At 55.6% G+C, this 57,671-nt stretch carries 46 protein-coding genes (1 of these 46 running past the window's edge); 27 read left to right on the forward strand and 19 right to left on the reverse strand.

Annotated elements, in window-relative coordinates:
• A protein-coding gene (locus DYU11_RS19385; protein WP_119669354.1) for a 2-hydroxyacid dehydrogenase crosses the window boundary here: on the forward strand, positions 1-705 show its 3' portion. The gene continues 288 nt to the left of window position 1, outside the view; the window shows 705 of its 993 coding nt (coding positions 289-993); the start codon falls outside the window, past its left edge; its stop codon occupies positions 703-705.
• Positions 706-775: 70 nt separating this feature from the next.
• Here DYU11_RS19385 and DYU11_RS19390 read toward each other — a convergent pair whose 3' ends face one another.
• From DYU11_RS19390 to DYU11_RS19405, 4 genes are all read right to left on the reverse strand, one after another.
• A complete protein-coding gene (locus tag DYU11_RS19390; RefSeq protein ID WP_119669355.1) occupies positions 776-1,243 on the reverse strand; it encodes a hypothetical protein in 468 nt (155 codons plus the stop codon).
• A 107-nt stretch (positions 1,244-1,350) separates the two neighbouring features.
• Positions 1,351-2,169 carry a universal stress protein gene (locus DYU11_RS19395; protein ID WP_119669356.1) on the reverse strand — a complete coding sequence of 273 codons (819 nt, stop codon included), beginning with the start codon at positions 2,167-2,169 and terminating at the stop codon, positions 1,351-1,353.
• A 64-nt stretch (positions 2,170-2,233) separates the two neighbouring features.
• Positions 2,234-2,569, reverse strand: a complete 336-nt coding sequence (locus DYU11_RS19400; RefSeq protein ID WP_119669357.1) for a hypothetical protein — start codon at positions 2,567-2,569, stop codon at positions 2,234-2,236.
• A gap of 84 nt (positions 2,570-2,653) precedes the next feature.
• Positions 2,654-3,157 carry a DinB family protein gene (locus tag DYU11_RS19405; protein WP_119669358.1) on the reverse strand — a complete coding sequence of 168 codons (504 nt, stop codon included), beginning with the start codon at positions 3,155-3,157 and terminating at the stop codon, positions 2,654-2,656.
• A 146-nt stretch (positions 3,158-3,303) separates the two neighbouring features.
• Here DYU11_RS19405 and DYU11_RS19410 point away from each other — a divergent pair, with 146 nt between their 5' ends.
• Positions 3,304-4,173: an alpha/beta fold hydrolase gene (locus DYU11_RS19410; RefSeq protein WP_119669359.1), complete on the forward strand. Its 870-nt coding sequence runs from the start codon at positions 3,304-3,306 to the stop codon at positions 4,171-4,173.
• A 73-nt stretch (positions 4,174-4,246) separates the two neighbouring features.
• Here the strand turns inward: DYU11_RS19410 and DYU11_RS19415 are convergent, their stop codons facing one another.
• The 3 genes from DYU11_RS19415 to DYU11_RS19425 all read right to left on the reverse strand — a co-directional run bounded on the left by DYU11_RS19415 (position 4,247) and on the right by DYU11_RS19425 (position 14,570).
• On the reverse strand, positions 4,247-9,745 hold the full coding sequence (locus DYU11_RS19415; protein ID WP_119669360.1) for a DUF8508 domain-containing protein: 5,499 nt from the start codon (positions 9,743-9,745) through the stop codon (positions 4,247-4,249).
• Between the two features lie 167 nt (positions 9,746-9,912).
• A complete protein-coding gene (locus DYU11_RS19420; RefSeq protein ID WP_119669361.1) occupies positions 9,913-10,311 on the reverse strand; it encodes a LytR/AlgR family response regulator transcription factor in 399 nt (132 codons plus the stop codon).
• A 245-nt stretch (positions 10,312-10,556) separates the two neighbouring features.
• A complete protein-coding gene (locus DYU11_RS19425) occupies positions 10,557-14,570 on the reverse strand; it encodes a hybrid sensor histidine kinase/response regulator transcription factor (protein ID WP_119669362.1) in 4,014 nt (1,337 codons plus the stop codon).
• A gap of 156 nt (positions 14,571-14,726) precedes the next feature.
• Between DYU11_RS19425 and DYU11_RS19430 the strand changes: the two genes are divergently transcribed.
• The 5 genes from DYU11_RS19430 to DYU11_RS19450 all read left to right on the forward strand — a co-directional run bounded on the left by DYU11_RS19430 (position 14,727) and on the right by DYU11_RS19450 (position 19,638).
• Complete coding sequence (locus tag DYU11_RS19430) at positions 14,727-15,182, forward strand: SRPBCC family protein (RefSeq protein WP_119669363.1); 456 nt, start codon at positions 14,727-14,729, stop codon at positions 15,180-15,182.
• Positions 15,183-15,373: 191 nt separating this feature from the next.
• The gene (locus DYU11_RS19435) at positions 15,374-16,618 is read left to right on the forward strand and encodes a dicarboxylate/amino acid:cation symporter (RefSeq protein WP_119669364.1); all 1,245 of its coding nucleotides are present in this window, start codon (positions 15,374-15,376) and stop codon (positions 16,616-16,618) included.
• Between the two features lie 100 nt (positions 16,619-16,718).
• Positions 16,719-17,156: a chromate transporter gene (locus tag DYU11_RS19440; protein WP_119669465.1), complete on the forward strand. Its 438-nt coding sequence runs from the start codon at positions 16,719-16,721 to the stop codon at positions 17,154-17,156.
• A gap of 160 nt (positions 17,157-17,316) precedes the next feature.
• A complete protein-coding gene (locus tag DYU11_RS19445; protein ID WP_119669365.1) occupies positions 17,317-18,228 on the forward strand; it encodes an ABC transporter ATP-binding protein in 912 nt (303 codons plus the stop codon).
• Between the two features lie 84 nt (positions 18,229-18,312).
• Entirely contained in the window at positions 18,313-19,638 is a 1,326-nt protein-coding gene (locus DYU11_RS19450; RefSeq protein ID WP_119669366.1) for an ABC transporter permease, read from the forward strand.
• 72 nt (positions 19,639-19,710) lie between these two features.
• On the opposite strand, the gene DYU11_RS19455 is transcribed toward DYU11_RS19450, so the two are convergent.
• A complete protein-coding gene (locus DYU11_RS19455; RefSeq protein ID WP_119669367.1) occupies positions 19,711-22,650 on the reverse strand; it encodes a hypothetical protein in 2,940 nt (979 codons plus the stop codon).
• 83 nt (positions 22,651-22,733) lie between these two features.
• Between DYU11_RS19455 and DYU11_RS19460 the strand changes: the two genes are divergently transcribed.
• The 11 genes from DYU11_RS19460 to DYU11_RS19510 all read left to right on the forward strand — a co-directional run bounded on the left by DYU11_RS19460 (position 22,734) and on the right by DYU11_RS19510 (position 32,381).
• Positions 22,734-23,618: a helix-turn-helix domain-containing protein gene (locus DYU11_RS19460; protein ID WP_119669368.1), complete on the forward strand. Its 885-nt coding sequence runs from the start codon at positions 22,734-22,736 to the stop codon at positions 23,616-23,618.
• Between the two features lie 69 nt (positions 23,619-23,687).
• Complete coding sequence (locus DYU11_RS19465; protein WP_119669369.1) at positions 23,688-24,323, forward strand: NAD(P)-dependent oxidoreductase; 636 nt, start codon at positions 23,688-23,690, stop codon at positions 24,321-24,323.
• 24 nt (positions 24,324-24,347) lie between these two features.
• On the forward strand, positions 24,348-24,815 hold the full coding sequence (locus DYU11_RS19470; RefSeq protein ID WP_119669370.1) for a YybH family protein: 468 nt from the start codon (positions 24,348-24,350) through the stop codon (positions 24,813-24,815).
• Positions 24,816-24,898: 83 nt separating this feature from the next.
• Positions 24,899-25,495, forward strand: coding sequence for an RNA polymerase sigma-70 factor (locus DYU11_RS19475; RefSeq protein WP_119669371.1), 597 nt, complete (start codon positions 24,899-24,901; stop codon positions 25,493-25,495).
• A 184-nt stretch (positions 25,496-25,679) separates the two neighbouring features.
• Positions 25,680-26,147: a hypothetical protein gene (locus DYU11_RS19480; RefSeq protein WP_119669372.1), complete on the forward strand. Its 468-nt coding sequence runs from the start codon at positions 25,680-25,682 to the stop codon at positions 26,145-26,147.
• A 94-nt stretch (positions 26,148-26,241) separates the two neighbouring features.
• Positions 26,242-27,246: a Kelch repeat-containing protein gene (locus DYU11_RS19485; protein WP_119669373.1), complete on the forward strand. Its 1,005-nt coding sequence runs from the start codon at positions 26,242-26,244 to the stop codon at positions 27,244-27,246.
• A gap of 4 nt (positions 27,247-27,250) precedes the next feature.
• Positions 27,251-27,550, forward strand: coding sequence for a DUF4907 domain-containing protein (locus DYU11_RS19490; RefSeq protein WP_158600317.1), 300 nt, complete (start codon positions 27,251-27,253; stop codon positions 27,548-27,550).
• Between the two features lie 112 nt (positions 27,551-27,662).
• A complete protein-coding gene (locus DYU11_RS19495; protein WP_119669375.1) occupies positions 27,663-28,967 on the forward strand; it encodes a DUF4270 family protein in 1,305 nt (434 codons plus the stop codon).
• A 210-nt stretch (positions 28,968-29,177) separates the two neighbouring features.
• A complete protein-coding gene (locus DYU11_RS33270; protein WP_158600318.1) occupies positions 29,178-29,729 on the forward strand; it encodes a collagen-like triple helix repeat-containing protein in 552 nt (183 codons plus the stop codon).
• Between the two features lie 15 nt (positions 29,730-29,744).
• On the forward strand, positions 29,745-30,461 hold the full coding sequence (locus DYU11_RS19505; protein ID WP_119669376.1) for a porin family protein: 717 nt from the start codon (positions 29,745-29,747) through the stop codon (positions 30,459-30,461).
• Between the two features lie 24 nt (positions 30,462-30,485).
• On the forward strand, positions 30,486-32,381 hold the full coding sequence (locus DYU11_RS19510; protein WP_119669377.1) for a serine/threonine protein kinase: 1,896 nt from the start codon (positions 30,486-30,488) through the stop codon (positions 32,379-32,381).
• A 278-nt stretch (positions 32,382-32,659) separates the two neighbouring features.
• Here the strand turns inward: DYU11_RS19510 and DYU11_RS19515 are convergent, their stop codons facing one another.
• From DYU11_RS19515 to DYU11_RS19525, 3 genes are all read right to left on the reverse strand, one after another.
• Positions 32,660-33,166, reverse strand: coding sequence for a hypothetical protein (locus tag DYU11_RS19515; protein ID WP_119669378.1), 507 nt, complete (start codon positions 33,164-33,166; stop codon positions 32,660-32,662).
• Positions 33,159-33,698, reverse strand: coding sequence for a hypothetical protein (locus DYU11_RS19520; protein ID WP_119669379.1), 540 nt, complete (start codon positions 33,696-33,698; stop codon positions 33,159-33,161). Before DYU11_RS19520 ends, DYU11_RS19515 begins: the two co-directional genes overlap by 8 nt.
• 88 nt (positions 33,699-33,786) lie before the next feature.
• A complete protein-coding gene (locus DYU11_RS19525; protein WP_119669380.1) occupies positions 33,787-34,704 on the reverse strand; it encodes a helix-turn-helix domain-containing protein in 918 nt (305 codons plus the stop codon).
• 130 nt (positions 34,705-34,834) lie between these two features.
• Here DYU11_RS19525 and DYU11_RS19530 point away from each other — a divergent pair, with 130 nt between their 5' ends.
• The 5 genes from DYU11_RS19530 (at position 34,835) to DYU11_RS19550 (ending at position 41,716) form a co-directional block, all read left to right on the forward strand.
• Entirely contained in the window at positions 34,835-35,335 is a 501-nt protein-coding gene (locus DYU11_RS19530; protein WP_119669381.1) for a vitamin K epoxide reductase family protein, read from the forward strand.
• Positions 35,336-35,461: 126 nt separating this feature from the next.
• Positions 35,462-36,451: a fasciclin domain-containing protein gene (locus DYU11_RS19535; RefSeq protein WP_119669382.1), complete on the forward strand. Its 990-nt coding sequence runs from the start codon at positions 35,462-35,464 to the stop codon at positions 36,449-36,451.
• Positions 36,452-36,645: 194 nt separating this feature from the next.
• Positions 36,646-39,771, forward strand: coding sequence for a DNA polymerase I (polA, locus tag DYU11_RS19540; protein ID WP_119669383.1), 3,126 nt, complete (start codon positions 36,646-36,648; stop codon positions 39,769-39,771).
• A gap of 94 nt (positions 39,772-39,865) precedes the next feature.
• The gene (locus DYU11_RS19545; RefSeq protein WP_119669384.1) at positions 39,866-40,726 is read left to right on the forward strand and encodes a universal stress protein; all 861 of its coding nucleotides are present in this window, start codon (positions 39,866-39,868) and stop codon (positions 40,724-40,726) included.
• A gap of 96 nt (positions 40,727-40,822) precedes the next feature.
• Complete coding sequence (locus tag DYU11_RS19550; protein WP_119669385.1) at positions 40,823-41,716, forward strand: NAD(P)-dependent oxidoreductase; 894 nt, start codon at positions 40,823-40,825, stop codon at positions 41,714-41,716.
• Between the two features lie 70 nt (positions 41,717-41,786).
• On the opposite strand, the gene map is transcribed toward DYU11_RS19550, so the two are convergent.
• The 4 genes from map to DYU11_RS19570 all read right to left on the reverse strand — a co-directional run bounded on the left by map (position 41,787) and on the right by DYU11_RS19570 (position 45,488).
• Positions 41,787-42,551, reverse strand: coding sequence for a type I methionyl aminopeptidase (map, locus tag DYU11_RS19555; RefSeq protein WP_119669386.1), 765 nt, complete (start codon positions 42,549-42,551; stop codon positions 41,787-41,789).
• Positions 42,551-43,081, reverse strand: coding sequence for a DUF7010 family protein (locus DYU11_RS19560; protein WP_119669387.1), 531 nt, complete (start codon positions 43,079-43,081; stop codon positions 42,551-42,553). Before DYU11_RS19560 ends, map begins: the two co-directional genes overlap by 1 nt.
• A 28-nt stretch (positions 43,082-43,109) precedes the next feature.
• Positions 43,110-44,072 (reverse strand): Kelch repeat-containing protein, encoded by a 963-nt coding sequence (locus tag DYU11_RS19565; protein WP_119669388.1) that lies wholly within the window; start codon positions 44,070-44,072, stop codon positions 43,110-43,112.
• A gap of 318 nt (positions 44,073-44,390) precedes the next feature.
• Entirely contained in the window at positions 44,391-45,488 is a 1,098-nt protein-coding gene (locus tag DYU11_RS19570; protein WP_119669389.1) for a lipase family protein, read from the reverse strand.
• Positions 45,489-45,607: 119 nt separating this feature from the next.
• Between DYU11_RS19570 and DYU11_RS19575 the strand changes: the two genes are divergently transcribed.
• A complete protein-coding gene (locus DYU11_RS19575) occupies positions 45,608-46,525 on the forward strand; it encodes a helix-turn-helix domain-containing protein (protein ID WP_119669466.1) in 918 nt (305 codons plus the stop codon).
• 82 nt (positions 46,526-46,607) lie between these two features.
• Positions 46,608-47,465, forward strand: a complete 858-nt coding sequence (locus tag DYU11_RS19580) for an oxidoreductase (RefSeq protein WP_119669390.1) — start codon at positions 46,608-46,610, stop codon at positions 47,463-47,465.
• Between the two features lie 93 nt (positions 47,466-47,558).
• Here the strand turns inward: DYU11_RS19580 and topA are convergent, their stop codons facing one another.
• Positions 47,559-50,246, reverse strand: a complete 2,688-nt coding sequence (gene topA, locus DYU11_RS19585) for a type I DNA topoisomerase (protein WP_119669391.1) — start codon at positions 50,244-50,246, stop codon at positions 47,559-47,561.
• A gap of 361 nt (positions 50,247-50,607) precedes the next feature.
• Positions 50,608-51,066: a CHRD domain-containing protein gene (locus tag DYU11_RS19590; protein WP_119669392.1), complete on the reverse strand. Its 459-nt coding sequence runs from the start codon at positions 51,064-51,066 to the stop codon at positions 50,608-50,610.
• Positions 51,067-51,267: 201 nt separating this feature from the next.
• Between DYU11_RS19590 and DYU11_RS19595 the strand changes: the two genes are divergently transcribed.
• Positions 51,268-53,535: an aconitate hydratase gene (locus DYU11_RS19595; RefSeq protein WP_119669393.1), complete on the forward strand. Its 2,268-nt coding sequence runs from the start codon at positions 51,268-51,270 to the stop codon at positions 53,533-53,535.
• Between the two features lie 212 nt (positions 53,536-53,747).
• Here the strand turns inward: DYU11_RS19595 and DYU11_RS19600 are convergent, their stop codons facing one another.
• Both DYU11_RS19600 and DYU11_RS19605 read right to left on the reverse strand, forming a co-directional pair.
• Positions 53,748-54,746: a 2-hydroxyacid dehydrogenase gene (locus DYU11_RS19600; RefSeq protein ID WP_119669394.1), complete on the reverse strand. Its 999-nt coding sequence runs from the start codon at positions 54,744-54,746 to the stop codon at positions 53,748-53,750.
• Positions 54,747-54,829: 83 nt separating this feature from the next.
• A complete protein-coding gene (locus DYU11_RS19605) occupies positions 54,830-55,300 on the reverse strand; it encodes a DUF1905 domain-containing protein (protein WP_119669395.1) in 471 nt (156 codons plus the stop codon).
• Between the two features lie 289 nt (positions 55,301-55,589).
• Between DYU11_RS19605 and DYU11_RS19610 the strand changes: the two genes are divergently transcribed.
• Positions 55,590-57,599, forward strand: a complete 2,010-nt coding sequence (locus tag DYU11_RS19610; RefSeq protein WP_229365942.1) for a glycoside hydrolase family 3 protein — start codon at positions 55,590-55,592, stop codon at positions 57,597-57,599.
• The last annotated feature ends 72 nt before the right edge of the window (positions 57,600-57,671 follow it).

Consider the following 57,671-nt stretch of genomic DNA (forward strand, 5'->3'; position numbering starts at 1 on the left):
GACTATTCTCCTTTTGCCGTGGCCGAGCAGGCGGTAACGCTGGTGCTGGGACTCATGCGCCACCTGACCGAGGCTAGCAAACGCGTTGAGGCCGGAAATTTCACAATTAACGGACTGGTAGGTACGGAGCTGCACGGCAAAACGGTCGGCGTAGTCGGTACGGGGCATATCGGCCGTGCGTTCTGCCAGATTATGCTTGGATTTGGCTGCCGGGTCATTGCCTACGACATCAGGCCCGGCGCTCAGCTCATGCGACTGGGGGTTCAGTACGTGTCGATGAATGAGCTGCTGACCCAATCCGACGTGCTGGCCCTGCACTGTCCACTGAACGAAACAACGAAGAACATGATCGATGCCGACGCCCTGGCAGCCATGAAGCCGACGGCAATCCTGATCAACACCAGTCGGGGTAAGATAGTGGATACAGATGCCGTGCTAACAGCCTTAAACCAGGGTCGGCTGGCTGGCTATGGTGCTGATGTGTATGAGCAGGAAGCCAACTGGTTTGGCCGGGACTGGTCGCTGGAAGGGGTTGGCGATGACTTGTTGAACCGGCTCCGCAGCCATCCGCGCGTACTGTTGACGGCCCACCAGGGATTCCTGACCGAAGAAGCCCTTTGCCAGATTGCCCGCAGTCTGCTGAATAAACTGAGCTTCCACGAAGGCCGCCAGCTGGAAGGCATTACCCACGCATCAATGTGCTGAGCTTAACCCAGCCCCTGACCAAAAAAGCCGACGTATCGTCGGCTTTTTTGGTCAGGGGCTGAATAACAGGTTAACACGCTACGGCAAAAACGGCCGGTGGAAGCAGGGCAACACAACCAGGCTGACTATCCCGGAACGTGCCGGCCGGAGTTGTAAGGCAGCGAACCTGAGTCTGGGTTTGATTCACTACCGCCAGTAAAGCAAGCGACAAAACCGGCTGCTGATCAATCACCAGCAGGTAGTCGTATTTCCGGATGATGAGGTGGAGTTGGAGCGCCAGGTAAAAGTCGGCCAGCAGGGTTTCGGTCCGCAGGTCGCCCAATCCGCTGTTCAGCAGTTCGTTGGCCCATTGCCGGAGCCGGGATTCGGCCTGTTGTTTGGCTGTTCGGGCGGTTTCTTTGGTCAGCGGTTGGTCGGAATCAAGGTCGTATGGATGCACAACCGTAAGTCGCACGGGTTCCTCAGTTGAGGACCAGTATTCGTGTAACCGCTGGGGCGACTCGCCGGAGCAGTTGGTGATACACAGGGCCGTTTTCATGAATGATGACCGAAGAAGGTGTTTATAGCGACAGCCCCGGTTAGGCGGGGCTGTTGGCGTTACGGAAAGCGTTGGGTCAATACGTTATAAACCCGAAGCGAGGAAGGTCAGGCCACGGCCAGCAGTGGGATGTCGGTCAGGCGGGCTACCCGTTGCGTGTTGCCTTCGCTGAAGAGCCGGGCAAACCAGCCGTGTACCTGTGGCAGCATCATAATCAAATCCGCTTTACTGGCCTGGGCAAAGCCGAGCAGGGCGTCAAAAATTTCATCACCAGCCTGGATAGTCAGCGTATGCGGTACGTCGCGCAGCAGGTGCCGGATGTTGAGGGCCCGTTCGCGGATGGCAGGCGCTTCGGGTCGGTCATTGATACACAGTATGTTCACCACCGCGCCCAGACCCCCTACCAGTCGAATGGCCGCATCGAAGGCAATCACATCGGGCGGGGTGTCCAGGTCAACACCCAGCACAATGTTTTTCACGGGCGCATACGTTACGCCGGGGGGAATCAGCAGCAGGGGCACACTGGTCAGCGGGATCATATCGGTGGCAATGCTGCCGAACAACTGAGCACTTTGAGGAGCCGTCCCGACCGTCGACATAATCAGCAGGTCGGCCTGCATGTTCCGGATCGTTTGCTGAATGGAGGGCAGGGTAAATCCTTCTTTCAATACGTACTGAATGCTTACCGGACCGCCGGCATAGGCATGCAGATCGGCTCCCAGCTGCTTCATGGCTTTCTCGCTTTGCTCCCGAATCGACCGTACGCTCAGCGGAAAATCGCCCGCCTTGATCGGATTCTCGGGTGGGTAATGATAGGCGTGCAGCAGCACAAGGGTAGCCTGCCAGTCGCGGGCGAGCCGGACGGCGTAGCGGGCAGCATTGGTGGCATTGGCCGAAAAGTCGGTAGCCAGGACGATCGTTTTCATAGGATTAAGGGGGTTGGAACCGGCACCCCGGCAACTGGCCTTGTCCAGCCGCCGGGGTGGGTTATCAGTACAAAAGGTTGACGAGAATCAGTGCTGCGTGTAGAAGCAGGCTGAGGGCGAAGGCCGGAAAAATGTACTTGACCGGCTGAGCCGCCAGTATAGGAATCAGCACCATCAGAAAACTCAGGTTACCGACCAGAAACTGCCAGTCGCCCCCGCCGAAATAGGCCATGATCAGCAACAGAGCCGGAGACAGCACACAGCCCTGAATGGTCAGTACGGTAGCGGCCCAGCCAATGCGGTTAAATTCAGCTTTTTCGATGAACTGGTTATAGGCAGTAAGCCACCCGGTCTGGGTGTTGCTGGTGTAGGTTGCGGTCGAATGCGTGATCGTTGCCATGTTGTTGTGTTATTTGGATACACAAAACAAGGCATGCCCGGCCGCCCCGGGCATGAGTCACGTTAGGCAGTAACCTGATTTTGATCAGTCGGCCGGAAGCAGATAAAGGCCCATCGGTTCGCCCAGCGAGCGCAGGGAGCCGCCCAGTTTCAGGATCGTAAAGAAGTGGTGTGCTTCGTGCAGCAGAAAAAATTCCGCCCACCCCTCGGCCGTCATGGCTCCGTATACCGGATGAATGCCCGTTCGGGTCAGTTGTTCTTCGCGCAGGATACTCAGGAAAGCGTTCAGGACGGCCCGTTCGCCCCGGAGCCGTTCTACCAGCGACAAGACCGAAAGCTGGGTCCACTCGCCAAACCCGGCGTCCTCATCAGCCACGTACCGCTCGAAGGTGGGGGTGTCTTCTTCCTGAATCTGCCTGATCCGCTCCGAAAACACTTCCTGATACCGACCGAGGTGAGCCAGGTTTTCAAAAATTGACCATTTCTCGGGCTGAGGGCGCTGGCGGATTTGAGATTCTGTCAGGCCAAACAGCAGGTGATCAAGGGCGTCGGGCTGATCGGTCAGCCGGGAAAGTATAGTCGGTTTCATGGGGTAAAGATAAGGTCGAAACTAAAGTAGCGCGAACCGTGCGCTCATGAATGGGAAGTTGGCTGTTGACTCGGTTTTTAAGAACTATTACATCTATAGGGAGTTGGAAATCGTAGTTACTACGTTCACAAAAACCAATCAATGTTATGAGTTACATTAAAGCAGGCACCGACCGTGCCGGACATCCCGTCAATCTCTACTACCAGGACTGGGGCCAGGGCGATCCCGTGGTGCTGATTCACGGCTGGCCGCTGAGCCACGAAATGTGGGACTACCAGATGACCGAGCTGCCCAAGCACAACCTGCGCTGCATTGCCTATGATCGACGTGGTTTCGGTAAGTCGTCGAAACCCTGGGCCGGCTACGACTACGATACCCTGGCCGACGATTTGAAAGCGGTTCTGGATGAACTTGACCTGCAGAACGTTACGTTGGTTGGCTTTTCCATGGGCGGGGGTGAAGTGGCCCGGTACATGAGCCGACACGGGGGTGCCCGGGTTGCCAAAGTGGCCTTCATCAGTGCCGTTACGCCGTATCTGCTCAAGACGAACGATAATCCGGATGGCGTCGACAAGGACGTGTTTGATGAAATCATCACGAATCTTAACAAAGACCGCGCTGATTTCCTGCAAACGTTTGGCAAGCAGTTTTATGGGGTTAACCTGATCAGCCACCCGGTCAGCCAGGCGCATCTGGACGGTGACTTCATGCGGGCGTATCTGGCTTCGCCCAAAGCGACCATCGACTGCGCCCATGCGTTTGCCGAAACGGATTTCCGCGATGACCTGGCTACCATCAACGTACCGGCGCTGATCGTTCACGGTGATTCCGACAAGACCGTGCCGATTGAGGCTTCGGGCGAGCGGACGGCTCAGGCCCTGCCCACGGCGCACTACATCGTGTACGACGGCGCTCCGCATGGTCTGTTCTTCACCGAGAAAGACCGGCTGACGCGCGACCTGCTGGAGTTTATTCAGCAGCCGGTGAGCGTACGGACATCAAGCCCGACGTATTAATTAACCGGCTGTCAAAAACGCAGAAGCCCCGGCCGTATGGCCGGGGCTTCTGCGTTTTTGACGATTAACCGAACTACTGGCGAACTACCTTCACCAGTTTCGTCTGGGTTGGCGTGCTTACCTGCAGCAGGTACATACCCGATGAGCGGCCCAGATGCAACTGGTGGCGCTCAACCGAAGATGCCTGTTTGACGGCTGTTTCGCTCTGGATCCGGCCTTGCAGATCCGTTACGCGCAAGGTCAGTGACTGACCCGCTGCACCGCGCACCTCAAACTCGACAGACTCGTTCGAGGTCGGGTTGCCCAGTACGCTTACCGACAGCGGAGCCGACTCAGGAGCCGCCATCCGGGCGTTCTGACTGTTGCAGGCGGCCAGCCAGTTGTAAGTGAAGCTGGCTTCGGTCGGCGTACCCTGCTGGGTAGCCTTCAGCACAATCGTGGGATTGTCGGTATACAGATTCAGCGAGTAGGGGCCCGGCTGGGTGGTGGGCAGGAACTCGTTGACTACCGAGAAGCTTACCGGCTGACCATTCAGACCGCTGTACTGCGGGTTAAACGTTACCCGGCGCAGATTAGCCGACAGTGACTGACAGCTTACCGTCGTTACTCCGGTGATGGCAAATGAGCCACCGCCGTCGACTGGGTTAACCACCGTCAGGGTGAACTGGGTGCTGGCTGTCAGACTACCCGGATCAGTAGCCGTTACGGTTACGGCTGACACCCCGGTTGTCGACGGCGTACCGCTGATCACCCCGTTAGTCAGGCTCAGACCGTCCGGCAGATTCGTTGCGGCAAACGACAACCCGTTAGGTGTTTCGGTATCGGTAAACGAAGAGGCTACGTTCAGACTGAAGGGCTGACCGGCCGTGGCCGTCTGGTTGGCAATACCGGTTGTGGTCGGGGCCGTGTTGGTCGTGCCACCGCCCTGGTTGTTGTTACAAGCCGCCAGCCAGTTGTAGGTAAAGCTGGCTTCGGTCGGCGTACCCTGCTGGGTAGCCTTCAGCACAATCGTCGGGTTGTCTGTGTACAACTCCAGGGAATACGGACCCGGCTGGGTTGTCGGAACCAGTTCGTTGACCACCGAGAAGCTTACCGGCTGCCCATTCAGACCGCTGTACTGCGGGTTGAAGACAACCTGACGACGATTGGCCGTGATCGTAAAGCAGTTGACCGTCGTAACGCTGGTGATCGCGAATGAACCGCCACTGATCGGGTTGACCACGTTCAGCGTAAAGCTGGTTTCAACAAACAGATTGCCCGGGTCAGTTGCCCGAACCGACACGGTTGATACCCCGGTTGTCGACGGCGTACCGCTGATTACCCCGTTAGTCAGGCTCAGACCGTCCGGCAGACCGCTGGCCGTGAAGCTCAGGCTGCCCGGCGTTTCGGCATCGTTAAACGAAGAAGCTACGTTCAGACTGAAGGGCTGACCGGCCGTGGCCGTCTGGTTGGCAATACCGGTTGTGGTCGGAGCCGTGTTGGTCGTGCCACCGCCCTGGTTGTTGTTACAAGCCGCCAGCCAGTTGTAGGTAAAGCTGGCTTCGGTCGGCGTACCCTGCTGGGTAGCTTTCAGTACGATCGTCGGATTGTCGGTATACAGATTCAGCGAGTAGGGGCCCGGTTGGGTGGTGGGCAGGAACTCGTTGGCCACCGAGAAGCTTACCGGCTGCCCATTCAGACCACTGTACTGCGGGTTGAAGACAACCTGACGCTGATTGGCCGTGATCGTGAAGCAGTTGACCGTCGTTACACCCGTGATGGCAAATGGACCACTCACAACCGGTGCCGGATTGATCGTCAGCGTGAACTGGGTGCTGGCTGTCAGACTGCCCGGATCAGTAGCCGTGACCGTCACCGTGAAGGGGCTGCCCACCGTCGTCGATGGCGTACCCGAGATGACACCGTTACTCAGACTCAGCTCCGCGGGCAGACCGCTGGCCGTAATCGTCAGGGCGTTGGGCGTTTCGGCGTCACTGAATGCAGACGCTACGTTCAGGCTGAAGGGCTGGCCGACGGTGGCCGTCTGGTTGGCGATGCCCGTAGTAGTCGGGGCCGTGTTGGTCGGTGGCGCTTCGCTTACCGTCACGCTTACCGTACCAGTGATGGTCTGGCTCGTTGGGGCCGTTGCGTCGGTTACCGTCACGGTGAAGGTCTGCACCCCGGTCGACAGGCCGGATACGCTGGCTGTGTTGCTGGTCGGGCTCTGGGTGATCGTACCCGGACCGGCAAACGCAAAGCTGTAGGGCGTGGTGCCACCGGATACCGTAGCCGACAGGGTAGTGGTGCCGGTGGTTAGGATCTGGTTTGGGCTGGCCGTCAGCGTCAGCGCCAACGGCGTAGCTACTGGAGCAATAGTAAACCGGGCTACCAGCGGATCGTGATCGCTCAACTGATCGGTAAATTCGGAATTGATGTGTACAACATCAAATGCGTCCAGTTTGCTGAACAGACCGTTGCTCACCAGGATGTGGTCAATGGCCTGCGCGTTACCTTCAAAGTTGTACGTAAAGCGCTCGTTGACAGGCAGCGTTTCGACCAGGTTGTTCAGCACTTTCGTCTGTCCCTGCACTTCCCCTTCCAGAATCTGCATAGCGGGGAAGAACTGGAACTCGTTGAAGTCACCAACAACGGCAACGTTGGCGTTCGGGTTAACCGCCAGAAGATTATCGACAAACTGGTTGACGATGGCGGCCTGCGATTCACGCGCTGACTGGCCTCCCTGGGTCGGCGGCTGAATCCGCTCGTACAGGGCATCGCTGCCCCCCCGAGAGGTAAAGTGATTGCCAATGACGAACACCGTCTGGCCATTGAAAACGAACTCCCCTACCAACGGCTTCCGGCTGCCGGTAAACGCCGAATTCGTCGGATCAATCAGACCCGGACTTAGCGTTAATTGCGGGTTGCCCGAGGCATTGCTGACCGAGGTTGGAGTCGTAGCATTACCGCCCGGCCGATCAACGAACGTAACCCGATTCGGGTTGAACAGGAAGCCAACCCGGATGTTGCCGCCCGGCTCACCGCCGTTGGTGTCGTCCACGGGGTTGATCTGACGGAACTGATACGTTGGACCGCCGGCCGATGCGATCGCATTGATCAGCGTCTGGAACGTTGTACCGGCATCAACAACCGCATCATTCGTGGCTCCGTTATTGTCCTGAATTTCTTCCAGACTGATGATGTCCGGCGACTTCAGGTTGTCGATGATAGCCGAAGCCAGCGCGTTGAAACGAGCCGCACCGTCGCTCGGATCCAGGTTCTCAACGTTGAACGTAGCAACCGTCAACTGGTTAGCGGTGCCCGTTACTGACGTGGCTTCCTTCGTAAGTGTACTTGACGTAGCAATGCTTACCGCCGATGTAGTCAGGATTTCGTATTCTCCGAAAGCATAATCAACCACACCGACGATCGTATTGAGCTGCGTGCCTGAGTTGGCGTTGTCCAACGTGTTGGTAGCCGCCAGTACGTCATCAATCTGAATGGATTCAGGGTTGAAGTCGCTGTTGTCGCCAAACGCATTGTTGACGTCAGTAGCGTCGTTGCCGCTCACCGTGATGCTGCCGCGGCTGTTAACCCCGCTGGCACCGGCACCCCCGTCGGCCAGCACCCAAATCTCGTTGTTTGTGTTCAGCAGGCCGGTCGTAACGGGGTTATTGATCTGCACCCGCATACCTTCCAGACTCTCGTAGAAATCGATGCCGTCCTGAGCCGGGTCGAATACCGACTGTTCCACATCACCATTCTGGGGGAAATCATTGCTGATAACCCGGTTCGGAATGGTGCGGATACCGGGACCAGAGTTGGCGCTGATCACCGTCGGAGCCGGCAGCGGATTCCCGCTGGATACTACCGTTACCGTAGGCGAGATGATCTGTGTTGTACTCAGGTTCTCCGCGTCACTACCCGGACGGAACTCATTTACGGTACCAGAGACCGTAACGGACTCACCCACGGTGCGGCCGGAGGCTGATGACGTGAAGACAAAGATACCTTCCGACGTATTGTCGTTGCCGTCTGGGTTCGGGTCTTCCATGTAGAACCCGTTGCTCCGGACAACCGTTACGATACCCGGTACGCCGATTACCTGCTGGCCGTTCAGCGTCGACACGTGGCCGGCCCCCTGAATGTCGTGGATGCGGATGACGTCGTTGTCAGTGATCGTTGCCGTGGCCGACGTAGTGGCACCCAGATCGTAGGGCACCCCATCCACCAGCGTAAGAATCACCGTTTCGTTCGCATCGGAAACGTTGTCATCTGTCGGCGTAATCGTGATCGCTACCGCCGATTGAGCTGCCGGAATCGTTACCGTTCCGGATAGTGTTGGGGTATAATCGGTTCCGTTGGTGGCCGTTCCGCCAACCGTATAGGTTACGTCCAGTGGATCCGTCACAGCGCCGGTGCGGCTGATGGTAAACGTAATGGGATCCTGACCGGCTTCGGCACCTGCAGCGTCTGTAGCGGCAATCGATACGACCGGGCCAGTGGGTACGTCGTCGTTGATAATAGTTCCCTGACCTTGTCCATCAGTGAGCGACGCCCCTGTCACATTGGTTATATTAACAAAGAATGTTTCATTCGATTCAGAGGAGACATCGCCATTGACCGTCACAAAAAACGAGTACGTGCTGCTCCCCGCCGGAATCGTCTGTCCGGTAAGTGAGTTAACCACATAATCATTATCCGACGAAGTGGCCGTGTTATCGGCAGTGGCAATATCGAATGTAACTCCACCTGGTCCCGCAGGGGATGAAAGACTTACCGTAAACTCGAACGTGGTAGTGCCACTGTTGCCTTCGTTTAAGGAAACATCGTTGATGGCTAAACCAGGCACGGCAGGGCCGGCAGTAGTGGCCGTAACCGTCAGATCATCAATGGACAGGCCATGGTCCGATCCCGTATGATCCGGATCATACCAGCGAAGCATGACTTCCGAACCATTCGGAATGGATACATCAATCGTTACGTCTTTGACCGTGCGATTGGCATCAAGATTACCATTAAGCGGCCCGGCAGAACCGCCCGTAATCGGACTGGTAAAGTCCAGACCGCTTACGGCAGTATAGCCGGTCGGCAGGGCGCTACCCGGGGTAGTTGTGGTGATCGGGCTGGCTGAAACCAGGTATGAAAAGGCAACCGTCTGCGCAGCCGCAGCCCCGTTTCGCCATTGCTCACCCGTATATTGTACACGCAGGGAGGTAATGGTAGATCCGGTTTCGTTTTTTAACCGATAGCCATACGTGAAATTACCGGCGGCTGCATTACCTGATCCAACTGAACCAAGGGCACGGTCAGTTTCAGTGCCAGTACCGTAGCTGTATAAATTTCCGGCGTTACTACTTCCGTCATTGGCAACAATGGTAGTGCCGGTTCCTGTCCGCTCCCCATAAACGCCTGGAAGCGTCGAATTTTGTGTGAACGTCCCATTGCTTGAGGTGATCAGTGAGTTAAAGTTCTGGGAAACCGTGAAACTGCCAGGCCCGAAAGACACCTGCGCCCATACTGCGCTCACTGGTGCCAGCAAAAGCACCATCAACCAGAGCCATATCTGCATGGTCTGTCGTAATTGTTTGTTCATAAAGTTTTGGGTTGATTTAACTGCGGCAAAGCTACGGGGATAGACCCGGAGTTATGTTAATTAATTGTTATGAAGGTGTCTTTTATAACACTATCCAGCCAGTGGGCTTTTAAACGCAAAAGCCCCGACCGAACGGCCGGGGCTTTTGCGTTTACTATACAATTCAGTTAGTTCAGATGCGACAGGTTACCGATCAACTGACGGCGAACCGTGCTCCAGCGACGACGGGATACGGGCAGAACGTCGCCCGTCGTGAGGTGGACCAAACCACCTGTTTCAGTCCGCTCCAGCCGCTCAACGTACCGACGGTTAACTACGCAGTTGCGGTGCAACCGGATAAACCATTCTGACGGTAGTTTGGGCGTATAATATTTCAGCGTGCGGGGCATCAGCATGCGCCGACCATCCATCCAGTTCAGCCAGCTATAGTTGGCTACTGCCTGCATGTATACAAGATCACTCACGGGAAACGATTGACGACCGGTCTCTCGAATGTACAGTTTCAGGGGAGGCCATTCGATTTGTGTGGAACGGGCCGAGGATACGGCAGAGGAGAAGTACGTCATGAGTTTTTGGTTTTGGTGTTTTGCTAAAAGTTGGACAAATCAATTACTGAACAATGTTACAAGGTGGGGGGATAAAAGGCTTGTTCGTTCGTAACACGGGCTATCAAATTTGTAACATGGGGTATTAATGACCCTGATTCTGGTGTAAACGGTAGCTTTGCGGGTATAAACAACAATAAAGCGCCCAGCTTGCAGCCGTCGGATTAAAGGCTGTAAACTGGGCGCTTTGGTACTTTTTGAATTATTCAGGCCGATTTGAGACGGTTCTGATCAGCAAATTCAGATGGCGTAACTCCGTACTGTTCTTTGAAAACGCGGGAGAAGTAGGCGGGTGCTTCAAAACCAACCCGGTAGGCTACTTCTGACACGGGAACGTTGGTTGCCAGCAACTCGGCGGCCCGGTTCAGCCGCACCGCCCGGATCAGTTCATTAGCCGACATGCCGGTCAGCGCTTTCAGTTTGCGGTGCAGGTGCATCCGGCTCATATTGACTGAGTAGGCCAGGGGCTCAACGCCAAATGTGGAGTCGTCGAGGTGCGCTTCGAGCGTCGAATAAACCTTGTTCAGGAAGTCGTCATCGACCGTCGTCTGGGGCGTTGGAGAGGGGATGTTCCCTTCGCGCAGCAACTGGGTCCGGTAATGCACCCGAATCCGGCGCTGCTGTTCAAGTCGGTTCCGGATGCGCCAGCGCAGTTCCTCGACCGAAAACGGTTTGGCCAGGTAATCATCGGCGCCGGCCGTAAAGCCTTCAACCCGGCTGTCCGGTGAGGCCCGGGCCGTCAGCAGGATAATAGGAATGTGGCTGGTCAGCGGATTTTCCTTCAGCGTCCGGCATAGTTCATACCCGCTGAGTTCGGGCATGAGTACGTCGCTGATGATCAGATCCGGACAATCCATCAGGGCCAGTTCAATCCCGGCCTGTCCGTTACCGGCGCGGGTAATCTGCCAGTAAGGACTGAGTACGTCGGTGACGTAGGCGGCAATATCGTCATTGTCTTCCACCAGCAGGATATGAGCTGGATCAGGCGATGACGCAGCGGTTGCGGTGGGTTCGAGCGGCTGGGTCGACAGCCGGACGGGTAGCGGCTGAACGATGGGCTCGTCAACAAGTCCGGTCGCCCGGGCAAGCCGGCACGGCAGCTCTACCGTGAAGGTGGTCCCTTGTCCGGGGCGGCTTTCGACATTAATCGTTCCCTGCATGGCATCCACCAGTTCTTTCGCCAGCGCAAGACCGATGCCGGAGCCGACGGCTGAGCGGCTGGCCGTCTGATCGACCTGGTAGAACCGGTCGAAGATGTGCGGCAGTTTATGCCGGGCAATGCCCACTCCCGTATCCGTTACGGTGAGCCGAACGAGGCTGTTAGGTACGTCATCGGCTGCACCCGTACGCTCGCTGAGCAGACGGCTGGCAAGGTGTACGTCTACCGTACCCTGCTGACCGGTGAATTTCAGGGCATTGGCCACCAGATTGTTGATCACCTTTTCCAGCTTGTCGGTATCGAACCAGTAAAACCGGTGCATGGTCTGGTGGTCTACCTGCAGGCGGATCTGCCGACGGTCAGCTTCATCGGCAAATGAACTTACGCACTGCTCTACAAACCCGACTAAATCGCCCGGCGATTCTTTCACGGGCAGGCTACCGGCTTCCAGCTTGGCCAGATCGAGCAGCTGATTGATGAGCCGAAGCAGCTGACTGGCATTCCGGTAGGCCGTTGAGAGCCGGCTGTGATGCTGAGGGGAGGTGATTTCCCGCAGCAGCTCTTCCAGTGGGGCCAGAATGAGGGTCAACGGCGTTCGGAACTCATGGGTAATGTTGGAAAAAAAGCGGGACTTTATTTCGTCGAGGGCTTTGAGCTGCAGCGATTCCTGTTCGCGAAGTTCCATGCGGTGCCGCATCTGCACCCGTTTGACCCGTACCCGCACAAACCAGGCAACGGCACCCAACAGCATCAGTCCATACAACACGTAGGCCCACCACGTCGCCCAGATCGGTGGTTCAATGATGACCCGTATCTGGTGCAGATGCGGACTCCAGATGCCCGACGTATTGGAGCTGTTTACGACCAGGTTGTAAGTGCCGGGCGAAAGGTTCGTGTAGGTTGCCGTAGCCTGCGTACCACTGTAGACCCAGTCGTCGTCCAGCCCGATTAGTTTGTACCGGTACTGGTTTTTGGCACTGCGGTTAAACTGTAGCGCGGCAAAATCGAACGACAGGAAGTTCTGTCGGTGATCCAGAATGATTTCCTTAACCTCATTGATGGTTTCCCGAATGGGTGATTCCGGATCGCTGGCGTTGACGGGCTGGTTGTTGATACGCAGGGCGGTGAGGGCAACAACGGGCTTAAAGCCGTCTTCACGGACGCGCCGGGGGTTAAAGACCGTGTAGCCATTTACCCCGCCGAAAACGATCCGGCCGTCGGGCAGTACTACGTCGTGAAACCGGTTGAACTCATCGCCGGGCAATCCATCGTCGGACGTATAGCTTCGCACCTCGAACGTATTGATGTCGAACCAGCACAGCCCCCGGTTGGTACTCAGCCACAAGTGCCCGTGGCCATCGGGACGGATGGCGTAGATAACGTTGTTCGGCAGGCCGTTGCGGTCGGTAAACCGCTGGATCTTACCCGTCAGCTTATCCAGCCGGCACAGGCCGTTGCCATAGGTACCGATCCAGAGCGAATTATGCTGCGTTACCGGCTGGGCCAGACACAACAGATCATTGACGGGCAGCGAACTGGATTCGTTCGGAATGCTGGACCAGTGAATCAGGCGGTTGGTCGATAAGTCGGCCCGCAGCAGACCGTGCTGCTGGGTAGCCAGATAGATGCGCCCACCGTCGACCGCCATGGCAACAATCTGGTAGGGATGGTTGGCGGGCAGCGGTAACTGAAAGGCCGTGAAGTTTTTCTGCCCGGCATTGTACCGGACGATCACCCGCTGGTTGGGCCCCAGCAAACCCCACACCTCGCCCTGCTGCCCCATAGCCAGGGCCGTCAGCCGGAACGGACCGTCTGTTAGCCACTTCGCCGGAATGCCGGTGGGTTGAATCGGACTGAACCGCCGGGCAACGGGATCGTAGCGGTAGGGGGGCGTTTTGGCACCGGCTACCCACAGGTTTTTCTGGCTGTCGAACAGGTACCGCAGTGAAAACGACCATTCGTTTCGGATAACCGCCGGGATGGCTGCTTCCGGAATGCCGACCTGCTGGGTCATCCAGTCGACCTGGAAATTCGTTACGTACGGGCGGCCGTTGAACGGCAGTTCATTCAGGTCGTACTTCACGACGCCGTCGCCGGAAGTGCCAATCCACAATACGTTGGAATGATCGACGAGCAGCGACATGGGGGTATACTGCCGTAGTTTAGGATCGGCTGGTACGACGGTCAGACCGGTCTTGTCGCTGTATGAATGCTGATTCACAAAGTCCCGACCCCGGTAATCGGTCGCGAAAACCGGCACCTCACCCGCCTGACTTTCCGGCAATGAAACGAGCCGGCGAACTTTGCCCTGGTCTGGATTGAAGATCGCGAACTGATTCGGAAAGGCCAGCATCAGTTCGCCGTTGGCCCGCCGGTGCAGATCCCATACCCGCGGCTGCGGGAAGCCATGCTGAGTCCCATACGTAACCCACTGACCGCTGGTAAGATCAAACCGATGCAGGCCATCGGCGGCTGCCAGCCAAAGGTGACCCTGGCGGTCGGGAAGGATGGTGCGCAGTACGTGCTGCACCGAATCGTTAACGGCGGCCCAGTGGTGATGCTGAACGGAACCATCGGAACTGAGCCGAAAAAAACCGTTCATCTGCGTGGCTACCCATACGTTCCCCTGCTGATCGGGAGCCAGGCTAACCAGCATATCGCGGCCGAGAGCCTGCCGAAAGGCGGTCGAGTTGGATACCCGTACGGTTTGTTCAGTAACCGGATTGAAGCAGTCGACGTGGTTATTTTCGGTGCGGAGCCAGATACGTCCGCGGGCATCTTCCTTGATTTCGAGAATGCTGCTGAACGAAAGCGACCGGATATTTTCGGGTTCGTGCCGGTATATTTTGAACCGGAGTCCGTCGTATCGGCAAAGCCCGTCGCGGGTGGCCAGCCAGATGAATCCGCGCTGGTCCTGAAGCATGGATTTAACGAATCCCTGGGGTAATCCATTGCGTACGGTGATATACTCAGGCTGATGAGAGAAGGCCCAACCCTGGGTCGCCCATCCCAACAGAACGAGTATTCGTAAACAAATCAGACACCCTAAACGTCGATACATAAACAGAATATTAATTCATTTCTGTGAACGAGAATTTCATCAGACGCATCTCCCCAAATTGGTAGATGTTCCTGTATTTATCAACCTGACAGCCAACGATCTTAGTAAACGGTAAATCGCTCTAACCTGAATGCTACTTCTTCGGTTAATAGTCGTATGCATCTGGTTTTATCTACTTCCGTAACGCAAACGCTGCCCACCGTCTGGTCGGGCTTTGACCGCACCTTGTTCGACAAGCTCAGCCCGCCTTTCCCACCCGTTGATGTGGTCAGGTTTGATGGCTGCCTCAAAGGTGACGTAGTGCATCTGCAACTCAATTTTTTTCTGTTCAAACAGGACTGGATCAGCCATATTGTTGACCAGCAGCAGTCGGAACAGGAAATCTACTTCATAGACGAAGGCACGCGCCTGCCATTTTTTCTGCGCTACTGGCACCATCGGCACCGGCTGGTTCGAATCAGCCCAACCGATGCGGCCGAACAAACCCTGATCATCGACGACATTACGTTCCGAACGCCTTTTTGGCTGATGGACTACCTGATTTATCCAGTATTCTGGCTTCAGTTTGCGTACCGAAAACCCATCTACCGCCGGGTATTCAACAGAAAGTAGTGCGCAGCGGGAACGAAGATACCGGTTAATCAATGTCTTTGCTACAGAAATGTAACCTGGTGTTGCAAAAAAGAGTATGAACGGTTCTTTTTGCCGGACATGTGTACCAGACCGGGTTATTTCAGGGCAGGGACATTTCGGAACTGACAGGATTCCGTTACTTTTGTCTTTAAGGCCTTTTACCTGACTGCATGAAACTACCAAATCTAACCACGCGTATTTTTCTGGGCATGGTGCTCGGGATTCTGATCGGCTACCTGTTTCCGGTTACTGAATCAGGGTTTTCGGGTACCGACCTCAGCATCCTGTCTAAAGTCTTTCTGCGGCTGATCAAAATGATTATCGGTCCGCTTGTGTTTGCCACGCTGGTAGTCGGTATTGCCAAGCTGGGTGATTTTGGTACCGTCGGGCGCATTGGCCTCAAAACGCTGGGGTACTTTTATTTTGCCACCATTCTGTCGCTTATCACGGGCCTGCTGGTGGTGAATATCATGAAACCGGGCGAGGTAATGAGCCTCCCCCTGCCTCCCAAAGGTACCGATACGGGCATTGAAGCCCAGAAACTGACGTTCGAAAACTTTATCACGCATATTTTCCCAAACAGTTTTGCCGAAGCGCTCGCCAACAACGAGATTCTGCAGATTGTGGTGTTCAGTATTTTCTTCGGGGTAGCCGTGGGGGCCATCGGTGAGCAGGGTAAGGTGATGGTGAAAGCCCTCGACGCCCTGTCGCACGTGATGTTTAAGGTGACCAGCTACGTCATGGCGTTTGCGCCGTTTGGGGTGCTGGGCGCCATCGCGGCCGTTGTGGCGCAGCAGGGACTCGGCATCCTGGCCGGATACGCTTACCTGATTCTCTGTTTTTTCGGGGGGCTGCTGTTCTTCCTGTTTGTCGTGCTCTGGGCGATTTGCCTCGTGGTAGGCATTCCCTACGTAGCGCTGCTGAAGGAGGTCCGGACGGCCATTATTCTGTCGTTCAGTACGGCCAGTTCGGAGGCCTCGTTTCCGCAGACCATCGAAGCGTTACGTCGGTTTGGTTGTTCGGAGCGGATCATTTCGTTCGTGCTGCCGCTGGGGTACTCGTTTAATCTCGACGGGTCCATGCTGTACATGACCTTTGCGACGGCCTTCATCGCCCAAGCCTACGGGGTGCCGCTGAGCCTCGAACAGCAGATTACGATGATGCTGACGCTGATGATTACCTCAAAGGGAATCGCGGGCGTACCGCGGGCGTCGCTGGTGATCATCGCCGGAACGATGTCGCTGTTCAACCTGCCGATCGAAGGGCTGGCCCTGCTGCTGGGTATCGACCAGGTGCTGGACATGGGCCGCAGCGCGACGAGTGTGGCCGGAAATGCCGTAGCGACCTGTATCATCTCCAAGTGGGAAGGCGAGTTCCGGACGCAGCCGCGTGAACCGGAGGAAGTGGTGGCGTAACGGGATTGACCGTTCACAAAATCACCGTTGACAGCCTGCTCATAATCTGGTAAGTTAGGGCGTTTGACTCTACGTCGTTTCGCACTAAACCCTCATGAACATGGCACAGCCCGCCGTTCTGGAGTCTGAACTGGCTCCTTATTTTACTACCAAAGCGCCGTTCCAGTTTCCGGTCAATTTCCGGGAAGGATTTGTTAAGTACTGGCCCATCGTGTCGCTGGTACTGCTGCTTATTTCACTGCCTGCTATCCTGGCTTTCCTGGGCATTGGAGCTGCGTTTATGCCCGTATCATTTTTGGGTGGCCTTGGTACGGGCTTTTTCTACACTGTGGTTATGGTTTTCTCATTGATCGGCGTTGTGCTGCGGGCCCTTGCCTTGCCGGGTCTGTTCAACCGTACGCGGTCGGGCTGGGTGTTCAGTTACTACGCCGAATTGCTCAGTATTCTGGGCAGCCTGTTGTCGATCAGCATCATCGGGGTGCTGTTTGGGCTGCTGTTTCTGCTGCTGCTGTTCCAGGTACGTAGCTATTACCGGTGAGCGGCCTAAAACACAAAATGTTGCCACGGCCGCATAGCCGTGGCTTTTTTATGACCATCCATACCGACAATCAGCAGCTTGTCCGTAACTTGTTGTCTGAATCCACTCGAATGGTTTGGTTTGATGTGGTTATCAAGCCTTCCAGTCTAAACCTAAACGAATGAACATTCTCGAAACCCGCCACATTGTCAAACAGTATGCCGAGCACCGCGCCCTGGACGACGTGAGTCTTGTCGTCCCGAAGGGCAGCATCTTCGGTCTGCTCGGACCGAATGGTGCCGGCAAAACGTCGCTCATCCGCATCATCAACCAGATCACGGCCCCCGATGAAGGCGAAGTGTTTCTAATGGGTGAACACCTGAACCCCAACCACATCCGGCACATTGGCTATCTGCCCGAAGAGCGCGGTCTCTACAAAAAGATGAAGGTGGGCGAGCAACTGCTCTACCTGGCGCAGCTCAAAGGGCTGAGTGAAAAAGAGGCCATGGAGAAGCTTAAGATCTGGTTTGTCAAGTTCGACATCAAGACGTGGTGGAACAAGCACATTGAGGACCTCTCCAAGGGGATGCAGCAAAAGGTGCAGTTTGTCGCTACGGTCATGCATGAGCCGGACCTGATCATTCTGGATGAGCCGTTCTCGGGCTTCGACCCCATCAACGCCAACCTGATCAAGGACGAGATTCTGGAGCTGCGCGACAAGGGTAGCACCATTATCTTCTCAACGCACCGTATGGAGTCGGTTGAGGAACTGTGCGACCACATTGCGCTCATCAACCGGTCGCACAAGGTGCTCGACGGTCCGAAACGGGCAATTAAGGAGCAGTTCAAAACGCACACCTACCACGTGGAGTACCAGGGCGCTCTCAGCGACCTGCCGTCGGCCTTCTCGGTGCTGAGTACCAAACCCATCGACGATGGCTTCCTGCGGGCCGACATCCAGATTCCGCCCGACGCGGCTGTCAACGACCTGATCCGCCACCTGATCGACCGCGTGGCTGTCCGCTCGTTTGGCGAGAACATCCCCAGCATGAATGACATTTTTATCAAAGCCGTCGGCGCAACCAATGATTGAATGATTGACTGGTTGAATGATTGAATCGACAGCCCAATTCAGTCATTCAACCCGTCAATCATTCAACAACTCATTAAAACCCCCATGAACACAATTTTCCTCATTATCAAGCGCGAGTACCTCGTGCGGGTTCGCAAACGGTCGTTTGTGATCATGACAATCCTCGGCCCACTGCTGATCTTTGCATTCTACGCTGTGATCGGCTGGGCGGCCATCAGTTCCATCAACCAGAAAAAAGTAGCGGTTATTGATGAGAGCGGGCGATTTGCCAACCAGTTTAAAGACACAAAAGAGACGACCTATTCCTACCTGAAGCAACCGCTGGCCCAGGCCAAGAAACAGTTTGCCAAAAGTGGCTACGATGCCCTGGTGTTCATTCCGACGAATGTAATTGAGCAGCCCAAAACGGTGCAGATTTTTGCCGAGAAAAGCGTGAGTCTTGATTTGCAGAACAATATCGAACGGGCTATTTCGAAGGAGATCGAAACCATCAAGCTCAATCAGGCCGGGATTACGCGCAAAATCATCGAAGATGCCAAGGTCAATGTCGATGCACAGACCTTCAGCCTGCGCGATTCAGGTGAGCAGAACAGCAGCGCCATTGCTACGTCGATTATCGGGTACGTATGTGCCTTTCTGATTTACATCTCGGTGTTTATCTACGGTACGCAGGTGATGCGGGGCGTTATGGAAGAAAAAACCAACCGGATCGTCGAAGTGATCATCTCGTCGGTGAAACCATTCCAGCTCATGATGGGTAAAATCATCGGCGTGGCGCTGGTTGGCCTGACGCAGTTCATGCTCTGGATTCTGCTGACGGTCGGGCTGTTTACCGTTGGCGGACAGGTGTTTGGCGACAAGGTAGACCGGGGTCGGGCGGCCATGCAGACGTCGGCTGCGGCTGGCCAGGGGGCGGCTGCTGCGCCCGAGGTCAGACAGGCGCAGCAGGGGGTCATGAACAACGTATTGCGGGCCATCGAGACCCTGAACATTCCGCTGATTGTGGCCTGCTTCCTGTTCTATTTCCTGGGGGGATACCTGCTCTACAGTGCCCTGTTTGGGGCTATCGGCGCGGCCGTCGACAACGAGACGGAAACGCAGCAGTTTATGTTTCCGATCACGCTCCCCATCATCGGTGCTATTGCCGTGGCGCAGTTCGTCATCCGCGAACCCGATGGGGCGCTGGCGTTCTGGACGTCTATGATTCCGTTCACCTCGCCGGTGATCATGATGGTGCGGGTGCCGTTTGGCGTACCGGGCTGGGAGCTGGCCTTATCCATGTTCTTGCTGGCGATTGGCTTCGCCGGAACCACCTGGCTCGCGGCCCGCATCTACCGCGTCGGTATCCTGATGTACGGCAAAAAAGTTACGTACAAGGAACTGTCGAAGTGGGTGTTTTATAAGGCGTAAAAAGGGAGGAGAGGAGAAAGGGAGGAAAGGAATTTCTGACTCCCCTTTCTCCTCTCCTCCCTTTCCTCCTTTCTAAATCCCAATATCCACAACCAGCAACTGGGGCAGGATCTGGCCGGTGTTTACGTTGTAAATCGTCCGGACGCCCAGTTCAAACGGGACACGCAGCCGGAGCGCGTTGAACACAAACGTCAGGTCTACCCCGGCGCTCTGATACGACCGCCGTACCGTTTCATAGCCACGCAGCCGCCCGAATACATCCCGCACCTCCAGGCGGCTTTGCCCGTCGGCCGTATCGAAAAAGCCGGCGGTTTTGATCCGTTGAATGTACAGCCAGCGCCCCAGCGACCAGTGTACATCCGCCAGCGGCAGCCGGTATTCCGCACTCCCCGCCGTAATCTTGTCGTCGCTGACATAAATCTGGCCGCGGGGATAGAAGATGGTAGGGCTGAACCGATACGTGCCCTGTGCCTGCTGCTGGTAGCCGCCCCGCAGCCGCAACGAATGATGCTTTCCCAGGCCTGGAAAAAACAGATTGCCCTGTACGCTCCACTGCTCGCCGGTGAGTCGGCCACCAAACGGCGTGTTTCGTAGCGAGACCGAGAGGGTTTGTCCCCAGCGGGGCGCTACGTCGCGTTTACTTTGCCGCAGCAGCCGGGAGTACGAAAAGCCATAGGTCAGGGCACTCAGCGATCCCGCGGAGCCAACCTCGGTAATGTACCGGAACGGCAGCTCATAATCACTGACCTGCAGGTAGTTGTAATACGCCGACAGGCTCATGCTCTGGATGTACTTCGAGTTCGTTAGTTGGAGCGGGATGCGAAAACCAGCCGTTAGCTGGTTGTATTGCCAGCGGTCAGAACGCAGGCTGTCGGCGGGAATAACCCGGTCGACGTAGAGCGCCGTATTCCGGTTGCCCCGCTGAAAACTGACGTCGAGGATCGGGTAGAGGCCCTGGTAGCTGAGATTCGCGAAGAAGGCGCCTACGCGCTCGGCCTGGTTGTAGTTGTACCCGACCGAGAGTTGGGTTGTGCTCAGTAAATCCTGCGAACTGAGACTCACCGACAACGCCTGCCCATTGGAACTGAGCAAAGGCCCCCAGCTGTAAATGTTGATGGCGTTGGCCAGTCGGCTGAAGCGGCTGGCCGGGTACGGTCTGGCGGTCGCGTTTGAGTCGTTCAGTACCTGTCGGGCTTCGGCCACACCCGGTTCCTGCTGCACCAGCGGCCCGAAATAACGCACCGTCCGGTTGTCGACGGTGCGGGCTGGTTGCCAGGTTGTCGGGTCAAGCGGCATGTCCATGATCCGGTACCCAGTGGCCGAGAAGTCCTCAAACGCCAGCCGGTTGCCCCCGGGCGAAACGGCCGCGTGATAAGCCGCCAGGGGGCGCGACGTAACCTGAAACACCGCTTTGGTCTGCGTGTCGACGGCGTAGACGTTGTCGATACCCGATCGCGGGGAGTTGTACAGGACGTAGTTACCCCAGGGCTGCGGATGGCTCAGGTTTTCGTTGGCGCGGGGGAGCAGGTCGGTACGGGCGTCGGTTTCTGTATCGATCAGCTCAATCGTTTTCTGTCCATCTTTCAGAGCAACGGCCACTACGGTCCGGTCATCGCGCCAGCGGGGGTGGATATACAGTTCGTTGCCGGGGTTTGAAAGGGTTTTCAGGATAGCACCGTTGGTCGCGTCCAGCACCAGCAGCCGAATCTGGTATTCGTCGGTATTGTCGACCACAACCAGTTTTTTGGCATCGGGCGACAGGGCCGCTGCCGTGTACCGCGTGCGGTGGGTTTGGCGCGTAAGCTGGCCGGTGGTCAGATCGAGCAGCCGGATGTTGGAATACACCCGCTGGCCCCAGCGCGGATCGTAGCCAAATTCAATCCAGCAGGCTTTGGTGGGCGTCGCCGACAGAATACCCGGGTCGTTGGGAAACCCCTGCACAAATACGGTTTTCTCCCGCCCGTTTTTGTCCAGCCTGACCAGCCGGGGCGTATCGCCGAACCCACTTTTCACGCACAGCACGGTCGAATCGGTCAGGTACTGCGGGTGCTGATAGTTTGTGAATACCGGACCCGACTTTGCCGACTGCCGACCGGCCCACTCGGGTTTCTGAATCGGAAAACCGCTGGCCGGAGTGATTTGAAGACCTTCCTGCTGTTTCTGCCAGGTTTCGGTCAGGTCGTCCATCGTCTTCTGGTAGAGTTGCTCCACACGAAGCCCCGTTTCCTTACGAATGCTGCCTGAGAACGTAAACGGCCAGGGGAAGTGCCGGTAGTTGCGGTTCAGAACCCGGCTCCAGGCGTCGGGGCCGTACGTTCGTTTCAGATACGTCGTCAGGTAATAGCCTAATTCATAGTGGTTTGCTACGTTGTCGATAAACGAGCCACAAACCGCTTTGGGGTAGCCGAACCGTCGACCAGCCAGGAGATTTGCGCGCAGATTCAGGTTGAAATAGGGAATTCGGCCGCGGCCACCGGGCGTCAGCAGGGTTTCGGTGCTGACGGCGTCGCCTTCGGCAAACCAGTCCGGAACGGTCAGCAGCGGGAAGTTAAGCCCTACGTTCCCGAACAGGGTGTACAGCAACCGGCCGTATCCCTGCAGGGCTTTGTCGTTCTGAACCACATGCCGGTATTCGTGGACGGCCAGCAGGTCGAGCCAGTCGAGGGTGCCGGCCAGACCGGGATTCTGGGGCTGTACGGCAAAGAACTCCGACCGGCGGGGCAGCAAACTCACGAAGCCGTTGCTGACCGTTGTCTGGTTCTGGAGCAGAACTGAAATCCGGCGGGGACGCCGTTCCAGCGAAGCACTGACCGGTTCGTAGAGCCCTTCCAGTCGCCGGGCCGTCCGTTGGGCTACGCTGTCGAATCCGTCGGGATACAGAATGCGAAAGTGGGGGGTAGACACCCGATACCAGCGCAGCTGGGTGGGATTCTGGTCAAGTACGGGTAAGGTTTGAGCCGTGGCGCCCAGGCCGACGAACAAGGTCAATACAGGTAGTAATCGGGTTTTCATAGGCAGGTAACTACCGCGAAAGGTACGGTAGAAGCGAATATATTAGTTATCTTTCATTGTCGAACTGCTTTTGTTTTGCACCGATGGAGACAACGCCCCGCCTGATCGATCCTACGGCTTTTCAAAAGGCTTACATCCGACAACCGTTCGAGGAAGTAAGTCGGCCAGACTATTTCCAGATCGTTCGGGTCGAGCAGGTGGCCTCTCGGCTGGTTGTGCCTACGCTGCTCTACCGAACCACCTATACTTATTTGGTTTTTCTGACGCAGGGCGAAGGCCGTCAATTGCACAACCTGGATGAGGTAAAAATTGATGCACAGCGACTGCTGCTGGTTCGTGCCGGAACAATTACGGCCATTCAGGCTATTCAGTCGCCCGTGGCCGGCTTTTTCATCGGGTTCGATCCTATTGTTCTCGAGCGTCTTCTGAGCCCGATTCAGTTACAGCAGTGGCTGGCCCTTCCGGCCGTTCTGCCCCTGACAGCCGGTGATATTGCCTGGTGTTCTGGTCTGTGCCATCTGCTGGCTGACGAACAGGCGCATGGGGCACTCACTGACGCAGCTTTGCATCTGCTGGCGGGACTGGTCATCAAACTACTTCCCAAGGCCACGTTGGAGAATACGTGGATGAGTCGGGAAGAACAGCTCGCTACCCAGTTTAAACAACTGGTTTACATGCACTGCATCCAGCGCAAAGACCTGGCCTTTTACGCTGATGCGCTGGCTATTTCGGAAAATTATTTGTTCCGCTGTGTGAAAACCGCGACGGGTAAAGTGCCTAAAACTATTCTGCTCGAAACGCTGGTGCTGTATGCCCGGGTACAGCTTCAGAATACGACTACCGACATTGCGACCATTGCCTACAGCCTGAATGTACAGGACCCCTCGTACTTTGGGCGACTGTTTAGGAAAGTCACGGGACAGACGCCCTCTGACTATCGGCGTAGTATGCAGGATTTGTCCGGATAGTCTCCGGCTTAGTCCTAGCCTGTAAGCTTCTGTCTGGTGCACTTTTGTACCCGTAATAAGACAGGAGTTATGCGAGTATTTCTTTTTGGGGCGACTGGACCGACCGGGCAGTTGCTGCTGCAAAAACTGGTTGAGAAAAAGTATGACGTAACGGTCCTGGCTCGTCGGCCGGAAGCCGTTCAGCCTACGAGAGCATCTGTTACAGTTGTGCCCGGGGATGTGATGCGACCGGAAACCTTTTCTAAACACCTCGCCGGTGCGGATATTGTCATTTCGGCCTTAGGGACGGGCAAGAGCCTGGCGAAGACCACTCTTTTTTCGGATGGAGGCCGAATGATTCTGGAAACCATGCGGCAAACCGGGGTTCAAAAATTGATCGCCATTACGTCGGGTGGGGTGCAGGACGATGATCCCACCATTCTGAAAAGCTGGTTTTACCGATTCATTGGTCGTTGGTTGCTGCGTAATCTGTACGACGACATGCGCCGATTTGAGCAACAACTTGATTCTACAACAGACATTAACTGGGTCTGTGTCCGACCGACTACGTTGACCAATGGACCGGCTACGGGGCGCTATCGGGTTAGCGTACCGTATTCGCCCGAAGGCGGTTCCCAGATTAGCCGGGCTGATGTAGCTGACTTTATCATTCAGCAGATTTTGTCCGATCAGTACGTACGGCAAAAGCCCATATTGGCTTATTAATCAAAACCAATCTAATCAACACGCATGACTATCAACTCAACCTTACCGGAAGACCAGACGCAGGCCGTTACGGCACTGCTGGAGCGATTTGTCGATACGTGGAATGCCAAGGATCCGGCGCTGTTCGGTACCGTCTTCACCGACGATGCGGAGTTTATCGATGTGGTCGGGCAGGTGGCAACGAACCGCAGCGAGATCATTGAACAGCACCGGTATCCGTTCGCCGTAGTAAACAAACAGGCCGTCCTGTCGCTCACCAATCTTTACATCCGGTCGCTGACCGAAGGACTGGTTATCGTGACGGGGGAATGGCAGGTCGAAAACAGTTCAACACCGGCCGGACAACTGATTCCCCTGCGAAACGGCGTTATTCAGCTTATCTGCCGCCACACGGGGCCGGACTGGGCCGTCCGGCTGGTGCATAACACCGACCTGACGCAGGTGTACCGGGATGTGAAACCAGGCCCCGGATTCAGCGGACCGCAAACCTGACTAGACGGACTATTGCCTCAGTTTCACAAAACCTTAACAGCATTCCTGACGTTGGTTTGCCGTACAAACCGAATTTTGCGACTATGTTAGGGCAAGAGCTGAGCGATGAGATACTGACCGGCCGGCTTCGACACGACGATGAGCAGGCGTTTAAGACGCTGTATGACCGGCACTGGTACGATTTGTACGTGATAGCCTGCCGCAAGCTCCGCGACAGTGAACTGGCGCAGGATCTGGTGCAGGAACTGTTTTTGACACTCTGGCAGAAGCGCGAAACCCTTCGCGTCGATTCACTGAAGGCTTACCTTACGACGTCGCTCCGGAACCGGATCATCGATCATGTCCGGATGCAACTGCAAAGCGATCAATACGCCGAATACGTTCTTCAGGCGCTGCCCACCGAGTCGCAGTCGCACCAGACGACATCGGTTGTTCAGTACCGGGAGCTTTCCGAGTCGCTTAACCAGGCCCTGGCCCAGCTTCCCGACAAAACCCGGGAGGTGTTTCTGCTGAACCGATTCGAGCGGATGACCACCCGGGAGATTGCCGCTCAACTCGGCCTTTCCGAAAAAACGATCGAATACCACCTGTCCCGCTCCACGTCTTTACTACGCGCTCAGCTTCAGAATTTTGCCACCATGGTGGCTTGCCTGGGGGTCTTCTGGGCCGAAAAATCATGAGATTACCCAGCTGGATTGCCAGAGGGTGTGACGGCCGGTTCCGAACTTGACGTCACACCCTCTGCTGCTTAGACACGTCGCCGAACTCAGGCTGTTCTTCGCCGGAAAAGGCACGAACGTAGCAGAGGGCGGCTGAACGCCTGAACCGTAGCGTTAGCATTGGCGAAACCTATTCGAAATCGCCATGAGTCAACTCCATTACCTCACCCCCGTCCAGCGCCTGCTGGTGATGACCACCCTCTGTCTGCTTACGCTGGCCGGCTGCTCTGGTACGGACGAACCGCAGCCCGCAGCGAGGGGCCAGTTGCTGAGCCGAAACTGGCAGGTGCAAAGCGCGCAGTATAGCTACAGCAACCTGACTTACACGTACTACCAGAAGGGCGGAACGGCCAATGACGCTGATCTGTCGGCGTACCGGTTTAATTTCGAAAGCAGTGGTTCGTATACGTTCCTGAACGATTCAACAAGCTTCCAGGGTGACTGGGAACTCGTTGATCAGGAGTCTACCCTGCGCCTGGACGGGCAGAGCGATTTCTCTATCCTGACCCTGTCGGATACCAACTTCGACTTTTCGTTCACCTCCGAGGAAACCGATGCCGATAATAAAGCCATCACGGTCCAGTACACGTATCGGCTCATTCCGGCCAACTGAGCCTCTTTTCACGCTTAACATTTATTAACAGGCGTCCAGTCCAACCCTTCCCGGCTGAATGGGACTCCCCTCCAAAAAACACATAACCGTTCTCATGATACATTGCTTTTCGACTCGCAGTACGTTATGGTCCCGACTGGTGGCCGGTATGCTCACCCTCGCCAGTGGCTGGCTTATCGGTTGTAGTGATTCCGATGACGTAGCGGTGGTGGGCGACTGGCGTCGTCGGTCTGATTTTGAAGGTGTTGCCCGGCAGGCGGCTGCTGGTTTCGTGATCAACAACATGGCCTATGTCGGTACCGGTACCAACGCCGACAACGAACGCCTGACCGATTTCTGGGGATACGACGCGGCCCGCAATACCTGGACCCAGATTGCCGATTATGCCGGAACCCCCCGCTTCGCAGCCGTTGGGTTTGCGGTTGGCAACAAAGGCTACGTCGGCACCGGCCTCGACAACAACAGCGACCGGCTCAAAGACTTTTATGAATACGACCCCGCAACGAACGCCTGGCGGAAGATTGCCGACTACGCGGGGTCGGCCCGCCGGAATGCCGTGGCGTTCACCATTGGCAACAAAGGCTACGTTGGTACAGGCTTCGACGGCAATTACCTCAAGGATTTTTACGCCTACGATCCCGCTGCCGACCAGTGGCAGCGCGTGGCCAGCTACTCCGGCCCCAAACGCCTGGGGGCAGTAGCGTTTGTTCTCGATGGGCTGGGCTACGTGGTCGGAGGCAACAACAATGGCATAAACCAGAAGGATGTCTGGGCTTATGACCCGGCGCAGGATACGTGGGTTGAGAAAGACGAATTTGACGATGAAGAAACCGTGGCACGCAGCTACGGGGTGGCGTTTACCATTGGGTCAAAAGGCTACGTACTGCTCGGCGACGGCAACAATACGGTGTGGGAATATGATCCGGCGAGCGATTCGTGGAGCGACGACCGGGGCGATTTTGAAGGCAGTGGGCGGACGTATGCCGTTGGGTTTGCCATCAACGGAAAAGGCTACGTAACAACCGGAAGCGTAGGAACCGGGCGGCTGGATGATCTGTGGGAGTTCGACCCCAACAAGGAACGCGATAGTGATGACTAAAGCCATGAACCGCCCCCTGAGCACCTGGCTGGTACTCGGCCTGTGGGCCATGCTGCTCGGGGCCTACTGGCTGTTTGGCCGGCACCCGCACTATGAGCTGCGGGTGTTTCAGGCGGACTCCGGGTGGGGATACGAAATCCGTCAGGGAGCAACCCCCCTGATCTACCAGCCGATCGTACCTGGTCTGCCCGGTCAGCAGCGGTTCACAGACGAAGCCCATGCCCGGCGCGTGGGCGAACGCGTACTCAGCAAACTGCAGCGGGGCGAATTTCCCCCGACGCTCCGACCCGAGGAGGTTCGCTAATGCTTTTCATCCGGGGCTGTCAGGCCGGATGCTGTCCGGTCGCCTGAGCAGGGCATGACAGCTGCGCAGCTTCCCGGCCAGAGTCTGACAGCCCCTCTCAACAACTGTATTCATGACCCGCCTTTCAATTTATTTCCTGCTAACCCTTTTGCCTGCCCTGCTGACCGGCTGTCAATCGGGCGATCGGACCATTGGCCAGCAGATCGTTACGCCCCGCGAACTCGACGTTCAGCTCGTTGATTCGGTTACGGTACTGGCATCGACCGTGCTGGCCGATACGTTCACAACCTCGGCCGACAGTAGCGTACTGGTTGGTCGGTGGGCCGATGCCCTGGCTGGCCAAACGACGGCCAAGGGTTTTATTTCCCTGGGGTATACATCCCATACGTTGCCGGATCAGCAGCAAGTCCGATTCGATTCGTTGGTACTGGTACTGCCGATGGGTACGGCCTACGGTGATACGTCGCAGCGCCTGACGCTCAACGTACACCAGCTCCAGGCCAAACTCGGCGACCGGACGTATTCGAACCTCAGCACAGTTCCGTACGAAGTGACGCCCCTGCTGACCAAAACCTTCCGGCCGTGGCCCCGGTACGGGAACCGGCAGGTACGCATCCGGTTGCCCGACGCCCTCAGCCAGGATTTTTTCGATAAGCTGCGTAATCGGTCAATCACCGACGAAGAAACTCTGGATGCCTACTGGAAAGGGCTGGCGCTGGTCTGTGATCCGTCGGCCAACCTGCTGCTGAAGCTGGGTATTTCATCCGCCGAAGCCGGGTTGGTGCTGTATTACCACGACACGGATCTGAATCAAACCCGGAATACCATTCGCTTTGACGTGGCCGGGATTCATTTCAGTCAGGTAGCCGGCGACCGGAGCGGCACAGCGCTCAGCAGCCTGCGAACCCGGCTGGATGCCGTCAGCAGCCGATTTACCCAGAACACTGCCTTCGTTGCAGCCGGGGCGATGCTGCGTACCCGGCTCGACATTCCGGGCCTGGCTCAGCTCGTGTTAACACAACAGTACCGGGGCATAAACCGTGCGGATTTGATTCTTGAACCCATTCAGCGGGACCGGCGCGATAACGCAGCGCCCCCATCAAGGCTTGTGCTGTACCAGACCAACAGCCTAAACGAAGCGCTGAGTATCGTGCCGGATGCGGAGGGCAGCAGCAGTACGGTAGTGGGCTACTACGGCTACGATCCGAATGATCTGGAGCAGCAGGCGCAGTACACCTTCAACGTAACGTATTACGTGAACGAAGTCCTGAAAGCCCGTTTGCCGAATCGTCCGCTGCTGTTGCAGGCCATCACGGAAAGCAACCACCTGCCGGTTGAACGGGTCACTTTGGGTGATGCGTTCAGGGCGGGCTATCGGCTACGGTTGCGGCTGTACATGACCGTAGAGAAGCCGTAGCGGATTGTCAGTACTGCATAGCAACGCATTTAACTACCGATAAATAAAATGAACTTACTATTGCAGGCGCTGACTTGTAGAAAGTTGCCATTTTCAGCAGTTTGCAGATTGTAAAGCAACATTGAATGATGCATGAGCGAGGACGAATGAGTTGATTTACAGGCATACTATATAGTCGTAATTCAGTACATTCTATCCATACATCACTCCATGAAAACCCGTTTTTTTATCTGCACCGTTTGGTTCATTACTACATTGTTCAGTTGTGCCGGTCCCGCTGGTGAACCAGGACCATCCGGTCCCGCTGGTCCTGCTGGACCACAAGGCCCAACAGGCGCTCCCGGACCTGCCGGAACGGCCAACGTCATTACTTCCTCCTGGAAAACAGTGTCACAAAATGATTGGGTGATAAGTACCACTAATCCCCGGACCGCATCTTTCGTTTTTGCGGATAATAATTTGACGCAAACCGTCATCGATCGCGGATTGGTTCTTGCGTTCACACGAGACCCCAATGCTACACAGGTAGCCGAACCGATGCCTTTTACTTACCTTGACGGTAGTAAGGAAAGTTTTGTCGTCAGAGTTGGTAATATATCGTTCGTTTACACTGCTACTAAAAATTTAGTACGAACTGATCTTTTTGGGGTTCAGTACCGCTGGATCATTGTACCTTCAGCAACTTTATCGGGTGGTCGGCTGGCCCATGTTGACTGGACCAACTACGCAGCCGTGAAAGAGTATCTCCACCTAACTGATTAAAAAAACTACCACACCATGATGAAAATATATTGTATTGCATTGTTTATTCTGGTCATTAACGCCACCGGGGTGGCTCAGAATTACACCGCAATTAGCTTACGCGCGGGCGGAGGAGTTGCCAGTTCATCATTTCCAAATTCGGTTACATCAGTTGGTGGTCAGCAGTCGGCGTTGAAGTTTTCGTCGGTGTACAGTTATATGGTAGGAGTGGGAGTAAACCTACCCTTAGGTGGGCGGGTGTCCTTCCAGCCTGAAGTCATGTATATTCGCAAAGGATATGCTTATACTTATACGGAAAGCGGAGATTTTTACCGGGAGCGGTATTATTTCAACTGCATCGAGGTGCCCCTGCTGCTGAAGGCCGCTTTTGCCAAAGACCGGTTTCGCGCATTTGTTTTCGCCGGGCCTTCCGTCAGTTATGCGTTAAATGCACGCTATACGACCAAACTCTCCAGTGGAGGGTCACAAACAACCGAAAGTGGGAAGGTTGTTTTCTCAGATGGCGAACCATCCGGTAATACGTATTATTTCGATACAAATAAATTTCGTCAGTTCGATGTCGGTGTACAGGGTGGCGTAGCTGTGGGTGCCCGTCTGGGAACGGGTATTTTTCTGATTGAATTGAGAGGAGGCTTAGGCCTGCTGGATTTTAACCGTGAAGAGGAGTCAAAATTCCGAACAGGGACAGTCGCTCTAAGTTATAGCATACCCCTTGGTTCCATCAGTAAATAAAGGGCCTTCCGAAATCGATTTGTTATGAACGAAAGCCCGCGGATCATTCAGAACCAGTATCAGTTGCTCGGTCCTGTCGGCAACGGTGAGGGGGGAATGGGAGTTGTTTACCGGGCTATAGACCTGACACTCGACCGGATAGTGGCGGTTAAGCTGATTCGGCCGGATCTTCAGGATCGGGACGACATTGAGAAGCGATTTCAACGGGAAGCCAAAGCACTTGCCCGATTGAACCATCCAAACATTGCCAGCGTATACAACTTTTGCCGGGATGGTAATGAGTATTGCCTGGTCATGGAATTTATCAACGGGCATACGTTGACCGAACTGTTGAAACTAAAGGGGCCTTTCTCTCAGTCGCAAGCTATAGATCTGATAGTGCAGGCACTGAATGGGTTAGCTCATGCTCACGAACGCGGGGTACTGCATCGCGACATTAAGCCTGCTAATCTGATGCTTACCAGTGAGGGGACGCTAAAACTGCTGGACTTTGGAATTGCCCGACTTACGGATGCACCTACTACCCAGATTACACAGACAAAGTATCTGACAGGTACAGTACGCTACATGGCGCCCGAACTCCTTGATGGAGGACAACCGTCAACCAGTTCGGACCTCTACGCGCTGAACTTAGTATTGTACGAACTGCTCACTGGTCGGGCTGCCTTTAAAGCGCCAACAGTTATGCGCCTGATCATTCAAATTCTCAATGAGCCGTTGCCGTCGCTTCAGGAACACTTGCCGCAAGCTTCCGGAGCGTTGACACGACTCATGGAACGGATGATGGCAAAAGATCCAGCCGTTCGTATCAGTGATGCCCGACAATTGGCAAAAGCCCTTGGCGAAGCGGCCGCTACGCCTGCTGAAAAGAAGGAAGAACTAACCGCTGAACCGCCAACCAGCATTACGCTTGTAGATCCTTTACCCCGGGTTCGTCTGTCAACACCGGCATCATCCCCTTCGCCAGAACGGCCCAATACACCGGCACCGGATCCAGCGTCCACGCTGGGAGAACCGGCCTGGGCATTACCAAAAAAAAGGGGAAAAGGTCTCTGGATATGGTTGCTCTTAGTAAGTATCGTACTGGGAGGCACTGGGATCTGGTATATTCTTACAAAGCCCGTGGCAATGGAGTCCGTGTCGCGGAGACCCCAGCCGTCTGTTGATTCAACCATAACTGAATCGGTAGATGCGTTGCCTACTACTAATCCTACGTCTAAGGACACCTCCTCAGTTGCTCAACAGACAGAATTAGTCAGCAATAAGCCAGATAAACCTACTGTCGGACAATCTACAGTCAATCGACCAAATCAACGGCCGGAGCAGAAGCAGCCCGTTACGCAGGTTTCAACAACACAGGCCTCCCGAAAACCACAGCTGGTCGTTGAAAGCTCAACCGGGCCCGTTAACCCACCAGCGACTGTACCGATCTCTTCCCAGACAAGGACCGATGTTTCGGTCCCGGTCGTGAAAAAAAACGATGAAAATACTACCTCTGAGTTGACGGACAAGCCGGTTGAGCGTCCGGTAGCCCGGCCGGTTGCTGAGCCAAAAAGTGTGACTATTACCCGGAAAACTACCCTTCGATTAACTCCCCTGGAAACGTACCGGGCTGATCGGCTTAACCGGGGCGACGAAGTCCGCTTTACGGTCAGCGCTGTAATCGGCGAAGAGGTTGTGTCTCTGGGTAGTCAAGCAGCCGCACGGGCTGTTGTCTCTGAAGTGCAGGCCGTAGGAGGATTGACTACACGTTCCTATATTTTTCTCAAGCGGATGGTGCTGGAGTTCGTTGGCAATGAGCCGATAAAATTATCGCTGATGGGTTCGGAACCTGAAATTCGGTTTGATGCTAAACAAGCTAACGCCGTAATAGGGACCCTACAGATGCGAGCGGCAAAACCCTTGACAGTTAATCTGTGAGTCACTACGTTCAGACAATTTCGGGTGTATCGGGGACCCTTTATTGCTGAAGCAAAATCCTGTTTTTCAATGCGTTTAGGTAGAGTCAGTTTAAGGCTGTTCAAAACCCTTATTGTCTTGCCTCGTGTGTGCGGCATTGCTCTCGGACCCGGTTCTTCGCCTGGAAAATAAAAAACTGCGCTATTTTACCTTCGTCGTTATATTGCTTTAAAATTAAGCCAATTAGCTGGGAACCCATCTAACAAACTGCCCTTCCTGAATCCGGTAGCCGTAGCGGGTTACGCCTGCTCCGTACCGGTACGGAGCAGGCGGTTGTAGGCGCTCATGGCCGTAGCCAGAGCGGCTCCTATACATATCAGCCGCATGATACCCCACGGCATGCCCCGCCAAACCAATTGGTTGACCTGCTCTCGGGTGGCCAGCAGGTCGGCACCGGAGAAGAATACCTTCAGGTTGATCTGCGTAACGATGTATACCGTCAGCAATACCCCGGCCGACGTGAACAGCAGCGTGGCCAGTAACGACCTGCGCAGCGAGTTACTCTGGCCACGCCCGGTCCAGTAAGCCCCGAGCGCGGCCAGAAACGTCAGGGGACTCATCGGGACGAAATACCAGACGGGATTGGTCACCTTCGTAAAAGCGTTCCAGTGCGTCAGGGCGGTTGCGGGGTCGGCCAGGGTGTTCGGCGTAAAGGCGACGGTTTCGTACAGGTTCCCGAAGAACCAATGGGCCAAGCCGAAGAGGGTAAAACCCAGAAACCACCGCAGGCTATGGACGTCACGCATGGTGAGGCTGGTTGATGCGGGAACTGTAAAAAGTCAGGTACGTGCGAAACAGGTAAACCACCGTAACTACTTCAAACGCAATACGTGCCAGATTCAGGACAATCCATTCGTTTGCCAGGTTGAGCACCTCGGCGTTATCGGGGTTCGGACCGCCAAAGTACAGGCGCAGGTTGATCTGCGTGACTACGTACACCGTTAGTAAAATGGCTCCCAGTGACCCCAGTGTAGCCCACGTTAGCCACTGCCGGGCGGTAGCGGGCAATGTTTGTCGACTGCGCCACCAAGCCAGAACCAGCGCAAGAAAGCCAACGGGGGTATTCGGGATGTGGAAGAAAATCGGGTTCGTCACGCTGTGGTAATCCAGCCAGCACTGTCGGGCAGCCGCCGGCGATGCGGTCAGGTTGGGGGCATCCACGATGGCTTCGTACACGTTGCCGAACAGCCACATCGAATGGCTGACGAGGGCAATCAGTAGTAGCGTGTTCAGGACTCGCTCGGTAGTCGTACTGCGTTGTTGGATTGTCGCTTCCATAGATTCGTAATGTCATGTTTGATGGAAGCAAAAGTACGCCGGCCGGGTCGGGTAGGGGTAGGAGGATTGCGGCCCCTTACCGGACAAATCAGGCCGAGTGGCGATATGCAGTCGGTGTCTGACCGGTCTGCTGGCGGAAGAAACGGCCAAAATACGCCGGATCGTCGAAGTGCAGTTGCGCAGCAATCTCGGCTACCGACAACTGACTGTTTTTCAATACAACTTTCGCTTCCAGGATCAGCAACGTAGTGATGTGCTGGCTGGCCGGCTGCCCGGTTGTCCGTTTTACGACGCGGTTGAGGTGATTGGGCGTTACGGCCAGTGCATCGGCGTACTGGCTGACGCTGTGCCAGCTTAGGTACCGTTGCTGCACTAATCGCTTGAAGGCGGCCGTCAGCCGGTAATCGGCCGGAGAGGAAGCCGCTGTTTCGGGCTGGCGCTGATACAGTTGGCTCGCCCGGACAATTAATGCCTGCAGAAGGCCACGGGCGCTGTCGGGTGAGTTAGCCTGGAGCGATTGGTCGGCCAGACCAAGCAGGGCCGTAAACCAGGTTGTCTGCTCGTCGGACAGGCGAAGGTGGGGTTCATTGCCTGCTTCAAAAAACGGGCAGGTGTCGAGCCGTTCAGGAGTGGCCAGGTCCGTCACAAAAAACTCCCGATCGAAGTGAAAATAAAATCCCGTTACATCCTCACTGATGAAATCTGTTGCGTTGATGGTGTCGGGTGCCAGCAGCAGCAGACTACGGGAGGCAAGCGGTACGTCGTACAGACCACACTGTCGGCGCATGGTGCCGCCAGTCAGCAAAAGGCCGTCGTAGAACGTAATGCGGTTGGGGGCAATAGGGAACCGAAAAAACTGCCGCACCTGCTCAATCCGGTAAACAGCCGCAAATCCCGACGCCGTCGTCGCTGGTGACCAGTGGGCAGGAATCGGCTGATCGCCGATGAGGTAGTCATTGGCGAAGGCCTCAGGTCGGTAGGAGGGAATCGAATCGGCTGGTTTCATGGCATACACTCAAAATTGTTAACAAGGCCTTTGGTTTGACGTTCGTAGTTTGTGGTTTGTGGTTTGTAGTTGCTACTGGCTGTCTTCAACTACAAACCACAAACTACGAACGTCAAACTACGTAAACGTTATGAATCCAACCCAACTATCGCACGAACTCCGCGAAGAACAATCGGCCGACCTCACGAACCGGCGCTGGATTGTCGGACTTTCTCTGCTGGGCGTAGCCGCGGGCCAGATTGTATCCCTGTACCAGACCGGTATTATCAAACACCTGCCTGATCCGCCGGTCCCTATCTTCAACTCCGACAAAGTGGATGCGTCGGACTACGCCTACAAACGGCTGCAAACCCCCGACGCGCTCATGATGGTCGTAACGTATGGTCTGACGGCCTGGCTGGCCGGTGCGGGGGGCAAGAACCGGGCCGAAGACCAGCCCTGGCTCCCAATCGCAACGGGTGCAAAAGCGCTGCTGGACGTTGGTACGGCCGCCCAGCTGGCCCGGGAAGAATGGCAGGAAAACAAGGCCTTCTGTGCCTACTGCCAGGCCGCTACAGTGGCATCGGTGGCGTCGGTGGCGCTGGCCGTTCCGGAAATGATCAGGGCCTTCCGAACTATTTTTCGGCGGTAAGTGAGGGGTTCGTTTTTGTCGGGGGCTGAACAAAGTGATTAGACAATGGTTTGAGTCAGATACATATATCCGAACGGAATGTGTAATTATCATACAACCCAGACAAACGTACACTAAATCAAACCAATGCACATCAAATCATCTTCTTTGCCGTGGCAATCGGGCCTGATCGTGGCCGCCCTGTTCACGTTATTTGTTTTTGGCATGACTGCCTGTTCAAACGACGATGACGACAACACGCCCGCAACGGCCAACATCGCCGAACTCGTTGCTACCAATGCACAGTTCACGCTGCTGAATGCAGCCCTGGCCCGGGCTGGGCTGGATGCTACGCTGAGACAGGCGGGTCCATTTACGGTGTTTGCACCAACGGACGATGCGTTCCGGGCAGCCGGTTTTGCCAACGTTGCTGCCGTAACCGCTGCGGATCAGAACACTTTACGGAACATTCTGCTGTACCACGTAGTGGGAGGCTCTGTGCCGGCATCCGCGATTAACACGGGTCAGACCGCCCAGCCTACGTCGCTGAGCGCTAACGGTACGGTATACATCAGTAAAGCCGCGTCGACCTCAGGAACCTCAACGGGCGTTTCGGTCAACGGGGCCCGGGTGGTGCAGGCCGATGTAGCCGCGTCGAATGGTGTCATCCACGTTATTGACAAAGTGCTGCTGCCGCCGACTGGTTCAATCCTGGCGGTCGTTCAGGCCGATACGAGCCTGAGTCTGCTGACGGCCGCTGCCCTCCGGGGTGGAACGGCCGTAACGGGAGCTTTGAGCAACACGGCTACGGCCCTGACGGTTTTTGCGCCGACTAACGCAGCGTTCCGGGCCACATCGTTCTCGTCGGTGGCTGCCATTACCGCAGCACCGGAGGCTGCGCTGGCTAACATTCTGACGTATCATGTAATACCGCTCGCCCGGGCGTATTCACCTACGCTGACGAACGGGGCTGTGGTCACTACGTTCCAGACGGGTACGGTTACGGTGGGCGTCAGCTCAACGGCTGTAACCGTTACCGGACGGGGCAACGGCGGTAATCCGTCGCGGGTAACCACCGCGGACATCAACGCAACCAACGGTGTTGTCCATAAAATTGATCGCGTATTGCTGCCCTAAGGGCGTACCTGCTGCTTTTCACGTTAAGCTGCTTTAAACGGGCAGCTTAACGTGTTTTTGGAAGGTTCTGATGGTCAAATGCCGGAATCAAAACACTGTCGGCGCTGTTATGTTTTTGTACTATAGAAGGCAATTTCCGTACTTTGGGCAGGCTGTTTCAACCATCTGATCAGCCCCTCGCAGTCGCCAACCGAATGACCAGGCCCCAGAAAAAACTCTTTTTACTCGACGCGCTGGCGCTTATCTACCGCGCCCATTTCGCATTCAACAAAAACCCGCGCATCACCTCGCGGGGGCTGAATACCAGTTCTATTTTTGGCTTCATGAACTCGCTCATGGAGGTACTGACCAAAGAAAAACCTACCCACATCGGGGTGGCGTTCGATACGGCCAAAGCTACCTTCCGGCACGAGCAGTTTCCGATGTATAAAGCCACCCGGCAGTCGCAGCCGGAGGATATCAGCCTTGCCAAACCGTACATCCGGCAGATTATCGAGGCCATGCATATTCCCATTCTGCAACTGGATGGGTTTGAAGCCGACGATGTGATCGGGACATTGGCCAAGAAAGCAGCCCTGACTGGCTTCGAGGTGTACATGATGACCCCCGATAAGGACTACGGCCAGTTGGTTGAAGAACACATTCACATCTACAAACCGGCGTTCATGGGTAAACCGGCCGAAAAGCTGGGTGTTGCCGAAGTCCTCGAACGCTGGCAGATTGAGCGGATTGAGCAGGTGACGGATATGCTCGGTCTGGTGGGCGATTCAGTCGACAACATCCCGGGCATTCCGGGGGTTGGTGAGAAAACGGCACAGAAACTCATTGCCGACTACGGTTCCGTCGAAAACCTGATCGCCAACGCCGAGCAGTTGAAAGGCAAGCTGAAGGAAAACGTCATCAACTATGGGCAGCAGGGGCTGTTGTCAAAGCAACTGGCCACGATTCACCTCGACGTACCGATTGCGTTTGATGAGGAGGCCCTCCTGCATACCGAATACGATAAACCCCGGCTGGCGGCCCTGCTCGACGAACTGGAGTTCCGACAGATGAAAACCCGGCTGCTGGGTTCTGATTTTGAGGCTGGCCCACAATCGACGCCTGCTCCTGCGTCTGCAAGAAGTAATGCGTCCGGACAAATGGGTCTGTTCGATGGCCCGACCGATCGCGGCCCGGCCGATCGTGGCCCGGCCTTTATGCCGATGCCCGCCGAGAGCCGTTCGGACGTATCGCCGTCGGGGGCTGATGAGCTGCCGTTTGATTTCGGCGAGGGCGATTCGTCGGCTGGGTCGGCGGAAGCTCCGCAGCCAGCGAAGAAGACGCGTAAAACTAAGGTAACGGTACCCGCGGCTTCAGCTTCATCGGCCACGCCCGATGCGGTGACGGATACCATCACTACAGATGATGCGGTCGGCAGCGAGGTGACCGAAACGGGTCAATCCGATCGACCGGCGTATCTGGATGTGTATCCCGACGCCGAAATTGACGAGGTGCAGCCGGAGCGCCGGAAAACTATCTTTTCGGTGAAGCACGATTACCGGCTTGTCGACACGCCCGAACTGCGCGAGAGCCTGGTGCATTTCCTGAACAAGCAGGAATCGATCTGCTTCGATTCTGAAACGACAGCCATTGATCCCGTTGAGGCCGATCTGGTCGGGCTGGCGTTCAGCTACCGGAAAGGCGAAGCGTTCTACGTGCCCGTTCCCGAAGACCCCGCCGAAGCGCAGGCCATTGTAAACGTATTCAAACCGGTGCTGGAGAACCCCGGCATCGTTAAGATCGGGCAGAACCTGAAATACGACCTGCTGATGCTGAAGAAGTACGGCGTGGAGGTGCAGGGCAAGCTGTTCGACACGATGATCGCGCACTATCTGATTGAACCCGAGCAGCGGCACAACATGGACATTATGGCCATGACGTACCTGAACTACCACCCCGTCGAGATTGAATCGCTGATCGGCAAGAAAGGCAAGGGGCAGTTGACCATGCGCGACGTAGAGGTGCAGAAGGTGGTCGAATACGCCGGTGAAGACGCCGACGTCACGCTGCAGCTGAAGGAAACATTTGCGCCTAAACTGGAGGAGGATAAGCTCGATAAGCTGTTCGATCAGGTCGAGATGCCGCTCGTGCAGGTGCTGGCCGATCTGGAGCTGGAAGGCATCCGCATCGATACCAACGCCCTGGCCGAACTGTCGGCGACGCTGGAAACCGACATGCGGCAGGTTCAGCAGGAAATCTTCGACATTGCGGGTAGCGCGTTCAACATCGGCTCGCCGAAGCAGCTGGGCGAAATTCTGTTCGATAAACTCAAGCTGGACAAGAACGCCAAGAAAACGCGGACCGGTCAGTACGCCACCGGCGAAGAAGTTTTATCCAAGCTGGAAGAGGAGCACGAAATTGCCCGTAAGATTCTTGATTACCGCGAACTGGTCAAGCTGAAGAATACCTACGTCGATGCGCTGCCGCTGCTGATCAGCAAGCGCGACGGCCGGATTCATACGTCGTTCAACCAGGCGGTAGCCTCGACGGGCCGACTTAGCTCCGCGAATCCGAACTTGCAGAATATCCCGATCCGAACCCCCCGGGGGCAGGAAATCCGGAAGGCGTTTGTGCCGCGTACCGACGAATTTCTGATCATGTCGGCCGACTATTCGCAGATCGAGCTGCGGATCATGGCGGCTTTCAGCGGGGATCAGACCATGCTCGACGCCTTCAACAACGGCATCGATATTCATACGCAGACGGCCAGTAAGGTCTTCCACGTACCGATCAGCGAGGTGACGAGCGATATGCGCCGGAAAGCCAAGACCATCAACTTCGGGATCATCTACGGTATATCGGCGTTCGGACTGGCGCAGCGGCTGAAGATTCCGCGCAAGGAAGCATCCCAGATCATCGACGAATACTTTGTCGAGTTCTCGGCCGTGAAAGCCTACATGGACCAGAGCATCGAAAAAGCCCGGGGCTGCGGCTATGCCGAAACGATTCTGGGCCGTCGGCGCTACCTCCGCGACATCAACTCGCGCAACATCACCGACCGGATGTTTGCCGAACGAAACGCCATCAACGCGCCGATTCAGGGCAGCGCGGCCGATATGCTCAAGATTGCCATGATCCGCATCCACGAGTTCCTGCGGAAAGAGCGCCTGAAGTCAAAGATGATCCTGACCGTGCATGACGAACTCGTGTTCGACGCCCACCGCGATGAGCTGGACATCCTGCGCGAGAACGTCAATACCATCATGAAAACGGCGATTCCAATGGCCGTGCAGATGGAAACCGGCATTGGCGTCGGCGAAAACTGGCTGGTAGCGCATTAAACATAGTTTTGCGGTTTACGGTTGTCAGTGTATAGTTTTACGAGTGGCTTCGCCATTTTGCTCGAACTGTACACTGACAACCGTTTCCTGTTTTATGCAAAACATCCTGTTCCCTACCGATTTTACCAACGCTACTGAACCCACCCTGAGCTGGGTGCGCCTGTTCACCCGCCAGTTCAACGCCAAACTGACCGTATTACACGTCTACCAGCCGGTCGTGCCCGACACGACCCTGCCGACCATCGGTGATCCGGGTATTGGTGCGACTGCCTCGGAAGAATTGCTCCGGATCAGCCAGGATAATCTGTCGGATCTGGTGGCGAAGCTTCAGGCCGATGGGCTTACTGTAGACGCCGAATGGCGGGTAGGCGCGGTGGAGGATGAAATCATTCAGGTAGCCCGCGACCTGAACGCCGACCTGATCATTACGGGCCGCAGCGACGTAACAACGTTTTTTGATCGGCTGGCGGGCAGTGCCGCTACAGACGTGGCCATGCAGGCCCCCTGTCCGGTGCTGGTGGTCCCCACACTGGCCCAGGAACATGAGGTACTACGGCCGGCGCAGGTAAAAACGGTGGTCTACACTACGCAGCTCGAATTTGAGGAAACCCGTATCCTGAAGCAGGTGGTTGAGCTGGTGAAGGTCTTTGAAACGCCCCTGCACGTACTGAAGGTCAAGGCGGATAATCAGCCGGATGTGTATGATGATGCCTACAACCTGGCTCAGTTTCAGCGCATTTTCGGTACGGATCAGCTGCAGATTGAAACCGTTAAGGCGCGGGGCGTTACGGATGGCCTGCTCGATTACCTGGCGCACCGCGAGGTCGATTTGCTGGTGATGACAACCCGGGAGCGGGGCTTCCTGGATGGGCTGCTTCAACCCAGCATCACCGAGCGCATGCTGAACCGGACGTCGGTTCCGGTGCTGGTGTACCACGACGAAATCAAGCGGTAAAAAACGCATCCGCAGTTCGACGTTTACAGTTTCAAGTCGACTCAGAGGCTGCCGGGAAGCACATGAACGTCAAACTTCGAATCTGACACTAAAATCATGCACATTGGATTCATTGGGCTGGGCCAGATGGGGATTGCCATGGCTCACAACCTGCTTAAAAACGACCACTCGCTGGCGGTTCATAATCGCACCCGCGACAAAGCCGAGCCGCTGATCAGGGCGGGCGCAACCTGGGCCAGTTCACCGGCCGAAGCTGCGTATGAGGCCGACGTAGTGTTTACGATGGTCAGCGACGATGCCGCGCTGCGCGACGTAACGATGGGCGAACTCGGACTCCTGAATGGCCTTTCGGAGGAGGCTGTCCACGTATCGTGCAGCACGATTTCGCCCGATACCGCCCGGCAACTGGCTCAGGAACATCAACACCGGAACAGCCGGTACGTAGCCAGCCCGGTTTTTGGGAAACCGGAGGTAGCCCAGGCCGGTAAACTCTGGGTGTGCGTGTCGGGCGAGACAACCGCCAAGGAAGACGTCCGGCCATTTCTGAACCTGATCGGCCAGGGTATTTTTGACTTCGGTGACGACCCGGGGGCGGCCAATGTCGTGAAACTGAGCGGTAACTTTCTGCTGGGCTGCGCTATCGAAGCCATGGCCGAAGCGTTTACGCTCGGCGAGAAAAATAACATCAGCCGAACCAGCCTGTACGAGTTCTTCAGCACTACGCTGTTTGCGTCGCCGGTTTATAAAAACTACGGCAAGCTCATCGCCGACGAGGTGTACCAGCCGGTGGGTGCTACGCCCGCTCTGATTCGGAAGGATATGCGCCTGCTGCTCGACGAAGCCCAAAAGGCTCTGGTGCCGATGCCCTTCGCCGATATTGTGTTCCAGCAGCTTACGGCAACCGTTGCCAAAGGCAAAACCGATATCGACTGGGCCGGTTTCGCCGGGGAGGTGTCGGAAAAAGCGGGTGTGGTAAGACCAAAATCATGAAAACCGGCAACGGGTCAGCCGATGACCCGTTGCCGGTTTTATAGCCGATCGGCAGGCTCAACGAAGTGGCTTACTGCCACAATTGATTGGCTTCCGTCAGGATGATCGGCTTGCCGTCGGTGACGATGATCGTGTGCTCGTGCTGCGCTACGTAGCTGCCGTCGTTGGTAACGTACGTCCAGCCATCGCCTTTTTCGCGGGCCATCGTGGCTCGGGTCGAAATAAAGGTTTCGATGGCGACCACCGAGTTTTTGCGGAAGCGGGTCGTATTCGTCCGGTCGTAATAGCAGGGAATTTCAGTTGGTGCTTCGTGCAGGCTCCGACCTACGCCGTGGCCCACCAGGTTTCTGATCACGGTGTACCCCGACCGCCGGGCTTCGGTTTCGATAAGTCGCCCAACATCAGCGATCCGGACACCCCCTCGAATCTGGTCGAGGGCTTTCCGCAAAATCTTCCGGGACGCGTCTACGAGCGAGCGGTGCTGGTGCAGGTCCCGGCCCAGTACGAACGACCCCCCGTTGTCGGCCCAGAAACCATCCAGTTCGGCCGATACGTCGATGTTGACCAGATCGCCTTCTTTGAGTAGGGTCCTGTCCGACGGGATGCCGTGCGCAATTTCGTGGTTCAGACTGATGCAGGTCCAGCCTGGAAAACCATAGGTCAGCCGCGGGGCCGACCGGGCACCGTAGCTCTGAAGAATCCGACCGCCAAACTCATCCAGTTCGCGGGTAGTCATGCCGGGTTGTGCGTAGTCCCGCATCTGGCGGAGGGTTTCGCCCACGGCCTGGCTAACCTGTTGCATGCCGACCAGTTCGGCTCGGGTTGTAATAGACATCAGCGTTCGTTTTTTACGAGGACAAAGTTAACGACCGCGAACAAAAGCATACTGCCACCCGTAAGATAAGCCGATATGGAAAACGAATCTGAAGCGTAGAGAGCGCATACGGTTCCAATAGCCACAATAAGTACGGCCAGCACCAGGAACGTAACCATCCGGTAGCCCCAGTAAAACGGCAGGTAATGGGCGCCGACAAGCACCGCCAGCGACGGAAAAAACCAATTGATGTTGCCTTTTGAAGCCATATAAACCACCGGATAGCTGAGTGGTATGGTAAACGCCAGAAGCGTGAAGAGCAACGGAAGCTTGTTGTCCGGGCTAAGCCGGGTTGGGGCCTTCAGGACGAATCGCCTGATGAGCTCACCGAGCGGAAAGATAAACATACCGCCAACGATAATAAACACGATGCCGGACGTTCGCGACTGGTTATCGCTCACCAGTCCGCTCAGAACCCAGATTAAACCAATAACAAAGGTGTGGGGCGCTGCCCCCAGATACGTTTGCCGGAATTCTTTGTGTGGATCCATAGATCGGTCAGAAAACGCACCAGTGACGTTACTTCATGACCTCCATTGAGTTCAGCTCCGGCCCGCCCCCCTGGTTCTCGGAGCCGGCGGCAATGTAGACCCGGTTGCCGTAAACAACGGCCTGCGTACCGTGCCGACCCAGTTGCAGCGACGGTAGTTTCTCCCACTTCAGGGTTTTGATATTTAGCGCTTCCACCTGATTATGCGCTTTCTTCTGCGGACTCTCACCACCAATTACCAGAATCTTGTCGCCGTAGGGGATGGACGTGCTACCCGCCCGGCGGGTCGGAATGCTGTCGCTTTCGGGCAGTGTCATCCAGGTCTTTTTCTTGAAATCATAGACATCGACCGCGCTGACTGTCAGGTTCAGCACCTGCCCAATTTTGGCCGACGACAAGCGCCCGCCCGCGATGTAGGCTTTGTCGCCCTGCACAGCCGCCTGAAAATGGTCGCGTGGGTGGGGTGCATCGGGTAGCCGGGTCCATTTGTTGGTGGCCGGGTCGTACTCGTCTACCCAGCTCACGTGGCCGTCGAAGTGACCGTCGATGATGCCGCAGAACAGGTAAATTTTACGGTTGTAGACGGCAACGCCCGCCGAGCCCCGACGCCGGTCGGCGGGGATGTCGGCCCCTTTACGCCATTCGTCTTTCGCTGGGTTGTAGATGTAAATAGCCGGGATAGGCGTTTCGTGGGGATAACCGCCCGTAAAGGCACCCGCTACGTAGACCTCACCGTTGTGGGTTACGGCCTGGAAGTGGTGCATTTCCAATGGCTCCATCGCCCGTTTTTCCCAGGTGTTTTTTTTCACGTCATAGGCCTCGACGGATTTCTGTCCCCGGCCGCCAACCAGGAAGAACTGATCGCCAACGCGGGCAAACGCATTTTCGTGCCGCTTGACAGGCAGGTTTTCGGGCTGAACGGTTTCCCACTGCTGGGCAAAAGAAGTCTGGCAAAGAGCAAAAGCAAGCGTAAACGTAGCAAGCGTTTTCATAGGGCGAGGTATTGGAAAAACGAGCCTGATCTTAAACTAATCTGGAGTCAGATACCAGCAAATGTAAAAAACCTGCTGAGTCTACTCCCCATATGCCTACTGGATTCTAAAACAATTGACTGAAGAAGTCCTTTAAGAGTAGTAATTATATTTACTAAAATTGCCATTTGATTAATATAGTGTTATTATTGGGCGAGTTTTGGTGTTTTATTTAACTAAATGGTGTGGATAGACCAGAAACCCCGGATCCAATTTGAGTCCGGGGTTTTGTGTATACAGGAAGATGCTGCTGGTTGATTTGAAACAGCAAGTAAGGCCTCACAACGTCAGTTGATTGGTCAGCATGAAATAGGGTTCAAAAACGTGATGTATGAAGACCTGCCTGGTGTTGTCCGGGAATTTCTGATAGTAAGCTTCGTTGGGATACAGCACGATAAACTGTCCGGTGCGGACGTAGTGGTTGCTTTTAAAATAGTCAGACGGTTTATAACCTGGGAGGTTTTTCTGAACGGTTTTGGAGGCAAAATTCCCGAGAAAGCGCTGGAATTCCTTCTGGGCTTTGCGGGTTGGCCGGTCCATTTTCTTGAAAGCGTAATTGAGGGCAATGCGCTGAAAAAACTTCTGTTTTTTTAGCCCGGCCGATATGTCCTTGAACGGGTTCGTCGGGCTATAATCGTCGATGGTTTGAATTGAAAACGGCGTTTGGGGTACCCAGTCGGCCGCGTTGACGACGTTGAAGCCCCAGCCGCCCTGCGTCATGGCTTCGTAGTCGTAGGCATAGTGCAGGTTACCTGGTTTGGGAGCGGCACTGCAGTACGTCTTGATGCGCAGGTTGGCCGGCAGGCGATTGCCCCGCAGGTAGTTTAGGTAGGAGGTAAGCAGGAACGACAGCGCCCCACCCTGGCTATGACCAATGATGATGAATTCGTTGATGCCTGCTTTGGAGCAGGAGTCAATCTTCGGGAGTATGGTTTTGGACATGTAGGCGACCCCGAGCAGCCAGCCAACGTGTACGGCAGCCCGCGGATTATTCGCCAGTTTGTACGAGAACGTATCGCCGGGACCCAGTTCGAGCTGACCGGTAGCGGGTACCATGGCGGCATAGAAGTTTTCCAGCCAGCTCACCGCCTTCTCGGTGGTTCCGCGCAGGCTGATAATGCCCACCCCGTCGTCGCGGAGCCACAGTTCCCAGCGGTTATCCAGACCAACCACCGGCGAGCGGTACAGTCGGCGCGACCGTTTCGGGCCGGGTACTTTCTCTTCCCTCAAAGTATCAATCTGACGGGACGTAACACTCAGCATTTCAAGGTACTCCGCTTTGTCGAAGCCGGGTTTCAGTTTGCCCGACTGGGCCGATACGGTGGGTAGTGTAACGTAATGAAGGCAGAGCGTAAGCAGGAGTAAGATGCGTTTCATACAAGCGAAGGGTAGATGTGTATCGAGTATACAAACATACCATAAAGTAAACAAACCGTAATGGACTGGTGGAAAATCAGGTCAGTGCGCGGTTTGGTTTGAATTATGTAACTTCGCGCATGGCACAGACAGAAACCCTCGAAGCGTTTTATAAACAGAAATTTGGCGTGGAGGCCCAGCGCTGGCTTCCCGACAACCTGCAACAGGCAATCGGTCATTTCAACGTGTTCCGGCTGGAAGATTGCCTGGCACCAGATGCCGCGCCGGTGTCGTACAGTCGCCGGGATTTTTACAAGATTACCCTGATCCGGGGCCGAAACGTGTATCATTACGCCGATAAAAGCATTGAAATTGACGGAAGCACCCTGGTATTCTTTAATCCCCAGGTGCCGTACACCTGGCAACCCCTGTCAGACAATACGACCGGCTTTTTCTGCATTTTCAAAGAAGACTTCTTCACCCAGAAAATCAGGGGCAGCCTTACTGAATTGCCTGTGTTCGCTCCCGGTGGAAAACCGGCTTACGTGCTGAATGAGACGCAGGATGCTTATGTGAGCCAGCTCTTTGAGAGGATGATTGATGAAATCAATTCGGATTACCAATACAAGTATGACTTGTTACGGAACTACGTAACCGAACTAACTCACTACGCGCTTAAAATGCAGCCGTCTGACACCCTATACCAGCATACGGATGCCAGGTCGCGTATTACCGCCGTTTTTACGGAACTCCTGGAGCGGCAGTTTCCGATCGAATCGCCCTCGCAGCGGTTCCGGCTTCGATCGGCGAATGATTTTGCGCAGCAGTTGTCCGTGCACGTGAACCATCTGAACCGCTCCATCCGGGCAACCACCGGCAAAACTACCACCGAACACATCGCCGAACGACTGGCCAGTGAAGCGAAAGCGCTGCTGAAACATACGGACTGGAACATCGCCGAAATCAGCTACAGCCTCGTCTTTGAGGAACCGGCTCATTTCAATCACTTCTTTAAGAAACACACCCAGCTGACGCCCTCTGCTTTTCGGAATGTTTGAATTTAGCAAGTATTGGTTTGGTTGAAGCAAGGCCGGCCCGGCTCGGCTTCTCTACTTTTGCTCGTGAAACATGAGCAAAACAATGGACAACACAAACGTATGGTTCGTAACCGGCGCATCCAAAGGCCTCGGACTTTCCTTAGTAAAGCAATTACTCAGTCAGGGTTACCGCGTAGCCGCTACGTCGCGGAATGCGGATGATCTGCGCCAGGCCATTGCGGCCGACTCGGCGCAGTGGCTGCCCCTGCAGGTCGATCTGAAAACCGAATCCAGTGTGAACGAGGCCGTTCAGGCTGCTGTTCAGCACTTTGGCCGGATCGATGTGGTGGTGAATAACGCCGGGTATGGCCTGGCAGGGAGTATCGAGGAATTAACCGATCAGGAAGCCCGCGCGAATTTCGACATCAATGTGTTCGGTACCCTGCATGTGATCCGGAGCGTAATGCCCCAGTTGCGCAGCCAGCAGGCCGGGCACATCATCAACATTGGCTCCATCGCGGGTTTCGTAGGCAGTTTCCCCGGCTTTGGCATCTACTGCGCGACCAAGTTTGCTGTCGAGGGCTTATCGGAGTCGTTGGCAGCGGAGGTGAAACCGTTCGGGATCAACGTCACGGTGGTTGAGCCGGGGTACTTCCGGACTGAATTCCTGACGGCCGGTTCGCTGGCGGTACCGGCCAACCCGATCGATGCCTACGAAACTGTGCGGGCCACTCAACAGGCACATCAGTTCGACATCAATGGGAATCAGCCCGGCGATCCGGAGAAGGCGGTAGCGGCCCTGATTCAATTGGCATCTGAGCCAAATCCGCCCCTGCACCTGTTACTGGGGCAGGATGCCTACGACCTGGCGTATGCCAAGATCAAAGCCATGCAGGACGAGCTGGAAGCGTGGAAACACGTAACGGTGGCTACCGGGTTTGATAGCGAGGTAGCCGCTTAACGCAGCCCCGACTAGCTCGGACTACAGCTAATCAATTAAAAAAGCGCCGATCAATCTGATGATCGGCGCTTTTGTTTCATAGTTAAAACCAGACTACTTCTTCTTGGCCGACGCCGTTGTCGTGGCTTTCTTCGTCGTAGTTGTCCGGGCCGACGCGGCTTTTTTAGCCGGGGCCTTAGCTTTCGCCGTGGTCTTTTTGGCCGGTGCTTTCGCGTCGCCTTCATCATCAAGGCCCGCCAGTTTCAGGCAGTCTTCCAGCGTCAGCGTTGCCGGATCGGTTTCTTTCGGGATGCGGACGTTTCGTTTACCTACGGCCAGATACGGGCCATACATACCGTTGACCACTTTGATCTCCGGCCGCTCCGGAAACTCCTTGATGTATTTATTGCTCTCGGCCTGCCGCTTCTGCTGAATCAGTTCAATAGCCCGATCGAGTGACAGGCCGGCCAGCGGTTCGTTTTTCGGAATCGAAATGTACTTGTCCTCGAACTTGACGTACGGGCCGAAGCGTCCCTTGCCGGTCGTAACGGGTTTGCCTTCAAACTCACCCAACGTATCGGTAGCCGACTCCGCGCGTTTCTGCTGAATCAGCTCAATCGCCCGCTCCGGCGAAAGCGTATACGGGTCGTCGAACTGCGTCAGCGATACGTACTTGTCGTCGTGCTTCACGTACGGCCCGAATTTACCAATGCCGATCACCATGGGTTTGTCTTCGAAGAAACCAACTTCGCGGGGCAGGGCAAACAGGCTCAGGGCTTCGTCAAGCGTGATGGTCTCGATGAGCTGACCATTGCGGAGGTTGGCGTACTGCGGCTTTTCGTCGTCGGTCGATTCGCCGATCTGTACGTAAGCGCCAAACTTACCCAGCCGGGCCGACACTTTCTTGCCCGTTCGCGGATCAGTACCCAGTTCGCGGGCACCGGTTTTGAACGACACCACCGACGACCCCTGAATTTCCTCGACGTTCTTATGGAAATCGCCGTAGAAGCTCTCCAGCATGTTTTTCCAGTTGCGTCGACCGCTGGCAATCTCGTCAAAATCTTTCTCGACCGTCGCAGTGAATTTATAATCCACGATGTCGGGGAAGTACTCGACCAGAAAATCGTTGACAACAATTCCGGTGTTGGTCGGGAATAGCTTCGCCTTCTCGGAACCAAATGTTTCCTTGCCGTTCGTCTCGCGAATCTGGTTCTGTTGGAGCGTAAACTCCTTAAACGTCCGCTCCTGGCCGGGTCGGTCTTCTTTGATAACGTAGCCCCGGTTGATGATCGTTGAAATAGTAGGGGCGTAGGTCGAGGGTCGGCCAATACCCATTTCTTCGAGTTTTTTCACCAGTGACGCTTCAGCGTAGCGCGGCTGCGGACGGGTGAACTTCTCCGTAGCTTTCATCTGACCCAGGTTCAGCACCTGCCCGATGGTGAGCGGAGGCAGCATACCTTTGGCATCCTCGTCGTCTTCGTCGTCTTTGGATTCGAGGTAAACACGCAGAAAACCGTCAAACTTGATCACCTCGCCCTGGGCGATGAGTTCGTTAGGGAGTTTTCCGGTGCTGACCTGTCCGTTGCCGGAAGCGGGTGCATCGGCAAACAGGCTGTCGTCGACCAACGCTACGGTCTCGACCTGTGTGCCATTGGCGAACTGGATCCCAATCGTTACGGTCGTGCGTTCCAGCTGGGCGTCGGCCATCTGGGAGGCAATGGCCCGCTTCCAGATCAGTTCATACAGCCGCTTTTCATCCTTATTGGCACCGGCATTGCGGTCGTTGAAATTGGTCGGGCGGATGGCTTCGTGGGCTTCCTGCGCCGACTCATTTTTCGTCTTGAACTGCCGGGTCTGGACGTATTTAGGACCAAATTCCGTTTCGATCTCTGTTTTCGCCTTGCCAATCGCTTCCTGCGAGAGGTTGGTCGAGTCGGTCCGCATGTACGAAATCTTACCGGCTTCGTAGAGAGCCTGCGCCAGCCGCATCGTGCGGTCGACCGCGAAACTCAGTTTGCGGGAGGCTTCCTGCTGCAAGGTAGAAGTCGTAAACGGCGGAGCGGGTGATTTCTTGGCGGGTTTAGTTTCCAGATTCCTGATGGTAAACGTAGCCCCGATGCAGGCTTGCAGAAACGTACGCGCTTCGGCGGCTGTCGCAAAATTCTTCGGCAGTTCGGCGTTCAGCACCTTGTTGCCGTCGACAATGAACTGGGCCGTTACCTTAAACGATGACCTGGCCTGGTGTTTGTCGATTTCACGCTCACGCTCCACAACCAGCCGCAGCGCAACGGACTGAACACGGCCGGCCGACAAACCCTGGCTGCCGCCTTTGATCTTCCGCCAGAGTACCGGCGACAGTTCGTAACCTACCAGCCGGTCGAGGACGCGCCGGGCCTGCTGGGCGTTCACCAGATCGATGTCGATGGTCCGGGGCGACTGAATCGCGTTCAGAATGGCATTCTTGGTAATCTCGCGAAAAACGATCCGTTTGGTATTTTCGCGCAGGCCAAGGGCTTCTTTCAGGTGCCACGAGATGGCTTCCCCTTCGCGGTCGTCGTCCGTGGCCAGCCAGACCTCTTCGGCCGACTTGGCTAATGATTTAAGTTCGCTGACGAGTTTGCGTTTGTCGGGTGAAATCTCGTACGACGGCTGAAAGCCATTCGTTACGTCCACGGCCAGCCCATCTTTCGGCAGATCACGCACGTGCCCGAAACTGGACTTGACCGTAAAGTCTTTACCCAGATAGCCTTCGATGGTTTTCGCCTTCGCCGGCGACTCCACTATGACTAAGTTTTTTGACATAAAATGGTGTTCAGGTTGATAAGAACCACACAGCCTATCCTCCACAATCGCGCCGGGTCGGGCCAAAGATAGGCGCAAAACCATTGACAAATGCAAATTGGCAATGGGTGCATTATGCAACGAAAGTTGAGGATTGGTAGCAGTAAGGTAACAAATTGTTACAGGGCAACGTTCGGAAAAAGTTGCTCAAAACCCCGATATTTTACGGGTAAACTCCGTCAGATCAGCCAAAACGCCCATGTTTTGCGGGTCTGCTAAATTACAGGAAAAAACCGGCGGCTGGGGGCGGGTTAAACAAAAAAGAAAAACCCGGCCATTAAAACCGGGTCTTAACCAGAATGTTGACAGTTGGCTAGGTTGCTTACTGGAGTTTGATATCGCCCCGGATCTCCCCGCCCGGGAAGCGGCTCGTGTGCAGGTTCGCGTAGTACTGCCCGGCCTTCATGGCCGAAATCTGATCCTGCGATAACGCCGTAGTCGAGGCAATAATCGGCGAAGTCAGGCTGGGAAACGGGATATCGACCGGGCCAACGCCGTTCGTGCTCGTTGTAGGAATCCGGTGCAGGTGCCCCGCCGTTGGTGTCAGGCCCTGGTACGTTACCGTGTAGTTCAGCACACCCGTTACTTCGTTCAGAATACCGTTGAAGGTACCGGTAGCGGTGGAGGTGTTGGACGCAGGTTTTTCACTTAATCCGTCGAGTCTGGCCGTCAGGCGTGTGGCCTGGCCACCCACCAGCGGATTCTCCTCGTCCTGACACGATGTGAGTGCTGCCGTTATGACCAGTAAGGCTGTTATGGACTTTAGTAGTGGTTTGTTCATATTCTACTATTTTTTATTGGTGTTAGCGTAGTTGTCCGCCAAAAATAGGGGATTTGGTGAAATGAACGACTAACGTATCGAATATTTCCAAAACGATAGATAATCTCCTAATTTTGGCCCCGAACCATGAATCCATTCGGCGGATTCGTTGGTTATTCAGATAGAGTCTTCTTTTTTAGTAACCTGTTATTTCTATTTGCTATGGCTTTTGACTTTGACATGATTCAGCGCGTATATGCCAACCTCGGCGAACGCGTTGAAGCAGCCCGGCAGGTAGTGGGACGCCCGCTCACCTTGTCGGAAAAGATTTTATACGCTCACCTGTCAGCCGGTACGCCTACACGGGCGTATGAGCGGGGTAAAGCGTACGTTGATTTTGCTCCCGACCGCGTAGCCATGCAGGACGCAACGGCTCAGATGGCGCTGCTCCAGTTTATGCAGGCCGGCCGCCCTTCGGTAGCCGTTCCATCAACGGTGCACTGCGACCACCTGATTCAGGCGGAGGTAGGTGCCGAGCAGGATCTGGATACCGCCAAAAATAAAAACCGGGAGGTCTACGATTTCCTGGCTTCGGTTTCGAATAAATACGGTATCGGTTTCTGGAAACCCGGTGCCGGGATCATTCACCAAGTCGTCATTGAAAACTACGCGTTCCCGGGCGGCATGATGATCGGTACGGACTCGCACACGCCGAATGCCGGTGGTCTGAACATGATCGCGATCGGGGTCGGTGGAGCCGATGCCTGCGACGTGATGGCGGGCCTGCCGTGGGAGCTGAAGATGCCGAAACTGATCGGTGTGAAATTGACCGGTAAGCTCAGTGGCTGGGCGTCGGCCAAGGACGTCATTCTGCGCGTAGCTGGTATCCTGACCGTAAAAGGCGGAACGGGCGCGATTGTGGAATACTTCGGCGAAGGGGCCGAAAGCCTGTCGGCTACCGGTAAGGGCACGATCTGTAACATGGGTGCTGAGATTGGCGCTACTACGTCGATCTTCGCCTATGACGAACGGATGGCGGCTTACCTCCGCGCTACCAACCGCGCCGACATCGCCGATGCCGCCGAAGCGGTGAAGCAGCACCTGCGCTCCGACGACGAGGTGTATGCCGACCCAGCTACGTACTACGATCAGCTGATCGAAATCAACCTGAGCGAACTGGAGCCGCACATCAACGGTCCGTTCACTCCGGACCTGGCCTGGCCGCTGTCCAACTTCGCCAAAGCCGTGAAAGAAAACGGCTGGCCCGAGAAGCTGGAAGTAGGCCTGATCGGTTCCTGCACCAACTCCTCTTATGAAGACCTGACCCGCTCGGCATCCGTAGCGGAGCAGGCCGTGAGCAAAAACCTGAAAGTACGATCGGAGTTCACCGTTACGCCCGGTTCTGAACTGGTGCGTTTCACGGCGGAGCGCGATGGGTTGCTCAATACGTTCGAAAACATGGGTGGCGTTGTACTGGCCAACGCCTGCGGTCCCTGCATCGGGCAATGGGCGCGTCACATGGACGATCCCAGCCGGAAAAACTCGATCATTACGTCGTTCAACCGGAACTTTGCCAAGCGAAACGACGGTAACGCCAGCACGCACGCGTTCGTGGCTTCGCCCGAAATCGTGACGGCGCTCGCCATTGCCGGCGACCTGACGTTCAACCCGATGACCGATACGCTGACCAACGAAAACGGTGAGCAGGTGAAACTCGACGAGCCGCAGGGTATCGAACAGCCGGTGAAAGGGTACGCCGTCGAAGACGCTGGCTATCAGGCTCCGGCCGAAGACGGCAGTGGTGTTCAGGTGCTGGTTAGCCCGACCTCGGATCGTCTGCAACTGCTCGAACCGTTCCCGGCCTGGGAAGGTACCGACCTGAAGGGTTTGAAACTGCTCATCAAAGCGAAAGGGAAGTGTACGACCGACCACATCTCAATGGCGGGGCCGTGGCTGAAATACCGCGGTCACCTCGACAACATCTCGAACAACATGCTGATTGGTGCGGTGAACTATTATAACGAGAAAACCAACAGTGTGAAGAACCAGCTGACCGGCGAATACGGTGAAGTGCCGGCCGTACAGCGGGCTTACAAAGCTGCGGGCATTGGCTCGGTGGTGGTCGGCGACGAGAACTACGGCGAAGGGTCATCGCGCGAGCACGCTGCGATGGAGCCACGGTTCCTGGGGGTTCGCGCTATTCTGGTACGGTCGTTTGCCCGTATTCACGAAACCAACCTGAAGAAGCAGGGAATGCTGGCCCTGACGTTTGCCAACCCGGCCGACTATGACAAGATTCAGGAAGACGACACGATCGACATTGAAGGCCTGACCGAGTTTGCGCCGGGTCGCCCGCTGGAGATCGTGCTGCACCACGCCGACGGTACTACCGACGAGTTCCTGGCCAACCATACTTACAACGAAGGCCAGATCGAGTGGTTCAAAGCAGGTGCTGCGCTGAACCTGATCCGCCAGAAGGCAAATGCGTAACTGGTAATAGACCGCTGGTCTGATGTATAGGATAGAACCCCGGCTGCCGAAAGGTAGCCGGGGTTTTTTGCGAATTATAAATCCAAGGCGGCCGGGGTCAGGATTACAAATCCTGACCAGCTAAGATTTGTTTTTGCGGATTGCAAATCCGCAAAAGAAAAGATCAGGACTGGAACGCGGGATCGTCTCAAATCCGGGCAGCGGGCGTCTTGCTAGCCCCTGGCTGTGACCTCGTTCTCCAGGGGGCGGTTATGCTCAAAGTCGGCCAGGTTCTTCAAGGTTGTGGTGGCAATCTGTTCAAGCGCTTCTTTGGTGAAGAAACCCTGGTGGGACGTAACCAGCACGTTTGGAAACGACATTAAGCGGCTCAGCAACTCGTCCTGAATGATGCTTTCCGAATGGTCGTTGAAAAAGAGGGCTTCCTCCTGTTCGTATACATCAATGCCCAGATAGCCTAGCTGACCACTTTTCAGCGCGTCGATGGTGTCTTGTGTGTGGATCAGGGCTCCGCGACTGGTGTTGATCAGCATGACCCCCGGTTTCATCCGGGCGAAGGTTTCCGCGTTGATGAGGTGCCGCGTTTCGGGGGTGAGCGGGCAGTGGAGCGAAATGATGTCGGCCGCCCCTACCACCTCGTCGAAGGATTTGTAAACGACACCCCGGTCTTTCAGATCGTCGGATTCGTACACGTCGTAAGCTTCTACCCGGCAGCCAAAACCCAGCATGATCCGGCAGAAAGCGGCCCCAATCTGCCCCGTTCCGATTACGCCAACCGCTTTGCCGTACAGATTGAAGCCCAGCAGTTTCTCCAGGGAGAAGTTGTTCTCACGAATCCGGTTGTAGGCTTTGTGCGTCTTTCGATTCAGGGTCAGGATAAGCGCCACAGCATGTTCGGCAACCCCCATGGGCGAGTACGCGGGCACCCGGAGCAGTTTGATGCCTTTTGCTCGTGCAGCGTCAACGTCCACGTTGTTAAATCCCGCACTGCGCAGAGCGATAACTTTTACTCCGTTTGCTGCTATTTTTTCAAGGGTTTCTTTGTCGATCTCGTCGTTGACAAACGCGCATACAGCGTCAAATCCCTGGGTCAGGTTCGTTGTATCGCGGTTCAGCGGGGCGCTGAAGTAGATCAATTGGTGTTGGTAGCTATCGTTGAACCGGTCGAGATACTCCTGGTCGTACGTTTTGGTACTGAAGACGGCTACCCTCATGAGTTGTAGTTGACAGGTGATGCTGTAGGAACAACCGAATCAGGATGGATGTTCGAGTCGTTTGGTGCCGGAAATTAAGCGTGTCAGCGCTTTTTCGCTTTCTGCTCGTTCAGGAAGCTCAGAATTTTCTGCACCTGCCGGTCGATGTCCCTGATGCCTTTTATCGAATAAATCAGGCTTCGCTTCTTACCGTCCGTCAACGCATCATACCTATGTCTGGCGTCATCATCCTGATCCAGGAGAACCTGCAGCACGTCGGGAACGTCGACGCCCAGCGGATTCGGGTCTTCATAAATCTCAAAGACAACCGGATCGCCTACGTTCTTGCCAAGCTTTTTGAGCTGCTGCGTCGCGACGATGATGTAAAAATTGCCGTCGCCGAGGTGATTTAGCCCGCACGAGAACGATACGGTCTGGTCCAGGACGCAAACCAGACGGGTGGCCCGCTGCTTCTCAAACTGATTGACAACCTCGGGCGTAATAACAAGGTGATAGTAGCCACCCTGTCGTTTATCGAGTTGGCGGATGGGCTGTTCGAGGGTGAAGTGGGGCATGGCGACGTAATCTGGTCACTAAAGTACGGCATGACGTTCGAACGACGAAGAATTTGTCAGGCAGTAGTTAGAAGCTGATCGCAATCCTCTTTTGCATAGCACTAGCCAGTAGCCGTTCAGAATTCATGACCCTGCTGACGCATCCCTTCACCCAAACCCGAACCCTGTGAAAAACGTAATAAAACGTCAGATAAACCCGCATAATCGCAATCTCTGTACATACCGGCAACGGGTTGCTATCGTGGCAGCAGGGCTTTTGCTGGGGCCGTTCCTATTGGCAAGCGAAGTAGTGGGTCAATCAAAAAGAGCCGCGAAGCAACCCGTTCTGGGCACCCGATCAGCCAAACTCATCGAGCAAAATGGACTCAAATTCAAGGACCTGAACCGCAACGGGCGGGTCGATCCCTACGAAGACTGGCGGCTGTCGGCCGAAGAACGCAGCAACGATCTGCTGACCAGGATGTCGCTGGAGCAGAAAGTTGGTTTCATGCTCATCAGCACGACCCGCATGAAGAACGACCAGTCGTTTCAGGCTGGTCAGGCTAAAGAGCCGATCACCAGCGATTTCAACGAGGATGATCTGGTGGCGACCACGAACATGTTCACCCGGAAGCCACTGCCAACGCCGGTCATGAATGCAGCCGGGACAACCAAGGCCGTGACGCAGTTTCACCTGCGTCACTTCATCCTGCGGGCCAATGTGAGTGCCCGTACGACCGCCGAATGGGCCAACAAACTCCAGGCGCTGTGTGAAAGCGATGGGCTAGGGATTCCGGCCATAGTTGCTTCTAACCCGCGTAACCACATCACCGGGGCTGCGGCAATCGGTACCAGCGTCGGCAAAACGGTTTTCTCCGCCTGGCCGGGCGAACTGGGTCTGTCGGCCATGCGGGATCTGAAACTGGTCCGGGAGTTTGCCGACATTGCCCGGCAGGAATGGGCGGCTGTGGGCCTGCGGAAAGGCTACATGTACATGGCCGATCTGGCCACTGAACCGCGCTGGCAACGGATCGAAGGCACCTTTGGCGAAGATGCCGAATGGGCCGGCAAACTGATGACCGAGCTGGTTAAGGGATTCCAGGGCGAAACCCTTAACCCTACGTCGGTTGCCCTGACGATCAAGCACTTTCCGGGCGGGGGAGCCGGACAGGGTGGACAGGATCCTCATTTTGAGTGGGGCAAAAAAGAGGTCTTTCCCGGCGGTAAGTTTGCCAATAACCTGATTCCGTTCAGGGCGGCCATCAAAGCGGGAACCTCGGCGATTATGCCTTACTATTCACTCCCGGCCGATACAAAGTACGAGCCCATTGCCTACGCCTACAACCGGGCTGTCATCCACGATCTGCTTCGTAAAGAACTGGGCTTTACCGGTATCATCAACTCCGACACCGGGCCGATTGAAATGATGCCCTGGGGTGCCGAAAATCTGTCGATCAGGGAGCGCTACAAACGAACACTGGAAGCCGGGGTGAATCTCTATTCCGGTACGGCCGATCCGGCCGAGTTGCTGGCTACGGTGAAAAGCGGCATGGTCGATCAGCAGCTGGTCGACGAGTCCGTGTTGCGGTTGCTGAGGGAAAAATTCAAACTGGGTCTTTTTGAGAATCCGTACGTAGACGAACAGGCCGCTGAGCAACTGGTTGGCAATGCGCAGTTTCAGGCTAAAGCGGATCTGGCGCACCGGAAATCGATTGTCCTGCTGCGCAACGAGGACAATGCGTTACCGCTCAAACCCTCGACAAACGTTTATTTTGAAGCCCATACGGCCAGAGCAGGTGGGGCGGCTACTCCGCCAGCGGCTTACACCACCAACGACGGAAAATACCCAGTTACGTTTGTCGCCACCCCCGACGAAGCCGATGTCGTGGTGGTGTGGATCAGGCCGTCGGCTAAATCGCTGTTTGCGTCAGACGGGTCGCCGATTTACCTGTCTTTGTCCAAAAACTCGGTGGACGTAGCGTATATCAACTCGCTGGCGGCTAAAAAACCGACCATTCTGGCGATTAACTACAGCAATCCCTGGGTCATCGACGAAGTCTACGGCAACGGCACGAACCGTACCATAAAGGGGGTTCTGGCAACCTTCGGTACAACCCCGGATGCACTGCTGGACATTCTGACCGGTAAGTTCAACCCTTCGGGTAAAATGCCGTTTACGACCCCAATCTCCGAAGCCGCCGTTCAGCAACAGAAGGAAGACGTGCCGGGCTACGAGGAAGGGGCCGGGTATGCGCTTTTCAAGTACAACGAAGGCCTGAGCTACAAAGGCGTCAACACTACTGCATCGGCCAGTAAGTGAACCGGGGTGAACCAGGGGTTTGTGTAATGGATATAGGCAGGCGCTTCGCCAACTTGCGGAGCTCCCGCCGCC

The organism is Fibrisoma montanum (assembly GCF_003583365.1).
Classification (GTDB): Bacteria; Bacteroidota; Bacteroidia; order Cytophagales; family Spirosomataceae; genus Fibrisoma; species Fibrisoma montanum.

Coding starts and splice junctions, on each gene's coding strand:
- DYU11_RS19565 (WP_119669388.1), bottom strand. CDS start 44,072: ATGAAAACGCTTGCTACGTTTACGCTTGCTTTTGCTCTTTGCCAGACT.
- DYU11_RS19520 (WP_119669379.1), bottom strand. CDS start 33,698: ATGGAAGCGACAATCCAACAACGCAGTACGACTACCGAGCGAGTCCTG.
- DYU11_RS19465 (WP_119669369.1), top strand. CDS start 23,688: ATGCGAGTATTTCTTTTTGGGGCGACTGGACCGACCGGGCAGTTGCTG.
- DYU11_RS19430 (WP_119669363.1), top strand. CDS start 14,727: ATGCATCTGGTTTTATCTACTTCCGTAACGCAAACGCTGCCCACCGTC.
- DYU11_RS19570 (WP_119669389.1), bottom strand. CDS start 45,488: ATGAAACGCATCTTACTCCTGCTTACGCTCTGCCTTCATTACGTTACA.
- DYU11_RS19560 (WP_119669387.1), bottom strand. CDS start 43,081: ATGGATCCACACAAAGAATTCCGGCAAACGTATCTGGGGGCAGCGCCC.
- DYU11_RS19420 (WP_119669361.1), bottom strand. CDS start 10,311: ATGACGTACTTCTCCTCTGCCGTATCCTCGGCCCGTTCCACACAAATC.
- polA (WP_119669383.1), top strand. CDS start 36,646: ATGACCAGGCCCCAGAAAAAACTCTTTTTACTCGACGCGCTGGCGCTT.
- DYU11_RS19395 (WP_119669356.1), bottom strand. CDS start 2,169: ATGAAAACGATCGTCCTGGCTACCGACTTTTCGGCCAATGCCACCAAT.
- DYU11_RS33270 (WP_158600318.1), top strand. CDS start 29,178: ATGAAAACCCGTTTTTTTATCTGCACCGTTTGGTTCATTACTACATTG.
- DYU11_RS19605 (WP_119669395.1), bottom strand. CDS start 55,300: ATGCCCCACTTCACCCTCGAACAGCCCATCCGCCAACTCGATAAACGA.
- map (WP_119669386.1), bottom strand. CDS start 42,551: ATGTCTATTACAACCCGAGCCGAACTGGTCGGCATGCAACAGGTTAGC.
- topA (WP_119669391.1), bottom strand. CDS start 50,246: ATGTCAAAAAACTTAGTCATAGTGGAGTCGCCGGCGAAGGCGAAAACC.
- DYU11_RS19550 (WP_119669385.1), top strand. CDS start 40,823: ATGCACATTGGATTCATTGGGCTGGGCCAGATGGGGATTGCCATGGCT.
- DYU11_RS19510 (WP_119669377.1), top strand. CDS start 30,486: ATGAACGAAAGCCCGCGGATCATTCAGAACCAGTATCAGTTGCTCGGT.
- DYU11_RS19480 (WP_119669372.1), top strand. CDS start 25,680: ATGAGTCAACTCCATTACCTCACCCCCGTCCAGCGCCTGCTGGTGATG.
- DYU11_RS19470 (WP_119669370.1), top strand. CDS start 24,348: ATGACTATCAACTCAACCTTACCGGAAGACCAGACGCAGGCCGTTACG.
- DYU11_RS19390 (WP_119669355.1), bottom strand. CDS start 1,243: ATGAAAACGGCCCTGTGTATCACCAACTGCTCCGGCGAGTCGCCCCAG.
- DYU11_RS19595 (WP_119669393.1), top strand. CDS start 51,268: ATGGCTTTTGACTTTGACATGATTCAGCGCGTATATGCCAACCTCGGC.
- DYU11_RS19495 (WP_119669375.1), top strand. CDS start 27,663: ATGACCCGCCTTTCAATTTATTTCCTGCTAACCCTTTTGCCTGCCCTG.
- DYU11_RS19415 (WP_119669360.1), bottom strand. CDS start 9,745: ATGAACAAACAATTACGACAGACCATGCAGATATGGCTCTGGTTGATG.
- DYU11_RS19590 (WP_119669392.1), bottom strand. CDS start 51,066: ATGAACAAACCACTACTAAAGTCCATAACAGCCTTACTGGTCATAACG.
- DYU11_RS19485 (WP_119669373.1), top strand. CDS start 26,242: ATGATACATTGCTTTTCGACTCGCAGTACGTTATGGTCCCGACTGGTG.
- DYU11_RS19530 (WP_119669381.1), top strand. CDS start 34,835: ATGAATCCAACCCAACTATCGCACGAACTCCGCGAAGAACAATCGGCC.
- DYU11_RS19425 (WP_119669362.1), bottom strand. CDS start 14,570: ATGTATCGACGTTTAGGGTGTCTGATTTGTTTACGAATACTCGTTCTG.
- DYU11_RS19545 (WP_119669384.1), top strand. CDS start 39,866: ATGCAAAACATCCTGTTCCCTACCGATTTTACCAACGCTACTGAACCC.
- DYU11_RS19475 (WP_119669371.1), top strand. CDS start 24,899: ATGTTAGGGCAAGAGCTGAGCGATGAGATACTGACCGGCCGGCTTCGA.
- DYU11_RS19580 (WP_119669390.1), top strand. CDS start 46,608: ATGGACAACACAAACGTATGGTTCGTAACCGGCGCATCCAAAGGCCTC.
- DYU11_RS19400 (WP_119669357.1), bottom strand. CDS start 2,569: ATGGCAACGATCACGCATTCGACCGCAACCTACACCAGCAACACCCAG.
- DYU11_RS19515 (WP_119669378.1), bottom strand. CDS start 33,166: ATGCGTGACGTCCATAGCCTGCGGTGGTTTCTGGGTTTTACCCTCTTC.
- DYU11_RS19455 (WP_119669367.1), bottom strand. CDS start 22,650: ATGAAAACCCGATTACTACCTGTATTGACCTTGTTCGTCGGCCTGGGC.
- DYU11_RS19490 (WP_158600317.1), top strand. CDS start 27,251: ATGAACCGCCCCCTGAGCACCTGGCTGGTACTCGGCCTGTGGGCCATG.
- DYU11_RS19505 (WP_119669376.1), top strand. CDS start 29,745: ATGATGAAAATATATTGTATTGCATTGTTTATTCTGGTCATTAACGCC.
- DYU11_RS19440 (WP_119669465.1), top strand. CDS start 16,719: ATGGCACAGCCCGCCGTTCTGGAGTCTGAACTGGCTCCTTATTTTACT.
- DYU11_RS19435 (WP_119669364.1), top strand. CDS start 15,374: ATGAAACTACCAAATCTAACCACGCGTATTTTTCTGGGCATGGTGCTC.
- DYU11_RS19600 (WP_119669394.1), bottom strand. CDS start 54,746: ATGAGGGTAGCCGTCTTCAGTACCAAAACGTACGACCAGGAGTATCTC.
- DYU11_RS19575 (WP_119669466.1), top strand. CDS start 45,608: ATGGCACAGACAGAAACCCTCGAAGCGTTTTATAAACAGAAATTTGGC.
- DYU11_RS19535 (WP_119669382.1), top strand. CDS start 35,462: ATGCACATCAAATCATCTTCTTTGCCGTGGCAATCGGGCCTGATCGTG.
- DYU11_RS19460 (WP_119669368.1), top strand. CDS start 22,734: ATGGAGACAACGCCCCGCCTGATCGATCCTACGGCTTTTCAAAAGGCT.
- DYU11_RS19410 (WP_119669359.1), top strand. CDS start 3,304: ATGAGTTACATTAAAGCAGGCACCGACCGTGCCGGACATCCCGTCAAT.
- DYU11_RS19525 (WP_119669380.1), bottom strand. CDS start 34,704: ATGAAACCAGCCGATTCGATTCCCTCCTACCGACCTGAGGCCTTCGCC.
- DYU11_RS19405 (WP_119669358.1), bottom strand. CDS start 3,157: ATGAAACCGACTATACTTTCCCGGCTGACCGATCAGCCCGACGCCCTT.
- DYU11_RS19445 (WP_119669365.1), top strand. CDS start 17,317: ATGAACATTCTCGAAACCCGCCACATTGTCAAACAGTATGCCGAGCAC.
- DYU11_RS19450 (WP_119669366.1), top strand. CDS start 18,313: ATGAACACAATTTTCCTCATTATCAAGCGCGAGTACCTCGTGCGGGTT.